Raw genomic sequence first — 57331 nt, 5'->3', positions numbered from 1 at the left:
AATGCCGAGCGCATCGTGATGACGACGCGCCGCTTCACCCATGGCAGGGCGGGCCCGTCGATGAGCTGGAACGTCTACATCGCGCCGCCTGCGAAGTGAGTTCGCTTCACCTCTGCCCGCAAGAACGGGGCGAGGGAGCGCAGTTGAGCGCGGCGTGAGAGGTCAGACCCCTTCCTCGTTGAACTTGCTCTCGACGAGCTCGGTGATCGCCGCGAGCGCGGCTTCGGCGTCGGCACCCGCCGCCGCAACCGTGATCGTCGTGCCCGGCCCTGCCGCGAGCATCATCAGGCCCATGATCGAGGTGCCGCCGACGGTCTCGCCGCCGCGCGTCACCCACACCTGCGCGTCGAAGCGCTCGACCAGCTGGACGAATTTCGCGGAGGCGCGGGCATGCAGGCCGCGCTTGTTGACGATCAGAAGGTCCTTGGAGATCGCGCCCGCGGGCACGCCTGCCCCCGCTTGTGGCGCATCGTCGCTCATTTGCCGGCGAGCACGCGGCTGGCGATGGTGACGTATTTGCGGCCCGCTTCCTGGGCCATCGCGATCGCGTCGGGCAGCGACCGCTCCTCGCGCACCTTGGCGAGCTTCACCAGCATGGGCAGGTTGATGCCCGCGAGCACTTCGACCTTGGGCCGGCTCATGCAGGATATTGCGAGGTTCGACGGCGTGCCGCCGAACATGTCGGTGAGGATCGCAACGCCGTCGCCGGAATCGACGCGGTTGACCGCCTCGATGATGTCGCTTCGGCAGAGATCGGAATCATCTTCGGCGCCGATCGTGATCGCTTCGATTTGCTTTTGTGGACCCATGACATGCTCAAGCGCTGCCTTGAATTCGTCGGCAAGGCGCCCGTGGGTCACAAGTACTAGACCAATCATCGGAAAACTCCTCGCGGGCGCTTTTGGTGCACCGCACGAACGCGCCACTTTGACCATCCAGAGCCCCCGCGCAAGAGGGGATGTTGCGTATCTCCCTGAATCTAGACGGATGGATAAGGGGAGCTTCGCCGGTCTACTCGGTCGCGATAGTGGGGTTCATATGGTTACCATTTCCCTTCAAACAATCGCCGGAAGGGTTAACGGAAGATGAACTCTTGGTAGTGGTCAACGCGGCAACAACCAGGGGGAGGGGTGAATAGCCGCGACCGACGGGGATTCGCGGTATTTCGACACCAAAGATGCTTGTTTTCTGGGCTTCGGGCGCCGGCAAGCGCTCCGCATCCGCCGCGTCCAGATCGACCACGAGACCGACGGTCGCATGCTCCACGAAGTCGCAGCGGCGGATTCCGAGGCCCCGGATCTCGATCAGGCCGGCCAGGACGGGGGCGGGACGGGCCTCAATTTCATGGCCGACTGTCGCCAGATGGACACGGTCATCACCGACCAGGACCGCCCTTTCGACCACGCCGGCGCGGCCTGCCATGATCAAATCAAAGGCAAGGCGGGACTTGCCGGAGCCCGACGGGCCACGGATCAGCACCGCAAAAGTTCCGACCTTGACGGCGGAGGCGTGAACGCTGGGCCCGCCGTCGCTCATAGGGCCGGCAGCCGCACCACGAAGCGCGCGCCGGCAACCGTCGGCTCGCCCTCGGCATCCAGCGGGCCGGGGCGGTTCTCCGCCCAGATGCGTCCGCCATGGGCGTCGACGATCTGCTTGGAGATCGACAGGCCGAGGCCGGAGTTCTGGCCAAAACCCTGATGCGGACGGTCGGTGTAGAAGCGCTCGAAGATGCGCTCCAGCGCGTCGTCGCGAATGCCGGGGCCGTCGTCGTCGACCACGATCTCGATCTCGCCGCGCACGCGGCGGCAGGTGAGGCGCACCTTGCTGCCGGCTTCGGAGAATGATTGCGCGTTGGAGAGCAGGTTGGAGACCACCTGTCCGAGCCGCGAATCATGGCCGCTGACGGCGAAGGTGTCGGTCGGGCTGCGGCCCTCGAAGCGCGTTTCGACCGCAACGTCGTGGCCGAGCTTGGTCTCATTGGCGACCGACACGAGCGTCGTCAGCAGGCGGCGCAAATCGACCGGGATCGCATCCTGGCGCTGCAGCTCGGCATCGAGCCGGCTGGCGTCGGAGATGTCGGAGATCAGCCGGTCGAGCCGCTTGACGTCGTGCTCGATCACCTCGAGCAGGCGCGCGCGGCTGGTCTCGTTGCGCGCCAGCGGCAGCGTCTCGACCGCCGAGCGCAGCGAGGTCAGCGGGTTCTTCAGTTCATGGGCGACGTCAGCGGCGAACATCTCGATCGCCTCGATGCGGCTGTACAGCGCGCTGGTCATGTCGCGCAGCGCGCCGGAGAGATGGCCGATCTCGTCGCGGCGGCGCGTGAAATCGGGAATCTCGATGCGGGCCTTGATGCGGCGGCGGACGCGCTCGGCGCTGTCGGCGAGCCGGCGGACGGGCCCCGCGATCGTGCTCGCGAGCAAGAGCGACAGCATGATCATGACGGCGGCGGCGACGCCGCCGACCTTCAGGATGGCGAGGCGCTCGGCGGTGACCATCTGGTCGATGTCGTCGCCCTGGGTCGACAGCATCAGCGCGCCATGGATCGCGCGCGAGCGCAGCACGGGGACCGCGACCGAGACGATCACCTCGCCGCGTGCATTGACCCGCACCATCGATCGCTTCTGGCCCTGAAGCGCGTCGCCCACTTCCGCATAGCCGTTGCCGTTCTCGGGCCCGAGCTCGCGATAGAGCGGCAGGTCGCCGCGGTTCAGCCAGGTGCGCACCGCGACCATGCCGCGCTCGACGAAGCCCGGCTTCTCGGCCGGCGGCGGCAGGTCGAAGCGCAGCACGTTTTCGAGGTTGCGGCTGTCGAGCAGCAGGCTGCCGTTCGGATCGTAGATGCGGGCGCGCGTCTTGGTCGGCGAGATCAGGGTGCGCAGCACCGGCGCCACCCGCTCCGGATTGATCGGGAAGTCGAGCGGCGAATATTCGTCCGGACCGCCATAGGTCTCGCCCGGCTTGAGGTCGAGCAGCCTGTCGGGATCGATGGTGATGGCGTTGGTCTGCACGGTCGCGGAGGCCGCGATTGCGCCGGCGATGATCTCGGCCTGCACCAGGAGGCTCTGCGCCCGCGCGTCGATCAGGCCGGCGCGGAATTGCGACAGGTACAGGATGCTCGCCACCAGCGCGACGAGGCCGGCGAGGTTGAGCGAGACGATGCGTCGGGTCAGGCTCGAGAAGGACAGCGCGAAGAAGAACTGCCCGGCGCGCTTCAGCCAGTTCAGCGGTCGCCAGCCCTGCGGCTTGTCTTCCGCAACGTGCTCCTGAACGCCGCCGGATGCGACATCCTGGGCGCTCTGGTTTGGATCAGGCTGCGTTCGGTCAAGCAATGCTTACGCCCGCGTTAGGACATTTCGTCGAAAAGGTCCCCGCATCCTAGAGCGATCCCGTTTCCGATGGAATCAGAAGCGGCGATGCTCTCTGTCTTCCGTGAAGCCGTGCGAGCCTCAGGCTTCCTTGAAACGGTAGCCGACGCCGTAGAGCGTCTCGATCATCTCGAATTCGTTGTCGACCACCTTGAACTTCTTGCGCAGCCGCTTGATGTGGCTGTCGATGGTGCGGTCGTCGACATAGACCTGGTCGTCATAGGCGGCGTCCATCAGCGCGTTGCGGCTCTTCACCACGCCTGGCCGGGTCGCCAGCGCCTGGAGGATCAGGAATTCGGTGACGGTCAGCGTCACCGGCTCGTTCTTCCAGGTGCAGGTGTGCCGCTCCGGATCCATGCGCAAAAGGCCGCGGTCGAGCGCCTTGGCGTCGTTCTCCTTCGGCGCGACGGTCGGGTCCTTCGGCGCCGAGCGGCGCAGCACCGCTTTGACGCGCTCGACCAGAAGCCGCTGCGAGAACGGTTTGCGGATGAAGTCGTCGGCGCCCATCTTGAGGCCGAACAGCTCGTCGATCTCCTCGTCCTTGGACGTCAGGAAGATCACGGGCAGGTCGGATTTCTGCCGCAGGCGCCGAAGCGTTTCCATGCCGTCCATGCGCGGCATCTTGATGTCGAGGATCGCGAGATCGGGCTGGGTGGTGCGGAAACCGTCGAGCGCGGAGGCGCCGTCGGTGTAGGTCATGATGCGGTAGCCTTCGGCTTCCAGCGCGATCGAGACGGATGTGAGAATGTTGCGGTCGTCGTCGACCAAAGCGATTGTGGGCATGAGCCTCTGCTTTCTGCTTTCCGTTTGGGTCGTGGCTTGAAACGGCGAGCAATCCAGTGATGCGCCGCATACATGGGTGCCGAAGTGGCGTTCGAACCTTGTCACCGAGCAATGCAAGCTAGGCTGAAGTGTGACCAAGTTCCACGAAACACGGCAGATTCGCCGCGTCTCGACCCATAACCGGGCCCCGGTTTACCCGAAAAATGGCCCTCCATGCAACCACCTGACCTGAGAAAGCCGATGCAACCGACCTCCGATTTCGACCCCGGTAAGCTCGCCAGATCGCTGCTGCGACGGTCGCGGCAGGGGGCGCTGGCGACCCTGATGGCCGGCAGCGGCGATCCCTATTGTTCCCTGGTCAATCTGGCCAGCCATCCCGATGGCTCGCCGATCCTGCTGATCTCGCGCCTCGCCGTGCACACCAGGAACATCCTGGCGGACAGCCGGGTCTCCCTGATGCTGGATGAACGCGCCGCCGGCGATCCCCTCGAAGGCGCCCGGATCATGCTGTCCGGCCGGGCGGAGCAGGCCGACGCCGAGAAGGATCTTCTCCAGCGGCGGTATCTCAATGCCCATCCCTCAGCAGAGGGCTTTGTATCGTTTAAGGATTTTTCCTTTTTCCGGATCCGGCCCACGGGGACCCATCTGGTCGCCGGCTTCGGCCGGATCGTCGATCTCGAGCCCCGGCAGTTCCTCACGGACCTCACCGGCGCCGAGGATCTGCTGGCGGCGGAAGAGGGCGCCGTCGAGCACATGAATGCCGACCATCGCGAGACTATGGGCCTCTATGCGACGAAGCTGCTGGGCGCGGCCGAGGGCGAGTGGCGCTGCACCGGCTGCGATCCGGAAGGCCTCGACATGCAGGACGGCCAGACCGTGCTACGGCTGGACTTTCCGGAGCGGGTGACCGACGGCGCGGCGCTGCGCAAGATGCTGGTCCGCCTCGCTGGCGAAGCACGCAAGAAGATGGACCAGAGCGCAGCGCTTTGAACGCCGCCGCCCGTCGCTGCGACCCAAGGCCGTGATGTCTTACGGCTCGCAGCGAGAGGGTTCATGAAACGCCGTCGTTTGATGCTGATCGCGGGTGTGGCGCTCGCGATCGCGGCGCTGCCGACGTCCAGCCTCGCCCAGAAGGGTCTCGCCGCGGAGAGCGCGCGGATCAACGCGCTCGTGAGCGCCGGCAGATATTCGGAAGCGCTGCCTCTGGCGCAGGCGATGGTTGCAAGTCTCGAAAAGAGCGACCACGGTCGCGAGCTCTCCGCTGCGCTGAACAATCTCGGTCAGGTCCATGCCGGTCAGGGGCGCGACGATCTGGCCGAGCCGCTCTACAAGCGCGCGGTCGCCCTGATGGAAAAGGCGCTCGGCCTCGACACTGTCTTGATCGCGCCCGAGCTGAACAATCTCGCCGCGCTCTATCAGCGGCAAGGCCGCTTCGCTGAAGCCGAGCCGCTGTTCAAGCGCGCGCTCGCCGTCAGCGAAAAGAGCCTGTCGCGCGAGCATCCCGATGTCGGCCGAGCCCTGAACAATCTCGCAACGCTCTACGTGAAGCAGGAGCGCTTCGCCGACGCCGAGCCGTTGTTCCGGCGTGCGCTCGCGATCTATCAGAAAGCCGCCGGACCCGAGCATCCCGCGGTCGCCACCGTCCTGAACAACATCGGCCAGGTCGATCGCGACCTCGATCGCGATGCGGATGCCGAGGCGCCGATCAAGCGCTCGCTCGCGATCCGCGAAAAGGTGCTGGGTCCTGACCATCCGGACGTGGCGCGCTCGCTGAACAATCTTGCCGGGCTCTACGAGCACCAGAAGCGCTACGCCGAGGCCGAGCCGCTCTATCGCCGCGCGCTGTCGATCCGCGAGCGTGCTCTCAGACCTGATCATCCCGATGTCGCGACCTCGACGGGCAATCTCGCCCATTTCCTTCAGGCGACCGGGCGCACTGCCGACGCTTTGCCGTTCGCGCAGAAGACGCTCGCGGCCAATCGCGCGCAGCTGCGTGTCGTGCTGCCGGTCCTGTTCGCGGCGTGGCAACAATCGCTGCTGGCGAGCGACAAGGCGCTCGATGACGCGCTCGCGGCGGTCCAGCGCGGCACGCAATCTTCCGCCGCCTCTGCCGTGAACAAGCTCGCGGTGCGGCTTGCCGCCGGCAGCGACCGGCTCGCCGAGCTCGTGCGCAAGGACCAGGACCTCGCGGCCGAGTCCGAAGCGCTCGACAAGGCGATCGTCGCTGCGGTGTCGAAGCCGTCCGCCCAGCGCGACGTCGCGGCCGAGCAACGCAGCCGCGCGCGCATCGCGGCGATCGCGAGCGCGCGCAATGGATTGCAGAAGACGCTTGCCGTCGAGTTTCCCGACTATGCCTCGCTCTCCAACCCGCTGCCACTGGCCGTGAAGGATATCCAGTCGCTGCTCTCGGCCGACGAGGCGATGGTGATCTATTCGGTGGTCGACAAGCAGAGCTATGTCGTCGCGATCACGCGCGAGGGCGTCGACTGGAAGGAGATTTCTCTCGGAGCGGATGCGCTGGCGCGGAAGGTGGCCGCCTTCCGCAAGGGCCTGGACGTCGGCAAGGCGCACGATGCCTCCGGCAAATCCGGCTTGTTCGACCTTGCGCTCGCGAACGAGCTCTATGTCGCGCTGCTCGGCCCGGTCGAGGCGATGACGAAGGACAAGCGCAACCTGCTGGTCGTGCCGTCCGCAGCGCTGACCGCATTGCCGTTTCATCTGCTGGTCACGGAGACGCCGCAAGCTGCGATCCCGGATCGGCTCGAGGGCTATCGCAAGGCGGCCTGGCTGTTGCGGCGTCAGGCGGTCTCGGTGCTGCCGTCGGTGATCAGTCTGAAATCGTTGCGCGCCTTCGCCCGCAGGGATCACGGCGTCAAGCCGATGACCGGTTTCGGCGATCCGGTATTCAACCCTGCGGCCGAAGGTCCTGCCGACCGGCGCGCCGCGAGCGGCAAGATCGCCGCGCGCAGCATCGCGACGATCGCCTATGCCGATTTCTGGCGCGGCGCCGGCGTCGATCGCGCGCGGCTGGCCCAGGCGCTGCCGCAGCTGCCCGATACCGCCGACGAGCTGAACGCGGTGGCAAGAGATGTCGGCGCCGCCGAGGCCGATATCCATCTCGGCCGCGATGCCAGCGAAACGACGGTCAAGCGTGCAGCGCTTGCCCAATACGGCATCATCTACTTTGCCACCCACGGTCTCGTTGCCGGCGACGTCAAGGGACTGGGTGAGCCCTCGCTCGCTCTCTCCATGCCGGATCAACCATCGGAGCTCGACGACGGTCTCCTGACCGCGAGCGAAGTGGCACAGCTCAAGCTCAACGCCGATTGGGTGGTGCTGTCCGCCTGCAACACCATCGCCGGGGACAAGCCCGGTGCCGAGGCGCTGTCGGGCCTGGCGCGCTCGTTCTTCTACGCAGGTGCCCGCGCGCTGCTGGTGTCGCATTGGGCCGTGGATTCGGAAGCTGCCACCCGCCTGACCATTTCGACGTTCGAGCTGCTCAAGAACGAACCGAAGATCGGTCGTGCCGAAGCCTTGCGCCGCGCGATGTTAACCTATCTCGACGATGCCTCATCGGCGCGCAACGCCTATCCCGCGATGTGGGGGGCGTTCGCACTGATCGGCGAGGGTGAAGTCAGATAGGGGGCGCGGCAGGGATTGTGCATCGCAATAACCTGACATAACGCGCAAATACCCATTTGGTTGCGCGATCATTCCCGTTTTTTCGATACGCGCATTCAGAGCTGACATGCGCGATGTTTGGCGCGGTCCTTGAATAAACCAAATCCTGCGGGATCAGCTTGGCAACGCCAGCGTTCATCAGTTATTAGGTCGTTCAGCCGAGGCCGAATGGCCCATTAATCACGGTGACCGCGATGGCGCCAAACTTGGTCGCGCTTGATGTCGCGGGTTCTAGGAGGATTTTTTCGTGCAAGAGACGGGCGTGCGCAACGGTGCCTTCGGCGCCGACAAATTCGGCTTAAAGAATCTCAAGCAGGTTCACTGGAACCTCGGTGCGCCGCAACTCTACCAGTACTCGCTGGCAGCGGGTGAGGCGGTGCTGTCCGCCGACGGCGCCCTCTGCGCCGACACGGGCGAGTTCACCGGACGCAGCCCGAAGGACAAGTTCACGGTCCGCGACGCCACCACCGACAAGAAGATGTGGTGGGCCGGCAACCAGTCGATCACCGCCGAGCAGTTCGAGACGCTCTATCAGGACTTCCTCAAGCACGCCGAAGGCAAGAAGCTGTTCGCGCAGGACCTCTATGGTGGCGCCGATCCGGCCTACCGGATCAAGACCCGCGTCTTCACCGAGCTCGCCTGGCACTCGCTGTTCATCCGCACGCTCCTGATTCGCCCCGAAGCGATCGAGCTGTCGACCTTCGTGCCGGAGCTCACCATCATCGACATGCCGAGCTTCCGCGCCGATCCTAAACGCCACGGCGTGCGCTCGGAGAACGTGGTCGCGATCGATTTCGCCCGCAAGATCGTCCTGATCGGCGGGTCTTATTATGCCGGCGAGATGAAGAAGTCGGTCTTCACCACGCTGAACTACTATCTGCCCGAGCGCGGCGTGATGCCGATGCACTGCTCGGCCAATGTCGGCGCCAAGGGCGACACCGCGATCTTCTTCGGCCTGTCGGGCACCGGCAAGACCACGCTGTCGGCCGATCCCAACCGCACGCTGATCGGCGACGACGAGCACGGCTGGGGCCCGAACGGCGTCTTCAATTTCGAGGGCGGCTGCTATGCCAAGTGCATCAAGCTCTCGAAGGAGGCCGAGCCCGAGATCTTTGCGGCTTCGACGCGCTTCGGCGCGGTGCTCGAGAACTGCGTGCTCGACGAAGACACCCGCGTGGTCGATTTCGACGACGGCTCCAAGACCGAGAACACGCGTTCTGCGTACCCGCTCGACTTCATCCCGAACGCCTCGCGCACCGGCCGTGCGCCGCAGCCGAAGAACGTCGTGATGCTCGCCGCCGACGCCTTCGGCGTGCTGCCGCCGATCGCGAAGCTGTCGCCGGCGCAGGCGATGTACCACTTCCTGTCCGGCTACACCGCCAAGGTCGCCGGCACCGAGCGCGGTCTCGGCAACGAGCCGCAGCCGGAATTCTCCACCTGCTTCGGTTCGCCCTTCCTGCCGCTCGACCCCAGCGTCTACGGCAACATGCTGCGCGACCTCATCGCCCAGCACAATGTCGATTGCTGGCTGGTCAACACCGGCTGGACAGGCGGCAAGTACGGAGTCGGCTCGCGCATGCCGATCAAGGTGACGCGCGCGCTGCTCACGGCCGCGCTCGACGGCTCCTTGCGCAACGTCGAATTCCGCACCGACAAATATTTCGGCTTCGCGGTGCCGACCGCGCTGCCGGGCGTGCCGAGCGAAATCCTCAACCCGGTCAACACCTGGAAGGACAAGGACGAGTTCGACAAGACCGCGCGCGCGCTGGTCGGCATGTTCCAGAAGAACTTCGCCAAGTTCGAAGCCCAGGTCGACGCCGAAGTGCGCGCCGCCGCGCCGGACGTGAAGCTCGCGGCGGAGTAAGGTTTCGCAGGACGTGACTGAGGAGAAAGGGCGGCTTGATCAGCCGCCCTTTGCTTTTGCGGCGTGAGCATCGTCAGGCTGCCTGGTTTCAATGTCTCGCCGTCACCCCGGGGTAGCCGTTTCTTCGGCGGCCCCAGGGATGACGGGTCTGGCTAGCCTGTGCATTGCTTGCGATATTCTGCGGGAGTCGCACTCATGTGCCTGCGAAAGATCCGGTTGAGATGGCTCTGGTCGGAGAATCCGCTCAGCAGGGCGATCTCCTTCAGTGCAAGGCGGTCCTTGCGCAGATGTTCGCAGGCGCGCTTCACCTTGCGAGTGAGGACGTAGGCGTGCGGGCGCATGCCATAATGCACCTGGAACTTGCGGGTGAACTGCACCGGCGTGCAGTTGCAGATGTTGGCCAATTCGTCGAGCGTGATATTCCGGGAGATGTTCTGCTCGATATAGTCTTCGATCATCCGCGCATGTGCCGGCCTGAAGCGCCCTTGCGCACAGGGCATCTTGAACTGCACTGAGGCATATTTTCGCAGGATGTGGACGCTCGCCTGAAGTGCCATGGCGTCGTAGCAGAGCCGGCCGCCGGGACCTCCTGCGGAAACCTCCTGCACCATCTGGTCAGCGATCCAGGTCAGGACTGGATCCTCGATCCTGAGCAGATCATGAAGCTCGACATTTTCGGTGTCCTGGTCAAAAGCCTCGCTTGCGGTCTTCGCCATGAGACCAGGCGAGATGTAGAAATGGCTGACCTCGACGTCATGGCACCATCGCCAGTTCGAAGCTTCCGCGCGCGTCAGGAGTGTCGTGACGCCGCGGCCGACCTGATCCTGCTTCCAGGATCCGGTCACGCGGCGGTTCATCGCCGTGGTGCCTTCGCGATAGATCACGATCAGAAAATTTTCGGACGGCGGCACCCAGATATCGGATGGCGCATAGCGGAACACGCGGAGCCGAAAATCGGCTTTTCCCACCGCTGAACTGTCCAACATCATTTCGCCGGGAGCATAGCGTGGCAGCTCCTCGACCGTGATGAACTGCCCCATCGCGCGAGCCTCCTCCCTGGAGTTTTGGCATGGCCGGCTGCTTGTTGTTCTCGTTGGCCGATCAGCAAGGCAGAGCATAGGCCGGATTTGCCATTTGCCAAGCGAGCTCGGGCGCGGTCGGTGCCGGGTTCGGGCTTCATTCAAAGGATTGTCGGTTTTGTTCAAGCCGGGAACGCAGCCCGCCTCATAGCCTCCCTCGCGTTCCGGGCGAGTGCGGAAGAACGGTGAAGAGCCGCAGGCAATCGCAGGACCGGCAAATGACGCGATGCACGATCATCCGATCACACGACGGGTGGGGAAGGCCGCGCGCTTGAGAAAGACCTGGGAGGGAAAAATGTCAGAAGCGGCGACCAAATCCAACGGAAGCAACGGCGCGCATGTAACGGCGAAATTCGACGCGGTGGTTGTTGGAGCCGGCGTCGCCGGGCTCTATCAGCTCTACCGTTTGCGCGAACAGGGATTGAAGGTCAGGGCGATTGACGCGGCTGCAGGCGTGGGCGGCACCTGGTATTGGAATCGCTATCCCGGCGCCCGCTTCGATTCAGAAAGCCACATCTACCAGTATCTGTTCTCCGAGGAGCTCTACAAGGGATGGAGCTGGAGCGAGAAATTTCCCGGCCAGCCGGAAATCGAACGCTGGCTCAACTACATCGCCGACCGCCTCGATCTGCGCAAGGACATCCAGTTCGGGACGGTCGTCAAGAGCGCCCATTTCAACGAAGCCACACGGCGCTGGCTGGTCACGACCGACAGGGGTGACGTGATCGACACCCAGTTCCTGATCACCTGCTGCGGCATGCTCTCCGCGCCCCACGTATCGTTTCCGGGACAGGAGACGTTCAAGGGGCAGTTATTCCACACGGCGCGCTGGCCCAGGGAGCCGGTCGAATTCGGCGGCAAGCGCGTCGGCGTTATCGGCAACGGCGCAACCGGCATCCAGGTCATCCAGACGATCGCCGGCGAGGTCGGTCATCTGAAGGTCTTTGTTCGGACGCCGCAATACATGATTCCGATGAAGAACCCCAAGTACAGCGAGGAAGACGCCGAGGCCTACAAGTCGAAGTTCCAGCACCTCAAGGAGCGCCTGCCGCATACCTTCACCGGATTCGAATACGATTTCGAGCACGCATGGGCCGGCCTGACGCCGGAGCGGCGCCGGGAGGTGATCGAGGATTGCTGGAACGACGGCTCCCTGAAGCTATGGATATCGTCCTTCGCCGAGCTGTTCTTCGACGCCGAGGTCAACGCCGAAATCTCGGACTTCGTGCGCGAGAAGATGCGCGAACGACTGAAGGATCCAAAGCTGTGCGATGCCCTGATTCCGGCCGACTACGGTTTCGGGACGCATCGGGTGCCACTGGAGCAGAACTTTCTCGAGGCCTTCCATCGCCCCAATGTCGAGATCGTCAGCGTCAAGGCCAATCCGATCGAACGCGTGACACCCAGGGGTATCCAGACCGCGGACGGGACGGTCCACGAGCTCGACGTCATCGTTCTGGCGACCGGATTCGACGCCGGAACCGGCGCCTTGACGCGCATCGATATCAGGGGCCGCGGCGGGCGGTCGCTGAAGGAGGATTGGAGCAAGGATATCCGCACCACGATGGGCCTGCAGGTTTACGGCTATCCGAACCTGTTCACGACCGCGGTGCCGCTGGCCCCGTCGGCTGCGCTCTGCAACATGACCACCTGTCTCCAGCAGCAGGTCGAATGGATCGACGATTGCATCAGGTTCGTGCGGACGAAGAACCTGAACGTGGTGGAGCCGACCAAGGATGCCGAAGACGGATGGGTGGCGCATCACGATGAGACCGCCAATGCGACGCTGATCGCGAAGACCAATTCCTGGTACCTGGGCTCGAACGTCGAAGGCAAACCGCGCCGCGTTCTGTCCTATTGCGGGGGCGTCGGCGCCTATCGTCAGAAATGCGACGAGGTCGCTGCCAGCGGCTACCAGGGTTTTACCATGAATTGAGTGCTCGCGAGGCGCTGCATCGACGGAATTCATCCAATACAACGGGAGGACAACCATGAGCACGAATTTCGGTGCCGCCGCAGACGCCGTTCTCGACGGCGTCGTCACGTCCACGCCGCGTGTGCCCGGCGTCGTCGCGATGGTGACGAACCGCGATCGCAACATCTACGAAGGCGCAGCGGGGAAAAGGCGCCTCGACCAGCCAGCCGGGATGACGACCGACAGCATCTTCGCCATCTTCTCCACGACAAAGGCGATCACCGGCACGGCCGTGCTGCAACTCGTCGAAGAGGGCAAGCTCGATCTCGACGCACCGGCCAAGCGCTATGCTCCTGATATCGGCAAGCTCCAGGTCATCGAGGGATTTGATGCCGCGGGTGAGCCGATGCTGCGGGCGCCTAAACGGGACATCACCACGCGGATGCTGATGACGCATACCGCCGGCCTCAGCTATGACTTCATCAACCGCACCTACAACCGCCTGGCGGAGGAGAAGGGCCAGCCCAGTGTCATCACCGCTTCCAAAGCCTGCCTGATGACGCCGCTGCTGTTCGATCCGGGCGAGCGTTGGGACTACGGCACCAATCTCGACTGGTGCGGCCAAATCGTCGAGGCCATCGCCGGGCGCCGGCTTGGAGAGGTTTTCAAGACGCGCATCTTCGAGCCGCTCGGAATCGAGAGCATGACCTTCGAGCTGACCGACGCCATGCGCAGCAAGCTGGCAGGGATTCACGCGCGCGGCGCCGACGGCTCGTTGACGCCGATGGATTTCGAGCTCCCCGCCAAGCCTGAAGTGCACATGGGTGGCCACGGCCTTTACGGCACGGTCGGCGACTACATGCGTTTCATCCGGATGTGGTTGAACGACGGTGCCGGCGAGCATGGCCGCGTGTTGAAGGCGGAGACCGTGCGCATGGCGGAGAGGAATCATCTCGGAGACAAGAAGGTGACACCGATCACCGGCGTCATCCCGTCGCTGTGCAATGATGCCGAGTTCTTTCCGGGCCAATCGAAGTCCTGGGCGCTCTCGTTCATGATCAACGACCAGGAAGCCCCCACCGGGCGTCCCGCCGGTGCGCTCGGCTGGGCGGGCCTTGCCAATCTATTCTATTGGATCGACCGGCAGAACGGGTTTGGCGGGTTCTGGGCCACGCAGATTCTTCCGTTCGGAGATCCAACGTCGTTCATCGGTTACATGAACTTCGAGACGGCGTTTTATCAGAGCCTGAGGCAGCGAATGGCGGGTTAGGAACCCGGCAAGAACGGGACGAGGGGTGGAGATCGCTCACGCCTTGAAATACGCGATCTGCGTGCTCGTCGCGAGCAGCCTGCCGTTCGGCGACCAGAGTTCGGCATTCTGGTCGGCGTAGCTCTTGTGCATGATCTTCGAATCGGCCGTCGCGAGCACGCGCGTGATGTCCTCGGCGGCGAGCTCAGCGCTGTCGGTGTGGAAATAGGTCGTCAGCGACACCGTGCCGAACGGCACCAGCTCGCGCCTCGCATGGAAGATGCGGCCGAAGAAGGCGTCCGACATCGACATCAGCGACGGCATGTCGAGCTGGCGCGGCTCGCGATCGCTGATCCAGATCTTCGAATAGGTGCTGGCCGGCTCGGCCTGCTGCGGCCCGATCCGCATCTCGCCCTCGACGAAGCGGAATTCGTATTGATTGGCCCAGGAGGCCTGGATCTTAGGAAACGGCAGTGTTTCTTCGAATGGCTTGGCATCCGGATATTGCGCCACCCGGTGCTCCCAGGACGGCCGCCGCTCGGCGAACACCGCGGTCGCGAGCGTTGCGACCTCGCCGCCGCCCTGGCTGAGCTCGACGCTCCAGTGCTGGCTGGAGCGGTTGGCCTTCACCAGCCGCACGTCGAGGTCGAACGGACCCTTGGCGATCGGCGCGCAATAATTGACGGTGAGCGCCAGCGGATCGCCGGCGGCTTGCGGATGCTCGATCAGCGCACGCAAAATGGTCGCGGCGGTGGCGCCGCCGAACGGGCCGACGAAAGCCCAATAGTCGTCGCTGGTGTGCCCCTGCCAGCTGGAATCGCCGGCGGTGACGCGGGTGGCGTCGTCGAAAGGATGCGGGAGCTTGGCGTGCATTGGAGTCCTCGGTGTCTCCCCGCCGTCATCGCGAGCGCAGCGAAGCAATCCAGACTGCCTCCGTGGAAAGAATCTGGATTGCTTCGCTGCGCTCGCAATGACGGCGCTTGAAGTTACGGCGTCGATCGTGCCGACCCCGCCTGGGGGATGATGATAATCATATCATCATCCGCCCTGCGAGATGCAATGACCTCGCAGGTAACGCCGATTTCACGCCGCGGAAAATCAACCGGCGGCGTCGCGCAGGTTCGGCAGCACCGGCGTGGTCGGGTTGACCGGCACGTTCCAGATCTCCTCGGCATATTCGCGGATGGTGCGGTCCGAGGAGAACCACGCCATGCGCGCGACGTTGAGGATGGAGGCGCGGGTCCATGCCGGCGCCACCTGCCACCGGGCATCGACTGCGCGTTGCGCCTCGTAGTAGGAATCGAAATCGGCGCTGACCATGTAATGGTCGAGATAGCGCAGCGCGTGCGCGATGGATTCGAAGCGGCCGGGATCGCCGGGCGAGAACTCGCCGGCGCCGATCGCATTGATGGCGCGCTGCAGCTTCGGCGAATTGCGGATCACGTCGGAGGCGTCCAGGCCCTGCTTGCGCCGGATCATCACGTCGCCGGCCTCCATGCCGAAGATCGCGATGTTCTCGGGTCCCACATGGTCGCGGATCTCGATATTGGCGCCGTCGAGCGTGCCGATGGTGATGGCGCCGTTCAGCGCCAGCTTCATGTTGCCGGTGCCGGAGGCTTCCATGCCGGCGGTGGAGATCTGCTCGGACAGGTCGGCCGCGGGAATGATCACCTCGGCGAGGCTGACATTGTAGTCGGGCAGGAAGACGACCTTGAGCTTGCCGCCGATCGCCGGATCGTTGTTGACGACTTCGGCGACGTCGTTGATCAGCTTGATGATGAGTTTGGCGTAGCGGTAGCTCGCCGCAGCCTTGCCGGCGAAGATCTTCACCCGCGGCACCCAATTGCCGTTGGGGTCGTCCTTGATCGCCTGGTACAGCGCGACGGTCTCGATGACGTTGAGCAGCTGGCGCTTGTATTCGTGGATGCGCTTGATCTGCACGTCGAACAGCGCGCTCGGGTCGACCTTGATGCCGAGCCGCTCGCCGATCAGGCGCGCCAGCGCCGTCTTGTTGTGGTGCTTGACGCTGCGGAAACGCTTCTGGAATTCGACGTCGCTGGCGCGCGCTTCAATGAGCGAGAGCTGGGTCGGATCGTCGAGCACGGCATCGCCGCAGGCCTCGCGCAACAGGTCGGTCAGCTTCGGGTTCGCCAGCATCAGCCAGCGGCGGAAGGTGATGCCGTTGGTCTTGTTGGTGATGCGGCCGGGATAGAGATGGTTGAGATCGTGGAACACGGTCTCCCGCATCAGGTCGGAATGCATCGCCGAGACGCCGTTGATGCGGTGCGAGCCGACGAAGGCGAGCTGGCCCATGCGCACCCGGCGGCCGCTCTTCTCGTCGATCAGGGAGACCGAGGCGCGGAAGTCGATGTCGCCGGGGCAGCGCGCTTCGGCGAGCGCCAGGTGCTGCACGTTGATGCGGTAGATGATCTCCAGATGCCGCGGCAAAAGCCGCTCGAACAGCTCGACCGGCCAGGTTTCGAGCGCTTCGGGCAGCAGCGTGTGGTTGGTGTAGGAGAGCGTTTCGACCGTGATCTTCCAGGCCTCGTCCCAGCGGAAATTGTGGAGGTCGACGAGGATGCGCATCAGCTCGGTGACGGCGAGGCTCGGATGGGTGTCGTTGAGCTGGACCGCGACCTTGCCGGCGAGGCTGCGCAGCTGGCCGTCGGAGGCGAGATGGCGCTTCACCAGGTCCTGCAGCGAAGCCGAGACGAAGAAATATTCCTGGCGCAGCCGCAGCTCGCGGCCCGCCGGGCTCTCGTCGTTCGGATAGAGGAATTTGCAGATCGCCTCCGCGCGCGCCTGCTCGGCGCTGGCGCTGACATAGTCGCCCTTGTTGAAGGCGTCGAGCTTCAACGGATCGGGCGAGCGCGCCGACCACAGCCGGAGCGCATTGACGTGCTGGCCGCGCCAGCCGACGATCGGCGTATCATAGGCGATCGCCTGCACGGTCTCGCCGGGATGCCAGATCGCGCGGTCGCGGCCCTTGTCGTCGACATGCTCGACGCCACCGCCGAAATTGATGTCGTAGATCACCTCGGGCCGTTGCAACTCCCAGGGGTTGCCGAAGCCCAGCCATTCGTCGGGATATTCCTGCTGCCAGCCCTGATTGATGATCTGGCGGAACAGGCCGTAATCGTATCGGATGCCGTAGCCGATCGCGGGAATCGACAGCGTCGCCATGCTTTCCATGAAGCAGGCGGCGAGCCGCCCCAGGCCGCCATTGCCCAGCGCGGCGTCCGGCTCGCATTTGCGCAGCTCCGGCAGCGAGACGCCGAGATCGCCGAGCGCGACCTCGAAGATCTTGAGGAGCCCCATGTTGTTGAGCGCGTCGGTGAAGAGACGGCCGATCAGGAATTCGAGCGAGAGATAATAGACCCGCTTGCGCCCCGTGTCGTAGCTGTGCTTCTCGGCCGTGAGCCAGCGATGCACGATGCGGTCGCGCAGCGCGAGCGCCGCGGCCTGGTACCAGTCGTGCTTCGTCGCCATGCCGGCATCCTTGCCGATGGCGAGGCGCAGCTTCGCGAGAATCGCGCCCTTGATCTCAGCCAGCGCGAGTTCGTCGATGGGCTGCCCGGGGGGCGGAGAACTGGGTTGGAACGATGAATCCTGCAAAGCCGTCACTTCCTGGGTCGAAAGAACTCTACCAACTTACGCGTCCTGCGCTTGCACCGAAACTGCCGTCCATGCGGTCGTGCACTGCGCTGGCGCAAATTTATGCAAGGAACGGGCCGAATTGGGTACCCGGACGAGCACGGAGAAACCGGGATTCGGTGCTAGATTACGGAAGATTCAGCCATCAGTGTGGAGAAGTCCCATGAGACTTCGGACGCGACTGCCGATCGAAATCGCCACTGTGGCCCTGCTCGTCGTCTGCATCGGCGCCACGACCGCGGCCTTCGCCGCCGGCAAGTCCGGCCGCAGCGCCGACGGTCTCAGTTGCGGCTTCACGGCCCCACGGAATGCGTCGCCCGCAGCTCGCTGCGCTGCAATCAAGCGCCAATGCGGCGGCAAGTTCTACGCACATGCGTGCGGCGACAAACTGATGTCCGCGGCGAATTGAGAGCCGCCGGAGGTCCGGCGAGCTCAGGCCGCCTTTGTCTGCACCGCATCGCAAAACTCCGCGAGACGATCCGCGAGCCGCAGTGTTGCCGGGCTTGCATCCGGGGAGGCCATCAGTGCGAGCTCGGTCTTGTTGATCGGCGCAAAGCCCTCCTTCGCCGTCAGCACGCGGTGGTCGGACTGGATCGACATCTCCGACAGGATGCTCAGCCCCATGCCGGCGGCGATCGCGGCCTGGATGCCGGCGAGACTCGATGACGTGTAGGCGGTGTGCCAGGCGCGGCCCGCACTTTCCAGCGCGTGGATGGCCCCGGCGCGATAGATACAGCCGAGCGGAAAGCCGATCAGCGGCACCGACGGCACGTTGACGTCGACCGGATGGCTCTTGCTGGTCACCCAGTGCACCCGCTCCGGCCACACCGCGATGGCGTCTTTCGCGCCGGCCTCGCGCTTGTAGAGCGCGAGATCGATCTCGCCGCGCTCGAGATCGCGGGCGAGATGCTTGCTCTGGTCGGCGCGCACGTCGAGCCGCAAGCCCGGATGCGAGCGCGAGAACGCACCCAGCAGCTTCGCCAGCCGATAGGCCGCGAAATCCTCGGGAATGCCGAGCCGGATCGCGCCTTCGCCATCAGGCTGCCGCAACACGTCGCGCGCCTCCTCGGCGAGCGAGAGCAGCCGCCGCGCATAGGAGAGCAGGCGCTCGCCGGCCTCGGTCGGGCGCACCTCCTTGCCGTCGCGGTGCAGCAGAACCTGGCCGACGTCCTCTTCGAGCCGCTTGATCTGCTGGCTGACGGTCGATTGCGTGCGGTGGACGCGCGCGCCGGCGCGGGTGAAGCCGCCGGCCTCGACCACCGAGACGAAGCTGCGCAGGAGCTCAAGGTCGAGCATCGCCGCCTCCATCGAAAAACCCACTGCGTCGGAGTTAATCATTTAATTTCCAAATGGCAAGCGGCCTCTTTAGATCGAGGGCTCAGGAGAATGCCGTCATGTCGCTCGCCCCTTCGATCTCGGTTCCTCGGAGCCGCTTCAACACTCTGCCGCTCGCCGTCGGCCTGTTCTGCCTGCTCTGGAGCTACGCCTTCGTCGCCGGCAAGATCGGGGTCACCCATTGCCCACCATTGATCCTGCTCGCCGCGCGCTTCTCGCTCGCCGGCATTTTGATCCTGGGTGCAACCCTGATCCGCGGCGAGGGCTGGTCGTTGTCGTGGCGCGATGCGGCGGTCTTCGCGGTGCTCGGCATCGCCAACAACGCGCTCTATCTCGGGCTCGGTTACACCGGCCTGCAATCGGTCTCCGCCGGTCTTGGCGGCCTCATCGTGTCGGCCAATCCGGTGTTCACCGCGGCGCTTGCCGCGCTGCTGCTCGGCGAAGGCATGACCTGGCGCAAGGCGAGCGGTCTCCTCCTCGGCGTCATCGGGGTGACGGCGATCGTCTGGCACCGCCTGTCGGTCGGCAGCGATTCCCTGCACGGCATCGTCTTCACGCTGGCCTCGCTGGCCTCGCTCGTCGCCGGCACCATCCTGTTCAAGCTGCTGGCGCCGAAGGGAAGTCTCTGGATCGGCAACGGCGTGCAGAACCTCGCCGCCGGCATCGTGCTCGCGCCGGTCGCGCTGACCTTCGCCGATATCCACGCGATCGATTATACGCCGAGCCTGATCGGCGCCTTCGCCTTCCTCGTGCTCGGCGGCTCGATCCTCGCCTATTGGCTCTGGTTCCATCTCCTGAAAGTGTGCGGCGCGACCGCCGCCAGTGCTTATCATTTCATGATGCCGCCGCTCGGCATGCTGTTCGCGTTCCTCGCGCTCGGCGAGCACGTCGAGGCTCGGGACCTGCTCGGCATCATTCCGGTCGCGCTCGGCATCTATCTGGTGACGCGGCCGGCGAAGGCGGCGGCGTGAGCCAAGATCTCGCTGTCTCCACTATCGTCATTGCGAGCGCAGCGAAGCAATCCAGACTGTCACCGCGGAGGGACTCTGGATTGCTTCGCTGCGCTCGCAATGACGGAGGGAACGACTAATCCTTCCGGAACACGATCGACGCCATCCATCCCGTCATCAGCGCCATCGCCGCGGTAGCGAGGTGCGGTGGTCGCGACGAACTGCTCGAATCCGACCTTGACGATCTCGAACGCGGTCTCGGTCTTGCCGATGAACGCACCGTTGGCAAACAGCTTGATCTCGATCTCATAGGTCCCGATCGGCACCTCCGCCGGCAGTGGAATGCCGGTGCGGAACAGGGTCGGCGTCAGGAACGTCACCGCGCCCGGATCCTCGCGATAGAGGCGACGCTGGGTGCGCAGGCGAATGAAGGCCGAGCGGAACGCATCGTTCGGCACGACGTCGGCGTAATCGCCGCTGACCCGTTGCGTCAGCAGCACGTTGTTGAGCCCGATCTGCTGCCGCCGTGCGATCTCGGGCGAGGTGATCGCATCGAAGGGGCGGTTGGCGAACAGCGCGAGATAGCTCGGCACCTGCAGGAACTGCCGGTAGTCGGTGTTGATCCAGATGCCGAAGGTGCGCTCCTTGCGCCGTGTCACCATGTCGGCGCGCGGGCCCTTCACGGTGACGACGAGATCGTAGGCGGTGCGGTCGGCGGGCGTCGTCCCGTCCCTCTCGACCGAGCCGAACAGCACCAGCTCCTCGCCGGAATAGTCCGGCGTCACCGTGACGCGGTGGTTGGAGACCGACACGATCAGCCGCTCGGCGCGTGCAGCGCCGCCGAGCAGCAGGACGAGAACGATTGCGAGGAGGGTGCGCGTCATCCGCTCGCTCCGAGCTCGCGGATGGTGAAGAGGTCCGCAGGTTGGACCACCAGCTCGATCGCGAAGCGTACGCCGACCGAGAGGATCAGGAGGCCGAGCAGCAGCCGCAGCTGCTCGCCGCGGATCTTCTGGCCGGCACGGGCGCCGAACTGCGCGCCGGTGACGCCGCCGACCATCAGGATTAGCGCCAGCACGGCGTCGACGAGGTGATTGGTCACCGCGTGCAGCATGGTCGCGAACAGCATCGTGACCAGCGTGAGCACCATCGAGGTTCCGATCACCGTCGAGGTCGGCACCCTCAGCAGATAGATCATGATCGGGATCAGGATGAAGCCGCCGCCGATGCCCATGATCGCGCCGATGAAGCCGATCACGACGCCGACGACTACGACCGGAATCACCGAGAGATAGATCTTCGAGCGCTTGAACCGCATCTTCAGGGGCAGGCCGTGGATCCAGTTGTGCGCGCGGCGCGGCGGCGGCGCGCCGCGCCGGGTGCGCATCAGCGCGTGCAGGCCCTCGGAGAACATCAGGCTGCCGACGGTGGTGAGCAGCACGACGTAGGAGAGCGCGATCATCAGGTCGAGCTGGCCGAGCGCGCGCAGCTGCGTGAAGGTCCAGACGCCGAGCGCCGTGCCGGTCACGCCGCCGCAGAGCAGGACGCTTGCCAGCGCCGGGTCGATCGCGCGCCGCCGCCAATAGGAGAGCGCACCGGAAAAGGACGAGGCAGCGATGTGGCTCGCGACGGAGGCGACCGCGACCGCCGGCGTGATGCCGATGAAGATCAGCAGCGGCGTCATCAGGAAGCCGCCGCCGATTCCGAACATGCCGGATACGAAGCCGACAGCGGCGCCCATCGCCAGCACCAGCAAGACGTTGACCGGAAGATCGGCGATCGGAAGGTAGAGCTGCATCGTGGGACCACGCTCCGGCGAGACGGTTCGACTGGCGCGGAATGCTCGCGGGAAGCTCGGAACGATTGCCGCGCCCCTCAATAGCGGAATTTGACTGCGGGCGGGACCGGGAATTTCGCGCGTGGTGAATGAGGCGCGAGAGCGTGCGATAACAGCAGTGCGCTCCCTCCCCCGCTTGCGGGGGAGGGCTGGGGAGAGGGTTGTCTCCGCAGTGGGACTCTCCCAGAGGAGAGAACCCCCACCCGCCGCGCTTCGCGCGTCGACCTCCCCCGTAAGCGGGAGAGGTGCACCGAGCGCGTGGCTCGTACTGTCCGTCTAAGCTGTTCGCGTCTAATGTGCCGCCGAGGCCGAGCGCTTGGTCGCAACCTGCTTTGGCGCCGGCTTTGCGCTTGCCTGCGGCGCGGTGTCCCAGCCGCCGGCTGGCGTCGCGACATTGACCGCATCGTCAGGCTGCGGCTCGGCGCTGAAGGTCTGGATCGCGAGCTTGGCGGCAGCGAGCGATTGCGGGTCGAGGCGCTTGGCGACGTCGTCACGCTTGCCGGCCGCGTCTGCATCGCCCTGCGCGGCTGCCAGGCTGAACCATTTGTAGGACTCGGCGAGGTTCTGCTCGACGCCGATGCCGCGGGCATAGAGGATGCCGAGGTTGAACTGGCTGTCGGCGACGCCGCGATCGGCCGCCTTGCGGAACCACTGCGCCGCGCTCTTGTAATTGGCGCCGCGGCCGCCGCCGTCGGCGTCGAGCACCGCGAGATTGTGCATCGCCTTGGCGTTGCCGCGCTCGGCGGCCTGGGTGTAGTAGCGACGGGCGATGTCGGCGTCCTTCTTCACGCCAAGGCCCTTCTCATAGAGCGTGCCGAGGCGGAAGGTCGCAGGGATGACGCCGGCCTGCGCCGCGCGGTCGTACCATTTGGCGGCTTCGTCGTAATTGGTGGCGACGCCCTTTCCTTCCGCAAAGCGCATGCCGATCTCGTAGGCCGCGGTCGCATCGCCCTTCATTGCGGCGGCGCGCAAGGCCGGGCCGCCGATGCCGTCAGGCAGTTTCTCGCTCGGCGGCACCTGGACGTGGCCGAGCCTCGCGCGGCTCGTGCCCGACAGCGCGCCGGTGACGTCGCTGGAGGCCTGCGGCGGGGCTGCGGCAGGCGCGGGCGGGATTTCGACCGAGGCCGAGCTCGCCGGATTGGCGGCGGGTGCCGGCGCGGCGTTGTTCTGGGATTGCCGTCCGATCGGCGTCGGCGAGGTCATCGACGGCGTGATCTGCTCGGGCGTGGCGGGCTTGGTCTCGACCGGGGGCGGCGGAGCCAGCGGTGCCGGCTCGCTCGACGTATTGTCCATCGCCTGCGGCGCCGGCGGGTTGCCGCCGTCGAGCAGGTTCATCGCCATCTTGAAGGTGCCGAGCACGATCACGACCACGCTCGCACCGACCAGCAGCGAGCGGATCTTCGAGGTGATGGTCGAACCGCCGTCCTTGCCCTTGTCCTTGGAGCGATCGGCCCCGGCCTTGGCAGCGCGGCCGGTCTTTTCCGGCTGCGCGGCAGCCGCCTGCGCGGCGCGGCGCGCCGCGGCGATGAAGCTCGACGACGACACCGGCTCTTTCGGCGGGGTCGGAATTCCGCTGATGGCGCTCTCGGAGGCGCCGGCTCGAGCGGATGATCCGGCGGCAATTCCGGCGCGAGTGCTGCGCGCGCGGGAGCTGTGTGCGGCTCCAGGATTTCGCTGATCGCACGCGGCGGCAAGGGTGGCGTGGCTTGCGGCACCGGCGGCGGCGAGGCGGGGGCGGCGGCGTGGAATTCGCGCGGCGCGGCGACGAAGGCGGCTTGCGCGCCCTGTGCGGCGGCGGGATTGGGCAGCTCGGGCTTCGGATCGTATGTCGGCGGCTGCTGGCGCGGCTCGCGTGCCATCGCCGCGGGCTCCATCGGAGCGGCCATCGGCATCGGCATCTGCATCGGCTGCGGGGCAGGGGCCGGCGGCGCGGTGCGCACCGCGCGCAGATCGCCCTCGATCAAGGAGAGGCGATCGACGACGTGGCCGAGCGCGCTGTGGACGGCCTCGAGCGAGTCCTGGGTGTGCCGGTTGGTCTCGGCCTGGTTGAAGCGGATGTCGGAGAGCTCGCGCTTGACGAGATCGACCATGCCGGAATCGGGAGGCGGCGCCGAATTGCGGCTCTCCGCCAGCGCGGCATAGGTCGCCTGCTGCCGTTCGAGGTGCCGCAGGATGTCGTGCAGCCCGTCCTCGACGCGGCTCAAATTGCCGTTGCGGGGATCGGAGGCGGCTTCGATCCGTTCCAGCAGATAGGAGACGCGCTGTTCGAGATGCGCGAAGGTCGAGGCGGAATCGTTGCCCACCTGCATGCGGTCGAACCGGTCCGACAGCGCGCGGATCGCGGCTTCGAGGTGCTCGGTGCTCTCGGATGGCTGAGGCCGCTCGCGGGTTTCCAGCGCGGCGGTGAGCGCGGCGATGCGCTGCTCCAGCACTGCGAAGCTGTCGCCCTGGCCGGACGCGCGGGTGACCTGGTCGACCTTGGACGACAGGAGCTGCACGTCTTCGGAAAGCCGTGCCAGCGCTTCGTTGGAAGCGACGTTGGAGACGATGGCGCGCAGCGCCGAGATCGCGCCTTCGAGCTGCTGCACGGTCGAGGGATCGTCATTGGCGCGCAGGATCAGGTCGAGCTTGGCGCCGAGATTGCGGATCGCCTCGTCATAGCCGGCGAGCTGCTCCGCGGGCGTCAGCGTGCGCAGCACCTGCTTGATGTCGGACAGTGCGTGCTCGATGCCCGACAGGACCTGCCCGTCGGTGCCGTTGGAGCGCGTCTCGTCGATCCGGCGGTGCAGCGAGCGGATCTCGTTCTCGATCGATTCGATTGCCCGCCGCGGCATCGCCTCGGTGATGGCGGCGCGGATTTCAGCGAGCTCGCTGCGGAACGCCGCGATCGCCTGCTCGGTATTGTCGGGACGCTGAAGCGACTCGATCTGGCTCGTGATCTTGAGCAGATGGCGTTCGAGCGACGAAAAATCCGGCCCGGGCTGCGGTGGCGGCGGCGTGTAGGCAGGTGCGGGCGGCGCCGCCGGAGGCGCGTAAGGAGCCGCCGTGGGCGCAATCGGGGGCGCGGCTCGCGGCGACATCTGACGCGGCGTAAAGCCGTCGAGCTCGCTCTGGCGCGCCGTGATCTCGGCGACCGCGACGTCGAACGAAGCCGGGCTCAGGGGCGGTGAGCTGCGATAGACCTGCGCTGCCGCGCGCTCGACGGCATCGGCCTGGCGCTGGCGTGTGTCGACCGGTGATGGCGGCGGCCGCTGGATCTGCGGCTGCTGCGGCTTCGAGATCTGCGACAGCCGTGCATCGAGCCGCGAGATCGCGTCGTTGAGCTGGCGCGCGACGCCCTGCTCGCGCGAGACGTCTTGTCGTGCAGGGTCCTGGCGCTGCGCGGGCTTGGAAATCCGTTCGATCTGCTGGGTGATCGCATCGAGCCGCTGATGGATGTCGGCGACTTCGCGGCTCTCCTGACCAGGTCCCTGGCTCGGCCCTTGCGGCATGTGCTGCTGACGCTGTTCGTAAGGTCCGCGGAAGTTCGGCGGTGCAGTCTCGCCGAGCGTGGAGTTCAGCCAATCGTTGAGTGACATGCCGGCACGACGCGCAGCAGCTTCGGCCCGCTCCCGGACGGATGGATCGATGCCGTCAACACTCCACGATACGCGCGAATTCATGACTCTGTCCGGTTCCGACTCCGGCGCCCCACCCGGCGCCTCCAGTCTCCCCACGCGTGCCGCTTGCAAGACAATCGAATTCGGCGCGGGTCGTCTGCCTCGAAAACCGACTTTTTCCTGTTACGGTAAATAACGGGTTAAGGAACGCGTCGCCGCTGTCTTAAAATTGGGCGGGGAACGGCGGCTCGCCCGACGGGCCCCGTCAGGCCCGCCCGCGGCTCACGTCATTGGCGATCTGGGCCTTCAGCCAGACCACGAAGCTGCGCGCCTTGCGGGCCATCGGCCGGCTCTTCGGCCAGGCCAGGTAATGGGCCGAGGGGCGTTCCAGCGGTGCGTTGAACAGGGGGACCAGCGTTCCGTCCTCGATCTCGTTCCGGAGCAGGAAGAGCTGGCCCATCGCGACGCCGACGCCTTCGGCGGCGGCCTGGTAGGTGAGGATCGAACTCTGGAAGCTTACGCTGCGATCGGTCAGCAGGTCCGGCCGCTTCACCGCCATCAGCCAGTCCGGCCAGTCGGAGCGGCGGTAATGCGAATGGAGCAGCTGGACCTTGCGCAGGTCGTCGAGCTCGGCGAGGCGCGCCCGCTTCAAGAGCTTCGGGCTGCAGACCGGCTGGATGACGTCCTTGAACAGCAGTTCGGTCTCGGCGCCCGGCCATTTGCCCGAGCCGAACTGGACGGCGAGATCGACCTTGTCGTTCTCGAAATCGACTGGCGCAACCACGTTGCTGATATCCAGCCTGATATTGGGGTAGCTGACATAGAAGGATGGCAGCCGCGGGATCAGCCATTTCGCCGCGAAGGTCGTGTAGACCCTGATCTTCAGCGGCTGGGCCTTGCCGGTCGCGGTCAGGCCCGTCGTGGCCTGGGCGATGATCCGGAAGGCCGGCGCGATCTGGCGGTGGAACTCGTCTCCTTCCGACGTCAGCCGCAAACCGGCCTTGTCCCGTTCGAACAGCCGCACGCCGAGAAAGGCCTCGAGGATCGTGACCTGCCGACTGACGGCCGGCTGCGTGACCCGGAGTTCCCGGGCCGCGCGCGTGAAGCTGAGATGGCGCGCCGCCACGTCGAAGACGTGCAGCGGGTTGAGCGGAGGTATCATGATAGGTCATAACAAAATATAACTAGTGAATAACTTTTGCTCAGTTGTTTGTCAAAGCGCTGGCTGGAAAGACGACGCCGTCTCAGCGATGTGATGGCCATGGATTTCGAACTGAACGAAGAGCAGCAGGCGTTCGCGGACTCGGTTCGCCGTTTTGCCGAAGCGAACCTGAGGGACGGATCGCTTGCACGCGCGCACGATCCGCGCTTCCCGCGCGAGGTCGCGCAGATGCTCGGCCGGCAGGGCTTGATGGGCATCTCCTTCGATCCGGAGGATGGCGGGCAGGGCGGCACGCTGCTGGATTCGGTGATCGCGATCGAGCAGGTCGCGTCGGTGTGCCCGCGCAGCGCCGACGTCGTCCAGGCCGGCAATTTCGGGCCGATCCGCACCTTCGTGGAATACGCGACGCCGGAGCAGAAGCAGCGATGGCTGCCCGATCTCCTCGCCGGCAACATCTGCATCAGCCTCGGCATGAGCGAGCCGGAGGCCGGCTCCGCCGTGACCGAACTGAAGACGACGGCGACCGAGGATGGCGACGATTACGTCATCAACGGCAGCAAAGTGTTCGGCACCCACAGTCCGGATGCGGCGATCTATCTGGTCTATGTCCGCTTCGCGCCCGGCGTCTCCGGGATTGGGTCCGTCATCGTCGAGCGCGACACGCCCGGCTTCTCGATCGGCAAGCCGACCGCCTTCATGAGCGGGGAGGAGTGGAGCCAGCTCTATTTCGAGAACTGCCGGATCCCGAAGCGGAACGTGCTGCTCGGCATCGGCGGCTTCAAGAAGCAGATCGCAGGCTTCAACGTGGAGCGGCTCGGCAACTCGGCCCGTTCGCTCGCGCTCGGCCGCTACGCATTCAACCTTGCGCGCGACCATGCGGCCGTGCGCAAGCAGTTCGGCCGCCATCTCTGCGAATTCCAGGGCTTGCAGTGGAAGTTTGCGGACATGGCGCTGAAGCTCGAATCCGCACAGATGCTGCTCTATCGCGCGGCCAATGTCCGGGAAGAGCTGCCCTCGCCGTACCAGACCGCGATCGCCAAGCTGGCCTGCAACCAGGCCGGTTTCGAGGTGGCCAATGAGGCCGTGCAGATCATGGGTGGCCTCGGCTACAGCCAGGAGTCGCTCGCGGAATATTGCATGCGGCGCACGCGCGGCTGGATGATCGCCGGCGGCTCCACGGAAATCCTCAAGAACCGTATCGCGGAATCCGTCTTCGACCGCCGGTTCGATCAGCGCGGGCAGGCCGGACGTGGCGGCTGAGGCGACCAGACCCACGCTGGCTGAAGCGCTGTTCGCGCCGCGCAGCATCGCTTTGGTGGGCGCCTCCGACGACGCCGCCAAGACCTCGTCGCGCCCGCTGCAATATCTGCGGCGCGCCGGCTATGACGGCGCGATCTATCCGATCAACCCGGGCCGCAAGACCGTGCTCGGCGAACCGGCGTGGCCGTCGCTGGCGGACCTGCCGGTCGTTCCGGACCATGCCTTCATCCTGACCCCGACCGAAGATGCCGTGGACGCCGCCGCCGAATGTGCGCGCATCGGCGTCTCCGTCGCGACGATCCTGGCATCCGGCTTCTCGGACGCCGACGAAGATGGCCGCAAGCTGCTCGCACGTCTCAGAGCGCTGCGGGCTGCGAGCGGATTGCGGATTCTCGGACCGTCGAGCCTCGGCGCCATCAATCTGCACCGCCGGACGGTCATCACCGCCAATGCCGCCTTTGCGGAGCCGGATCTGCCGCGTGGCGGCACCTTCGTCGCCTCGCATAGCGGCAGTCTGCTGGGCGGTCTGGTCTCGCGCGGAAAGGCGCGCAATCTCGGTTTCGCCGGGCTCGTCTCGGTGGGCAACGAGATCGATCTCAGCCTCGGCGAGATCTGCGCGGCGACGCTCGATGACCCCGCGATCACCGGCTACATGCTGTTCCTCGAAAGCATCCGCCACGCCGATGACCTGCGGGCCTTCGCGCTCGGTGCCGCGGCCCGCGGCAAGCCGATCGTGGCCTACAAGCTCGGCCGGTCCGCGGTCGCGGCCGAGCTTGCGCTGTCGCACACCGGTGCGCTGGCCGGCGAGGACGACGTCGCGGCCGCGTTCCTCGCCGATTGCGGCATCGCCCGCATCTTCAATTTCGAAACCCTGCTCGAAGCGCTGCCGCTGGTGCGGCGCGTGCCGGCGCGGCGGCCGGGCGCAGGCGCTCCCCGCGTCGGCGTCGTGACCACGACCGGCGGTGGCGCCGCCATGGTGGTCGACGAGCTGGCGATGCGCGGCATCGAGGTGGTCGCGCCGAGTGCGGAGACCTACGCGCGGCTCGGCGCCGCAGGCGTCAAGGCCGGGCACGACCGCATCACCGATCTGACGCTGGCCGGTACCCGCTACGACGTGATGAAGGCGGCGCTCGACACCTTGCTGGGCGCCCCGGAGTTCGACGCCATCATCGCCGTGATCGGCTCGTCCGCGAGATTTCAGCCGGACCTCGCCGTCAAGCCCGTCATCGACAGCGGCGCGCATGCCAAGCCGCTCGCAGCCTTCGTGGTGCCGGAGGCGCCGGACGCTCTGAACATGCTTGCTGCCGCGGGGGTGCCCGCATTCCGCACGCCGGAGTCCTGCGCCGACGCCATGAGCGCCGCGCTGCTGCGCCGTCCGGCCGCGGCACCCGTTCCGTCGTCACGGCGCGTCACCTCGCGCCCGACGCGGCAACTCGACGAAAGCGAGGCCTATGCGCTGCTGGCGAAACTGGGCGTCTCCCACGCGCCGGCCGTCGCCATCGGGATCGACGCCGAAGGGCCGTTCGATCTTCCGTTCGCATACCCCGTGGCCGTGAAGATCCTGTCCGCGGAGATCGCGCACAAGACCGAGATCGGCGGCGTGGTGCTGAACGTCGGCAGCGAGGCAGAGCTCACGGCCGCGATGCGCCGTATTGCCGACAATGCCAGGGCCAGGGGCCATGCGCCATCGCGGGTCCTCGTGCAGCCGATGACGGCGGGGCTTGGCGAGTTTTTGCTCGGCTATCGCGTCGATCCGGACGCCGGGCCGCTGGTGCTGCTCGCAGCAGGCGGCATCTACACCGAAATCTATCGCGACCGCAGCATCCGCCTCGCGCCAGTGGATCTCGACACCGCCCGCAGCATGATCGCCGACCTCGCCATCAGCCGCATTTTCCGGGGATATCGCAACCGGCCACACGGCGATATGGAAGCCCTGGCAGGGGCCATCGTGGCCCTGTCGCGACTGGCACGCGAGGAGAGCGTTCAGGTGGTCGATGCGGAGATCAACCCGCTGATCGTCAAGCCGGTGGGCGAGGGCGTCATCGCCGTCGACGCCCTGGTCGCGCTCGCCTGAAGGGAGGAGACATGATGGAAGACCTCAAGGACAGGGTGAACGCGGACACGAACCTGGTGCGGCGCGGCCGCTTTCTGTCGACGACGTTCCTGCTCGAGATCGGCGCCACGGCCTGGCTGATCACGATCGCCGATGGCCGGGTCGCCGCCGTGACGCGCGGCCCCTTCGTCATGCCGTCCTGGTCGTTCGCGCTGCGGGCCTCCGAAGAGGAATGGACGAAGTTCTGGAGCGCGAAGCCGCAGCCCGGCTCGCACGACCTGATGGCGCTGATCAAGCGGCGCACCCTCAAGGCCGAAGGCAATCTGCAGGTCTTCATGGCCAACCTCCGCTACTTCAAGGAAGCGCTGGTCAAGATGCGCGCATCGGGAGTCGCAGCATGAGCCCGCGTTTCGAAGCCACGATCGGCCGCTACCTGCATCTCGATCTGTTCGGCCGCAGCCACCGTCTCTATGTCGAAGAGGCCGGCCAGGGCATTCCGCTGCTGTGCCTTCATACGGCGGGCGCCGACGGCCGCCAGTACCGCGCGCTGATGAACGATGCGCGCGTGACGTCGAAATTCCGCGTCATCGCCTTCGACATGCCCTGGCACGGCAAGTCGTCGCCGCCGGCCGGCTGGCACGACGAGGAGTATCAGCTCACCTCGGCGCAATACACCGGGATGATCCTGAGCGTCGCCGATGCGCTCGAGCTCGACAGGCCTGTCGTGATGGGCTGCTCGATCGGCGGCCGCATCGTGCTGCATCTGGCGCTCGACCATCCCGAACGCTTCCGCGCCATCATCGGCCTGCAGGCCGGCGCGCACGTCGATCCGTACTACGATCTCAATTTCCTGCACCGTCCGGACGTGCATGGCGGCGAGGTCTGCGCGGCCATCGTCTCGGGTCTCGTCGGGCCCGATGCGCCCGATGCCGAGCGATGGGAAACGCTGTGGCACTACATGCAGGGCGGTCCCGGCGTGTTCAAGGGCGATCTGTATTTCTACAAGCTCGACGGCGACATTCGAGACCGCGTTGCGCAGATCGACACGTCGCGTTGTCCGCTGTTCCTGCTGTCGGGCGAGTACGACTATTCGTGCACCCCCGAGGAAACGCTCGCGGTCGCGAGCAGCATCAAGGGCAGCCACGTCACCATCATGAAGGGCCTCGGCCATTTCCCGATGAGCGAGGATCCGGAGAAGTTCCTTGGATATCTGCTGCCCGTTCTGAAGACCATCGATTGAACGGTTTCAAAAAAGAGTATGGGAGGACGTTCGTGAAGAAGAAAGCGTTGGTTGCGGCTCTGGCGGCGCTGTCCGTCTTCGGATCCGCGCGGGCGGAGATCGCCAAGGGCACCGTGAAGATCGGCGTGCTCACCGACATGTCCGGTCCCTATGCCGACAATGTCGGCGCGGGATCGGTGCTGGCCGCCCAGATGGCGGTCGAGGATTTCGGCGGCAAGGCCGGCGGCATGCCGGTCGAGATCGTCTCGGCCGATCATCAGAACAAGGCCGATGTGGGCCTCGGCGTCGCGCGGCGCTGGTACGATACCGAAGGCGTCGATGCGATCACCGAGGTGGTCTCGTCGGGCGTCGCGCTCGCCGTGCAGCAACTGACCCGCGAAAAGGACAAGGTCTTCCTCGCCACCGGTCCGGGAACGCCGGATCTTACCGGCAAGGCCTGTTCGCCGAACGGGGTCCACTGGGCCTATGACAATTTCGCGCTGGCGAATGTCGCCACCGCGCCGCTGGTGAAGAAGGGCCTCAAGAGCTGGTTCTTCCTGACCGCCGATTACAGCTTCGGCCAGGCGCTCGAGGCGGAGGCCTCCAAGGTCGTCCTCGCCAATGGCGGCACCGTGCTGGGCGCCGCGCGGGCGCCGCTCAACACGCCGGACTTCTCGTCCTTCCTGCTGCAGGCCCAGGCCTCGAAATCGCAGGTGGTCGGCCTCGCCAATGCCGGCGCCGACATGATGAACTCGCTGAAGCAGGCCAACGAGTTCGGCCTGACCGCGGGCGGGCAGAGCATCGCGGCGCTGCTGGTCAATCTGCCTGACATCCATGGCCTCGGCCTTGCCAATGCCAAGGGGCTGATCTTCGCCGACAGCTTCTACTGGGATGCGAACGACAAGACGCGCGCATGGAGCAAGCGCTTCATGGAACGCTTCAAGGGCAAGGCGCCCGGCAGCCTGCAGATCGCCGTGTACGGCGCGGTCACGCATTATCTCAAGGCGATCGATGCAAAGAAGAGCGAGTCGGGCGCGGCGCTGGTCGCCGAGATGAAGAAGCTGCCGATCAACGACGTCTATACGACCAACGCCTCGATCCGCGAGGACGGCCGCGTGATCCGCGACATGTATCTGTTGCAGGTCAAGGATCCCTCGGAATCGAAATACCCCTGGGACTACTACAAGATCCTCGCCACGGTGCCCGGCGACCAGGCGTTCCGTCCGCTCAAGGACGGCAATTGCCCGCTGGTCGCTGCGGCCAAGTAGCAGCCGTCTGGCAACCGGGCCGCAGGAAGAGCCTGCGGCCCGTGTCCCGGGAGCGCCAAGATGATCGACTATCCCCCGCTCGCACTCTTCATCGGCGGCCGATGGCGCGCTGCCGAAGGGCGGGACATCGTGCCGGTGCGCAATCCCGGGAACGGAGAGGTGATCGGGGAGCTGCCCTGCGCCCGGCCCGACGATCTGGACGAGGCGCTTGCATCCGCTGCGCGCGGACATGAGCAATGGCGGCAGATGCCGGCCGTCGATCGTGGCCGCATCCTGCAGCAGGCGGCGGCGCTGATCATCGAGCGCCGCGAGCGGATCGCAGGCCTGATCACGCTGGAGCTCGGCAAGCCGATCGCCGAGGCCCGCGCCGAGGTCGAAACGGCCGCGGGGCTGTTCGCATGGAATGCGGAGGAGGGCCGCCGCGCTGACGGGCGGGTGATTCCCGCCCGTCAGCGCGGCGTTCAGCAGATCGCGATCCGCGAGCCGCTCGGGCCGATCGCCGCCTTCGCCCCCTGGAATGCGCCGGCGATCACGCCTGCGCGCAAGATCTCCAGCGCGCTGGCGGCCGGTTGCTCTGTCATCATCAAGCCGGCCGAGGAAACGCCGGCGACCGCGCTGGCGATCGCTGGCGCACTGCAGGATGCCGGGCTTCCGGCCGGCGTGCTCAATGTCGTGTTCGGCGATCCGGCGCTGATCTCGCAGACGCTGCTGCGATCACCCGTCATCCGCGGCCTGACTTTCACCGGCTCGACCGAGGTCGGCAAGCAGCTCGGCGCGCTGGCCGTCCAGACGCTGAAACGAATGACGCTCGAACTCGGCGGCCACGCGCCGGTCGTGATCTTCGAAGACGTCGATCCGGAAGCCGCGGCCGTCTCGGCCGTGACCGCCAAGTTCCGCAATGCCGGCCAGGTCTGCACGTCGCCGACCCGCTTCTTCGTTCATGAATCGATCCATGACAGGTTCGCGGCCAGACTGGCCGAGCTCGCGGAGGCGATCGTCGTCGGCGACGGCTTCGATGCCGCGACCGGGATGGGGCCGCTGGCGCATGAACGGCGTGTGGCGAGCATGGAGCGTTTCGTCGCGGATGCGCGGACGCGCCAGATCCGCGTCGCCGCAGGCGGCAGGAGCTGTGGCAACCGCGGCTATTTCTACCGGCCCACGGTGCTGTCCCATGTCGATCAGGAATGCCTGGCGTCCAACGTCGAGCCGTTCGGTCCGCTGGCCGCGACGGCGCCGTTCCGGACCATGGACGAGGCCGTCCATCTCGCCAACCGCCTGCCGTTCGGGCTGGCCTCCTACGTGATGACCAACGACATGCGCAACGCCGCCGCGATGTCCGAGGCGATCCAGAGCGGCAATGTGATCGTCAACCACTGGCAGGCGTCCTTGCCGGAAACGCCGTTCGGCGGACACAAGGACAGCGGCATTGGCAGCGAAGGCGGCATCGAGGGCTTGCAGGAATTCCAGACGCTGAAATACGTCAGCCAGCTGTCGCGCTGACGCAGGCAGGCCAGAGCAGGCTCTGCAGCCTGCCGGTTCCCTTGCCTTGCCGGACTTTCCTCAGCCTTTCTCCCGCTTGCCGTCCTCCAGCGGCACTACCGTGGCCTTGCCGCTCATCGCCGACAGCGCCTCCAGCGCTTCCTCGCAGAAGTCGGCCACCATCTGCTCATGGCGCGCGCCGAGACGCAGCAGGAGCAGATTGCCGAGGTCGAGCTTGCCCTCCGCCGTTCCCTCCGGAAAGCGCTTCTTCAGGATCCGCTCGTAATTGGCGTGGCGGTCGCGATGGTGCTCCAGGCGCGCCATCAGGTCGGTCCGCAGCGGCTCGATGTCGATGCTGTCGAGCGCATGCATGCGCACCAGGAGGTCGTCCTTGGTCGAGGCCGGCGTGCTTGGTCGCGCGGCCCAGTGCCGCAGCGCTGTTCTACCCTCGGGCGTAAGCGTATAAACAAGCTTGTTGGGCTTGCCCGATTGCACGACCTCGCGGCCCTGGATGTAGCCGCGGTCGCGCAGCTTGGAGAGCTCGCGGTAGATTTGCTGGTGGTCGGCCTTCCAGAAGAAGCCGATCGAGGAATCGAACGTCTTGGCGAGCTCGTAGCCCGTCATCGGACGTTCCGTCAGGCATGCGAGGATTGCGTCGCCGAGTGCCATGACCGGCCTCCCTTCTCTGCTCTGACCAACGAGCTTGACTTTATGCGCATTGGCGCATATGCGTCAATGTGCATATGAGGCGGCTTGCGGACGGGGCCAAAACCCCGTCTGAAAATCCAGCGAAATCAACCCTTTGTCTACTGTGCATGGGGTTGTTTTCGCATATTTGCCCTTGCCCTAGGGAGGCACCACGAGAATGACCGGCCTCAATTCCTGGTACGCCTACATGAAGTCCCAAGATCGCGCTCAAGCCCGTACCGCGCTCTGGGACCTGCTTCACCCCGACGTCGTGTTCGAAAGCCCGGTCGTGCATTCGCCGCAGCGCGGCCGCGACATCACCTTCAAATACCTCTCCAGCGCCGAGAAGGTTCTCGGCGGTCCCGGCTTCACTTATGTCGGCGAATGGAAGAATGCGCACGGCGCCGTGCTCGAATTCAAGAACATCATCGACGGCATCGAGATCAACGGCGTCGACATCATCAGCTTCGACAGCGAGGGGCGCATCACCCATTTCAAGGTGATGGTGCGTCCGCTCAAGGCGATCAACATGCTGCACCGCCTGATGGCGGAGCAGCTCGCCGCCCAATCCTAGAGAATTCCACCACGTCAAGGCTCATGCCGGGAGAACGCCATGCCGATCTATAAAGCCCCCGTCGAAGACGTGAACTTCCTGTTCAACGACGTCTTCCAGATCGATCGCTACGACAATCTGCCGGGCTTCTCCGATGCCTCCAGCGACGTGCGCGAGGCGATCCTGGGCGAAGCCGCCAAGCTCGCCGAAGAGGTGCTGCAGCCGCTGAACCGCGTCGGCGATCTCGAGGGCTGCAAGCGCGCCGACGACGGCAGCGTCACCACGCCGAAGGGTTTCAAGGAGGCGTTCAAGCAGGTCGCCGAAGGCGGCTGGCTCGGTCTGTCCGCTCCGACCGAATATGGCGGCCAGGGCCTGCCGGTGACGCTGAGCCAGGCGGTCAACGAATTCCAGATCTCCGCCAACATGGCGTTCTCGATGTATGGCGGCCTCACCATGGGCGCGACCGCGGCGCTGCTGGTGCACGGCACGCCCGAGCAGAAGAAGACCTACGTCCCGAAGATGGTCGCCGGCGAATGGACCGGCACCATGAACCTCACCGAGCCGCATTGCGGCACCGATCTCGGCATGCTCCGCACCAAGGCGGTGCGTCAGGCCGACGGCAGCTTCAAGATCACGGGCACCAAGATCTTCATCTCGGCCGGTGAGCACGATCTCGCCGACAACATCATTCACCTCGTGCTCGCCCGCATCGAGGGCGCACCCGCCGGCATCAAGGGCGTGTCGCTGTTCGTCGTGCCGAAATTCCTGGTCAATGCCGACGGTTCGGTGGGGCAGCGCAACGGCGTCGTCTGCGGCTCGATCGAGCACAAGATGGGCATCCACGGCAATTCCACCTGCGTGATGAACTACGACAACGCCACCGGCTGGCTGATAGGCGAAGAGAACAAGGGCATGCAGGGCATGTTCGTGATGATGAACGAGGCAAGGCTCGGCGTCGCCGTGCAGGGGCTCGCGCAGTCCGAGGTCGCCTATCAGAACGCGGTCGCCTATGCCCGCGAGCGCATCCAGGGCCGTTCGCTGACCGGTGCGAAGGCGCCGGACAAGCAGGCCGATCCGATCATCGTGCATCCCGACGTGCGCCGCACGCTGCTCTCGATTCGCGCCTTCAACGAGGCCGCGCGTGCCTTCGTGATCTGGACCGCGCTGAAGAGCGACGTCGCCCACCGCTCCGAAGACCCGAAGGACCGCCAAGCCGCAGACGACCACATGGGCCTGATGACGCCGGTGCTGAAGGGCTTCCTTACCGATTACGGCTTCGCCAACGCGGTTCAGGCGCAGCAGATGTATGGCGGCCACGGCTACATCGCCGAGCATGGCATGGAGCAGTTCGTGCGCGATGCGCGCATCGCGATGATCTATGAAGGCGCCAACGGCATTCAGGCGCTCGACCTCGTCGGCCGCAAGCTGCCGCGCGACGGCGGCCGCGCCATCATGGCGTTCTTCGGCGAAGTCATGGCCTTTGCCAAGGAGAACGGCGGCGACGAGGCGATGAAGCCCTTCATCGCCCCGCTCTCGGCCTCGCTCGGCCATCTCCAGCAGGCCACCACGTGGCTGATGCAGAATGCGATGGCGAAGCCGGACAATGCGGGAGCTGCCGCAACCGATTACCTGCATCTCTTCGGCTTCGTCGCGCTGGGCTATATGTGGGCGAAGATGGCCAAGGTGACGCAGGCCAAGATTGCCGAGAGCGGGGCGACGCCCTATCTCTCGACCAAGCTCGTCACCGGCCGCTTCTTCATGGAGCGGATGCTGCCGGAGACCGCGGCCAATCTCGCGCGCATCCAGGCCGGCTGCGCCACCATCATGGAACTGCCGGCGGAAGCGTTCTGATCCAGCTTCCGTTGCCTGCTCCCAATCGAATCTGAAAAGTCACATCAGGAGGGCGTCATGCCTGAGGCATTCATCTACGACCACGTTCGCACCCCCCGCGGCCGCGGCAAGGCGGACGGCGCGCTGCACGAAGTCACGGCGCTCGCGCTTGCGGCGGTGCCGCTGAAGGCGCTGAAGGACCGAAATAATCTGCCGGAGGATTCGGTCGACGACGTCGTGCTCGGCGTGGTCGATCCCGTCGGTGAAGCCGGCAGCGACATCGCGCGCTTCGCAGCGCTCAAGGCGGGGCTCGGCGAAGCCGTCCCCGGCGTGCAGATCAGCCGCTTCTGTGCCTCCGGCCTCGATGCCGTGAACTTTGCCGCCGCGCAGATCATGAGCGGCCAGCATGAACTGGTGATCGGCGGCGGCGCCGAGTCCATGAGCCGCGTCGGCATCGGCGCCTCCGGCGGCGCTTGGCCGATGGATCCCTCGATCGCGGTGCCGGCCTATTTCATGCCGCAAGGCGTCTCGGCCGATCTGATCGCGACCAAATACGGCTTCTCGCGCGACGACGTCGACGCCTACGCGGTGCAGAGCCAGCAGCGCGCGGCCAAGGCCTGGGACGAGGGTCGCTTCGACAAGTCCGTGGTGCCGGTGAAGGACATCAACGGCCTCACCATCCTCGCCAAGGACGAGCATATGCGTCCGTCGACCACGATGCAGTCGCTGGCGCAACTGCAGCCGTCGTTCACCATGATGGCGCAGATGGGCGGCTTCGACGGCGTCGCGGTGCAGTCGCATCCCGAGATCGAGCGCGTCAACTACGTGCACCATGCCGGCAACTCCTCCGGCATCGTCGACGGCGCCGGCGCCGTGCTGCTCGGCAGCAAGGAAGCGGGCGCGAAATACGGCATGAAGCCGCGTGCGAAAATCCGGGCGTTCGCCAACATCGGCTCGGAGCCGGCGATGATGCTGACCGGCCCGGTCGACGTCACCGAAAAGCTGTTTGCGCGCTCGGGCATGAAGAAGTCGGATATCGACCTGTTCGAGCTCAACGAGGCCTTCGCCTCGGTCGTGCTGCGCTACATCCAGGCCTTCGACATCGACAACGCCAAGATCAACGTCAATGGCGGTGCGATCGCGCTCGGCCATCCGCTCGGCGCGACCGGTGCGATGATCCTCGGCACCGTGCTCGACGAGCTCGAGCGCACCAACAAGTCCACCGCCCTGGTGACGCTGTGCATCGGCGGCGGCATGGGCACCGCGACCATCATCGAGCGGGTGTAACGAGCTGCCGTAGGGTGGGTTAGCCCGCGGCTGCGCGAAGCGCAGTCCGCAGCGTAACCCACCTCTTCTGCCTCTGCAGCAAAAGACCGCGGTGGGTTACGCTTCGCTAACCCACCCTACGAGATCTCAGATCAACCGCCGCGCCTGTGACCGGCTGCGGCCCCGAGGAGCAACCAAACATGTCGTACAAGAACTTCAAGGTTGAGACCGATTCCGACGGCATCGCGCTCGTCACCTGGGACATCCCCGGCCGCTCGATGAACGTGCTCGACGAGACCTCGACCAACGAGCTCGAGGCGATCGTCAAGGCGACCACGGCGGATGCCGCGGTGAAGGGCGTCGTCATCACCTCGGCGAAGGAAGCCTTCTGCGCCGGCGCCGACCTCTCCATGCTCGAGGGCATGAACCAGGCCTACGCCAAAGTCTTCAAGGAGCAGGGCGAGACGGCGGCGAACCAGATGCTGTTCGAGCAGAGCCGGCGCTTCTCGCTGGTGCTGCGCTCGATCGAGACGTCCGGCAAGCCGTGGGCGGCCGCGATCAACGGCCTCGCGCTCGGCGGCGGCTTCGAGATCACGCTGTGCTGCCACTATCGCGTCGCGGCGGAGAATCCCAAGACCCGCCTCGGGCTGCCCGAGGTCAAGGTCGGTCTGTTCCCCGGCGCCGGCGGCACGCAGCGCGTGCCGCGCCTGGTGCCGCCGCAGGACGCGATGACCATCCTGCTCAAGGGCGATCCCGTCACGGTCGAGAAAGCCAAGGCGCTGAATTTGATTCACGCCGTGGTGCCCGCCGCCGACCTCGTCAAGGCGGCCAAGGACTGGATCAAGGGCGGCGGCAAGGCCGTCGCGCCCTGGGACGAGAAGGGCTTCAAGCTGCCCGGCGGGCCGGTGTTCTCCAAGGCCGGCATGATGATGTTCCCGGCCGGCAATGCGATCTACCGCCGCGAGACCTACGACAATTATCCGGCCGCGCGCGCGATCATGAGCTGCGTGTATGAAGGCCTCCAGCTGCCGATCGACGCCGCTCTGCGGGTGGAGTCGCGCTACTTCGCCTCGGTGCTGCGCTCGAAGGAAGCGGCCGCGATGATCCGCAGCCTGTTCCTGTCGATGCAGGAGCTCAACAAGGGAGCGCGCCGTCCGAAGGACGTGGCGCCGACCAAGGTGAAGAAGATTGCGGTGATCGGCGCCGGCTTCATGGGCGCCAGCGTCGGCTACGTCTCGGCCCGCGCCGGCCTCGACGTCGTCCTGATCGACCGCGACCAGGAGAGCGCCGACAAGGGCAAGGCGCATGCGCAGAAGGTGATCGAGGAGCAGATCAAGAAGGGCCGCGCCAAGCCCGGCGATGCCGAAGCGCTGCTCGCGCGCATCACGCCGACCGCGGACTATGCCGCATTGAAGGACGTCGATCTCGTCATCGAGGCCGTGTTCGAGGACCGCAAGGTCAAGGCGGAGACTTTCGCCAAGGCGCAGCAATATCTGAAGCCGGACGTGATCTTCGCCTCGAATACCTCGACGCTGCCGATCACCTCGCTGGCCGAGAGCTTCAAGGACCAGGGCAAGTTCGTCGGCATCCACTTCTTCTCGCCGGTCGAGAAGATGATGCTGGTCGAGATCATCAAGGGCAAGAACACCGGCGATCTCGCGATCGCAACCGCGCTCGATTACGTCCGGCAGATCGGCAAGACGCCGATCGTGGTCAACGACTCCCGAGGCTTCTTCGCCAACCGCTGCGTCGGCCGCTACGTCGCCGAAGGCAACGAGATGTTCCTGGAGGGCGTGCCGCCGGCGATGATCGAGAACTGCGCCAAGATGGCCGGCATGCCGGTCGGCCCGCTCTCGCTCTCGGATGAGGTCGCGCTCGACCTCGGCCTCAAGATCATGAAGGCCACCGAAGCCGATCTCGGCCCCAATGCCATCAATCCCGACCAGAAGAAGCTGATGGTGGAGATGGTCGAGAAGCAGGGCCGCCTCGGCCGCAAGAACAGCAAGGGCTTCTATGACTATCCCGAGAAGGGCAAGGGTCAGAAGAGCCTGTGGCCGGGCCTCTCGGCCTTGCAGCCGAAGCAGCTCGACCCCGACACGCTCGACGTCGAGGAGCTGAAGCAGCGCTTCCTGGTGGTGCAGGCGGTGGAAGCCGCGCGCACGGTGGAGGACCACGTCATCACCGATCCGCGCGAGGCCGATGTCGGCTCCATCCTCGGTTTCGGCTTCGCGCCGTTCACCGGCGGCACGCTGTCCTACATCGACTTCATGGGTACGAAGAAGTTCGTCGAGCTCTGCCGCAAGCTGGAGGCCAAGTACGGCTCGCGCTTCACGCCCCCGAAGCTCCTGGAGGAGATGGCGGCAAAGGGTGAGACCTTCTACGGCCGCTTCGCGCCGAAGAAGGCGGCGGCCTGACGCGGCATCCAGGCTACGCGGAAACGAAAGGCCGGATCATCGATCCGGCCTTCTTCATTTTCGGTCGCCGAAGGGCGAGAATGCCCGGCCCGATACCGCATCGTCGGCGAGATTGGCTTTCCAGGTGCCTTCATCGCCACGGCCAATGCGCACCTCGAAGCGCCAGCCGTTCTGGTTGGTGAAGGCGATGTCAGTCGTGCCCTTCTTCCTGGCGTAGCTGCACGGATATTCTGTCGGCCGGTCCGGAAAGACGATCTTGCCTTCCTTGCTCTCGAACACGGCCGAGGTGATCTGCGGATGGATCATGAAGATGCAATTGCGCTCTGGCGCGGCCGGCGTCGACAAGCCGAGCATCGCGAGCGGCGCGCCGGCGGCGGTCATGAGGACGATCATGTTCATGGGGCAGCTGTCTCCTGGAAGCGTTCCTTCGACGTCGTCGCCGGTCAAAGGGTTCACCATGAAAGGGCCGGATCGTCGATCCGACCTTTTCGCTTGTCGCTCCCTGCAAGCTTGCTCAAGAGACAGCCGTCGCGACCGTTCAGCGCCGGGGCGAACAGCGGGCCAAGGCTGTTGTGCAGCTCCCAGGTGAGGACATCGAGCCGTTCGACAGCTCATGGCACTCGGAACTGCTGCGGGCGGGCGCCAGCCTCACGGCCGGCCTGGTCGGCGATCGTCTGGACAATCGACGGGCCTTCGGTCACGATCCCGCCGCTGTCGAGGCCCGCCGCAGGGACCTGATTCCCGGGGGGCAGCTTTAGATAATCCTCACTATTTTCGAGCTTCTTGGCGCCGATATCGACCTCGACCAGCTCATGGCGCGGGCCGGCTTCCAGGAGCGCGATGCGGGGACAGTGAGCAGGCACCGGGCGAATAAGACGGTTTCACGGAATTTCCTCCGCCTGATGCCTGGTTCGGCCCGAACGAACGACTACATGCACTTGCTTGAAATAGTCAAGATTGATGCAGGTGCATCGAATGGAGTAAGAGACGGGCGAGAGCTTGAGCGGGACCATGAAACGCAAACCATCGACCGAGGCAACAGCCGCCTGGATCCGCCTCATGCGGGTGCAGAGCCGCGTGCTCGATTGCGTCGAGCAGGACCTGAAGAAGGCGGGGTTCCCGCCGCTGGCCTGGTACGACGCGCTGCTCGAATTGTCGCGGGCGCCCTCGGGCGAGTTGCGGCCGGTCGAACTCGAGCGGCAGATGCTGATCCCGCAATATTCCACCTCGCGGCTGATCGACCGCCTGGTCGACGAGGGCCTCGCCTCGCGGCGCGAATGCAAGATCGACAAGCGCGGCCAGTTCGTCGAGATCACGGAAGCCGGCCGCGAGTTGCAGAAGCGGATGTGGGGCGCCTATTCGGCTGCGATCGAGAAATATGTTGGTTCGAAACTGTCTGACACCGAGGCCGTCAAGCTCAGCAATCTGCTGGATCGTCTGGGCTGCTCGTGCGGCGAGATGAAACTGCCGCCCGCCGGCGTCAACGAAAGCTTGCCGTCGCGATGATCGCGCGGCAAACCCCGCTCGTCCGTGCAACCGGTGGGTTCGCGGGCCATTCCTGCCACCGCGCGCGTTCGGTCGAAGCGCCTTTTGATTAGAGTTTGATATGGCGCGAGACCAGATCGACATGACGCCACTGCAATCGCGCGAAGAGCTCGTCGCGTGGTTCGAGGCCGGCTGCAAGGACCCGTCCGAATTCCGCATGGGCACCGAGCACGAGAAGACGCCGTTCACGCTCGAAGGCCACCGGCCGGTGCCGTACGAAGGCGCGCGCGGCATCGGCGCGCTGCTGGAGGGCATGAAGCTCCTGCTCGGCTGGGAGCCGATCATGGAGAAAGGCAACATCATCGGCCTTCACGACGTCACCGGCGGCGGCGCCATCTCGCTCGAGCCCGGCGGGCAGTTCGAGCTGTCCGGCGCGCCGGTCGAGAACGTGCACCAGACCCAGAGCGAGCTGATGGCGCATCTGGCCCAGGTGCGCGAGATCGCGACGCCGCTCGGCATCGGCTTCCTCGGCCTCGGCATGACGCCGTCCTGGTCGCGCGCCGATATCCCGGTGATGCCGAAGGGCCGCTACAAGATCATGACCAATTACATGCCGAAGGTCGGCCAATACGGCCTCGACATGATGTACCGGACCTGCACGGTGCAGACCAATCTCGACTTCTCCTCGGAAGCCGACATGGTCAAGAAGCTCCGCGTCTCGCTCGCGCTCCAGCCGGTCGCAACCGCGCTGTTCGCCAACTCGCCGTTCACCGAAGGCAAGCCGAACGGCTTCCTCTCCTTCCGCTCCGAGATCTGGCGCGACACCGACAACGCGCGCGCGGGCATGATGCCGTGGGCGTTCGAGGACGGCATGGGGTTCGAGCGCTATGTCGATTACGCGCTCGACGTGCCCATGTATTTCGTCAAGCGCGGCGAGGAGTACATCGACGTCTCGGGTTCCTCGTTCCGCGCCTTCTTCGACGGCCGCAACAACAATCTTCCGGGCGAGCGCCCGACGCTGTCGGACTGGGCCAACCACCTCTCGACGATCTTCCCCGAAGTGCGGCTCAAGCGCTATCTCGAGATGCGGGGCTCCGACGGCGGCCCCTGGGGCCGCTTGCCGGCGCTGCCGGCGTTCTGGGTCGGTCTGCTCTACGACGATACGTCGCTCGATGCTGCCTGGGACCTGGTGAAGCATTGGAGCGCGCCTGAGCGTCAGGCCTTGCGTGACGACGTGCCGCGCTTCGGCTTCAAGGCGCGGATCAAGGATCGCTATCTCTTCGAGATCGCCAAGGAATGCCTCGTCCTGGCGCATGCCGGTCTGCGCCGGCGTGGCCGGATCGACCAGCTCGGCCGCGACGAGACCCGTCATCTGGAGCCGCTCGATCGCATCATCGATTCCGGCCGGACGCCGGCCGAGGAGATGCTGGACAAGTTTAATGGTCCCTGGCAGGGCTCGGTGGAACCAGCCTACGCGGAATACGCTTTCTAGAGTCATAGGCGAGCGACCGGGACCGAGCCGTTCATCGCCCGTACAGGTTTGCGGCGATCAAATGACCGGCCGAAAAAACCTGAGCGTCCTCAATAACTCGAAAGCTGTTCCGATGGGGAAGGGCCGCCTGCCTGGGGCCGTCATGGCACGTCTCTTGGCTTGTGCCGCGCTGCTTTTGCTCGCGTTTGCGAGCGGGACCGCGCGCGCGCAGACGGCGTTCGACCGGCCCGGTGGCGACTATTTCAGCACGCCGGTCACCTCGGGCGATCCGGAGGATTGTGCGCTGCTGTGCGAGCGCGACCGCCGCTGTCGCTCCTGGAGCTTCAGCTATCCCGACGTCGAAGGCGGCTCGGCGGTCTGCTGGCTCAAGAACACGGTGCCCGCGCGGGTGCCGGGCAGTTGCTGCATCTCCGGGGTGCGTGGCGCCGGCGTGATCGAGCCGCGCATCGAGGGCGTGGAGACATCGATCGACCGCCCGGGCGGGGACCTGCGCAATTTCGACCTGAAGGAAGGGGACGGCGTGGAGGCCTGCAAGGCCGCCTGCACCGCCGACAACAAATGCCGGGCGTTCACCTATGCCCGCCCCGGCTACACCGGGCGTGAGGCGCGCTGTTTCCTGAAAAAGGAGATCAAGCCGCCGCGGCGGAAGGCGGGCTTCACGTCGGGCGTGGTGCGATAGCCGGCGCCGCAGAGCATCTCACTCTGCCGCAATCACCGTGAGCTCCGGCCATAGTGCCTTCCACCGCGCGGCCTTCGCCTCGTAATTGGCGGCGGAAAAGTTCGGCGCCCGGTTGGGCCGCACGATCAGCCTTGCGACGTCATCGAACCCGTGGGGCGCATAGACGTCGAAATCCCCACCGCTGGGTCGAATGCCAAATTGCGTATTCTCCGTGAGGAAACGGTCGATGCCGTCTGTCGAGCGTGTCAGCGGCGGATAGGGCAGGCCATGCTTGTCGGGGTACCACAGATGCACCCGCGCCTGATTGCGGATCTCGACCTTGGCGCCGAGATGCGCGAGCCGCGCATGCAGCGTTCGGATCACCGCGTCCTCCGCCTCCCACGGCGTATCAGGATCGAAATAGAACACGTCGTAGTCGGCGATGCCGTGACTGACCGCGCGGCCGGTGAGCACGTTCCACACCGTCTGCACCAGGCAACCTGCGACCAGCCACGCATCCGGCAGCGCAAGCTGCGCGAGCGCGTCGGCAATCGCAACGTTGACCGGGTTGCGAAGCGCCAATGCAAGGAATTCGTCGCGGGTCATCGGGACTCGCAGGGTGGGCAGCGGCACGCGCTCGTGCCCACCATCTCGCCACGTTACGACTGAAGCGGTGGGCGCGCTTCCGCCTTGCGGACCTACGGCCTGCGATCCCGTCAATGCACGGCGGTGAAGAACCGTGCCAGCCTGAACCCGGACAGCCAGGTCCACACCGGCTGGCCGCGCATGCCGAGATCCCAGGAGCCGAGCACCGCATCCGCGCGGCCGATCAGATTATCGATCGGCAACAGGCCGACGCCGCCGGAGCGCAGCGGCACGCGGCTGTCGGCGGAGTTGTCGCGGTTGTCGCCGAGCACGAAGAGGTGGCCGGCCGGCACCGTCACTTCGGGCGTGTTGTCGAGCGGACCGCTGTCGCGCATCTTGAAGATCAGATGGGAGACGCCGTTCGGCAGCGTCTCGACATAGCGGTAGGCGGGTTCGCTGCCGCCACGGTCATCCTCGGCAGCGCCGACGCCGTCGGGCTTCAACTCGGCGGGACGGTCGTTGATGAAGAGCTGGCCCTGCCGCATCTGGATGCGATCGCCGGGCAGACCCACGACGCGTTTGACCCAGGCCTGCGAACGATCGCCGGGCCAGCGGAAGACCACGACGTCGCCGAGCTTCGGCGTCTCCGCGAAGACGCGGCCGCTCTCGGGCAGGCTGATTTGAATCGGCAGCGACGAGGTGCCGTAGCCGTAGGGGAATTTCGAGGCGATCAGCGCATCGCCGATCAGCAGCGTCGGCTCCATCGAACCCGACGGCACGTAGAACGGCTCGGCCAGCGCACCCTTGGCGATGAAGACCGCGGCGACGATGCCGGCGAGCTGCACCAGCTGACCGCCCCAGCCGCTGCTCTTTCGCTTGGGGGTGACGGTTACCTTGTCTTCCACGCTCATGCGCCCGTCCCACCCACCGTGATGCGCTCCATCAGGAGGGACGGCTGGCCGACGCCGACGGGCACGCCCTGACCGTTCTTGCCGCAGGTTCCGATGCCGGTGTCGAGCGCGAGGTCGTTGCCGATCATGCGGATGCGATGCAGGTCGGTCGGACCGTTGCCGATCAGCATGGCGCCCTTCAGCGGGGCGCCGATCTTGCCGTTCTCGATCTTGTAGGCCTCGGTGCACTGGAACACGTATTTGCCCGAGGTGATGTCGACCTGGCCGCCGCCGAAATTCGCGGCGAACACGCCGTTCTTCACGGAGGCGAGGATCTCGGCGGGATCGCGGTCGCCCGCGAGCATGTAGGTGTTGGTCATGCGCGGCATCGGCACATGGGCGTAGCCCTGGCGGCGGCCGTTGCCGGTCGGCTTCATGTTCATCAGCCGCGCGTTCTGGCGGTCCTGCATGTAGCCGACGAGGATGCCGTCCTCGATCAGCACGGTGCGATTGGTCGGCGTGCCCTCGTCGTCGATCGACAGCGAACCGCGCCGCGAGGCGATGGTGCCGTCGTCGACCACGGTGACGCCCTTGGCCGCGACCTGCTGGCCCATCAGTCCGGCAAAGGCGGAGGTCTTCTTGCGGTTGAAGTCGCCCTCGAGACCGTGGCCGACCGCTTCATGCAGCATCACGCCGGGCCAGCCGGCGCCGAGCACGACGTCCATCTCGCCGGCCGGCGCCGGGATCGATTCCAGGTTGACCAGTGCCTCGCGCAGCGCGCCGTCGGCGGCCTCGCGCCAGGATCTGCTTTCGATGAATTCGGCATAGCCGGCGCGGCCGCCATAGCCCTTGCTGCCGCTCTCCTGGCGGTCGCCCTGGCCGGCGACGACGGAGACGTTGACGCGCACCAGCGGGCGGATGTCGCGATAGCTCTCGCCGTCGGGGCGCAGGATCTCGACGACCTGCCAGGTTGCCCCGAGGCTGACGCTGACCTGCCGCACGCGCGGATCCTTGTCACGCAGGTAAGCGTCGATCTCGGCGAGCAGCTTGACCTTGGTCTCGAAGCCGGGCGCGTCCAGCGGATTGTCGTCACTATAAAGCCGCACGTTGGTATGCGCCGGCGGCGCGGCGAAGCTGCCGGAGTAACCGCCGCGCACGGCCGCGACCGCGTCGGCGGCGCGAATCAGCGCCGGCAGCGACACGTCGGAGGAATGCGCATAACCGACCGCATCGTCCTTGACCGCGCGCAGGCCAAAACCCTGCGAGGTGTCGTAGGTCGCCTGCTTCAGCCGCCCATTGTCGAACATCAGCGCTTCGGTCTGGCTGTATTCCAGGAACAATTCGCCGTCGTCGGCACCGGCGAGCCCGCGCGCGACCTCGTTGCGAACCTGGTCGCGGTCGAGATTGGCGCGGTCGAGCAGGGAGGTGGTGGCAGGATTGGTCATGCGTCCGTCCATTATCTGGAGATGTGGGGCAAGATAGTGGTTTCGGACCAGATCCGCGAGGGCGCGAAGCCTCACATTACGGAAACAATAGGTTTGTCGCGGACATCGCCGCCCTACGGCAGCTTGTCATAGCCCTCGCCGAGCCCGTTCAGGCTGAGCGGGAAGCCGATGCCTTCTTCCGGCGTCTCGAAGATGATGAAGGTCGCGGTCTTGGCGCTGCGGAGCTGGCCGAGCAGCTTATCTTCCAGAACCACTTCGGCAACGCAGCCGTTGGGCAGGCAGCGGACAAAGCCGGCGCGGCCGACGTCCTGGTTGTCGAGCTTGAGGCCGAGACCAGAGGGCAGGAGAACCCCGAGCGGGGCGACCACCCGCATCAGGCGGCTCTTCTGGTCGGCCGTCTTGAGCACGATCACGGTCAGGCCGGCATTGGAGCGGTCTTCCGCCACCACGCTCTGGATCAGGGCGCATTGCTCGGTCTGGGCGCCGGGCGGGGTGTCGCAGCGGATCTGCCAGTCGCCATGGACGGAGCGCACCGCGCCCTGCGCATGGGAAAGGTCCGGAAGCGCCAGGAGGAGAATCGCAGCCAGCAGGGCGGCCAGTGCCGGGAGGCCGTTCGCCGTCCTTGCCATCGATCTCGAAAACCCCATCGGGTCGGTCCCTCTGCTCGCCTGGGTCGCTCACACCTGGCGGACTGATACGGGAATGACGGCGTCTTGAAGGCAATTCCCAAGCAAATTCCGCGCCGCCGAGCGTCGCCACCGCACGCGCGAATCAGGCTTCTGCGCGGCTGTCTGCCAGTGCCTAACGCGGGCAATTCCGCTGTCAAGCCGCAGCATGCCGGGAAACGGTATTCTTGTCTGATCTTGCTGGGAAATATCTTGCCGGTGATGCTTGGCAGATGAGGCCCAAGACTGCATTGCGATAGATCAAGAATTATGGTTTGAGAGGCTTGATTTCGCGTTCTAGCGATCTGGCCCCAATTCCTCTTAGAGGTATTCTTGCGTGGCGGTTTGTCGGACTGGCGGATCGAATAAGCATTCCCCGCGAGCAGGGGAATGCACGTGGGGTGATTTCGTTAGGGGAGCGCGAACGGCATGAGGATGTCGATGGGTCGGATGGGCCGGCAGTTGCTGGGATTGGCCATCATCGCCGTGGTGGCGGCTGGCGTCATGCTGGCGACGGGTGGTGCGGCGTTCGCCGAGCTTGGGCAGCCGGCGCCGTGGGAGTGGACGCTGCAGCAGTCCGGTTCCCCGGTGATGGACAACATCGTCTGGTTCCACAATTTCCTGTTCGTGCTGATCACCCTGATCACGCTGTTCGTCTTGGCGCTGCTCGTGATCGTGGTCATCAAGTTCAATGCGAAGGCCAATCCGGTGCCGTCGCGGACCACCCACAACACCCTGATCGAGGTGGCCTGGACGCTGGTGCCGGTGCTGATCCTGGTCGGCATCTCGGTGCCGTCGTTCCGGCTCCTGTTCCTTGAGCTCGACATTCCGAAGGCTGACCTGACCGTCAAGGCGACGGGCAAGCAGTGGTATTGGTCCTATGCCTATCCCGACAACGGCAAGTTCGAGTTCGACTCGCTGATGGCCCAGGACAAGCAGCCCCGCCTGCTCGGCGTCGACAACGAGATGGTGGTGCCGGTCAACAAGGTGATTCGGGTCCAGACCACGGGCGCGGACGTCATTCACGCCTTCGCGCTGCCGGCTTTCGGCGTCAAGATCGACGCCATTCCGGGCCGGTTGAACGAGACCTGGTTTAAGGCCACCAAGACCGGCATGTATTACGGCCAGTGCTCGGAATTGTGCGGCAAGGATCACGCCTTCATGCCGATCGCGATCCGCGTGGTCGACGACCAGGAGTTCGCCTCCTGGGTCGAGGCGGCGAAGAAGAAATATGCGAGCGGCGGCACCAGCACCTACGCCTCCGCGGCCGGCTCGACGCAGTAGGCGTCGGGTCCACGGCTTGAGGGACTGACAGCGATAAAGGGCGGGACCTTCACGGGTCCGAATGGGACGCAAGGCAGGATTTGAAAATGGCAACGAGCGCAGCGGCACACGGCGATCACGCGCAGGCCCACGGACATGACGAGCACGCCCATCCGACCGGATGGCGGCGCTACGTCTATTCGACCAACCACAAGGACATCGGCACGATGTACCTGATCTTCGCGGTCGTCGCCGGCGTCATCGGCGCCGCGATGTCGATCGCGATCCGTGCCGAGCTGATGTACCCGGGCGTGCAGATCTTCCACGAGGCGCACACCTACAACGTGTTCGTGACCTCTCACGGCCTGATCATGATCTTCTTCATGGTCATGCCCGCGATGATCGGCGGCTTCGGCAACTGGTTCGTGCCCCTGATGATCGGCGCGCCCGACATGGCGTTCCCGCGCATGAACAACATCTCGTTCTGGCTGCTGCCGGCGTCCTTCGCGCTGCTCCTGATGTCGACCTTCGTCGAGGGCGAGCCGGGCGCCAACGGCGTCGGCGCCGGCTGGACCATGTACGTGCCGCTGTCGAGTTCCGGCCATCCGGGCCCGGCCGTCGACTTCGCGATCCTGTCGCTGCATCTGGCGGGCGCTTCCTCGATCCTCGGTGCCATCAACTTCATCACCACCATCTTCAACATGCGCGCGCCGGGCATGACCCTGCACAAGATGCCGCTGTTCGTGTGGTCGATCCTGGTGACGGTATTCCTGCTGCTGTTGTCGCTGCCGGTGCTCGCCGGTGCGATCACCATGCTGCTCACCGACCGCAATTTCGGCACCACGTTCTTCGCCCCCGACGGCGGCGGCGATCCCGTGCTGTTCCAGCATCTGTTCTGGTTCTTCGGTCACCCCGAGGTGTACATCCTGATCCTGCCCGGCTTCGGCATGATCAGCCAGATCGTCTCGACCTTCTCGCGCAAGCCGGTGTTCGGCTATCTCGGCATGGCCTACGCCATGGTCGCGATCGGCGGCATCGGCTTCGTGGTGTGGGCGCACCACATGTACACGGTCGGCATGTCCTCGGCGACGCAGGCCTATTTCGTCGCGGCCACGATGGTCATCGCCGTTCCGACCGGCGTGAAGATCTTCTCCTGGGTCGCCACGATGTGGGGCGGCTCGATCGAATTCCGCGCCCCGATGATCTGGGCGGTGGGCTTCATCTTCCTGTTCACGATCGGCGGCGTCACCGGCGTCGTGCTGGCCAACGCGGGTGTCGATCGCGTGCTCCAGGAGACCTACTACGTCGTCGCGCACTTCCACTACGTGCTGTCGCTCGGTGCCGTGTTCGCGATCTTCGCCGGCTGGTACTACTGGTTCCCGAAGATGTCGGGCTACATGTACAATGAGGGGATCGCCAAGCTGCACTTCTGGGTCACCTTCGTCGGCGTCAACCTGGTGTTCTTCCCGCAGCACTTCCTCGGTCTGTCGGGCATGCCGCGCCGCTACATCGACTATCCCGATGCCTTCGCGGGCTGGAACCTGGTCTCGTCGTTCGGCTCCTACATCTCCGGCTTCGGCGTGCTGATCTTCCTCTACGGCGTGCTCGATGCGTTCATGAAGAAGGTGCCGGCTGGCGACAACCCCTGGGGTGCCGGCGCAACCACGCTGGAGTGGACGCTGTCCTCGCCGCCGCCCTTCCACCAGTTCGAAGTGCTGCCCCGCGTGCAGTGATCGATCTCCGCGGCGCCCGTGACGGGCGCCGCGGCGCTATAACGAAGTGAGTGAGATTAAGTGTCCGTCCTCGACCAGAACGCCATCGACATCACCCCCCGCATCTCCGAGGCGGAGGTTGGCGACTATCTCGCGCTGCTCAAGCCGCGGGTGATGTCGCTGGTGATCTTCACCGCGCTGGTCGGGATGGCGATGGCGCCGGGACACTTCCACCCAGTGCTCGCGATCACCTCGCTGCTCTGCATCGCGGTCGGTGCCGGCGCCTCCGGGGCGCTCAACATGGCGCTCGAAGGCGACATCGACGCGAAGATGTCGCGCACGGCGAACCGGCCGATCCCGCGCGGCCGCATCACCCGTTCCGAGGCCATGGCGTTCGGCATGACGCTCGCCTTCTTCTCGGTGATGACGCTCGGCATCCTCGTCAACTGGATCGCCGGCGCGCTGCTCGCCTTCACCATCTTCTTCTACGTCGTGATCTACACGATGGGCCTGAAGCGCTGGACCGCGCAGAACATCGTGATCGGCGGCGCGGCCGGCGCGCTGCCGCCGGTGGTGGCCTGGGCTGCGGTGACGGGCACGGTCGACGTCGAGCCGCTGCTGCTGTTCGCCATCATCTTCTTCTGGACCCCGCCGCATTTCTGGGCGCTGGCGCTGTTCCGATCCGACGACTACGCGCGCGCGGGCATTCCGATGCTGCCCAACGTCGCCGGTCCCGACGCGACCCGCCTCCAGATCCTGCTCTACACCATCGTGCTGATCGCGGTCGCCGCCGCGCCCTGGGCGCTGGGCTATTTCGATGCCGTCTACGGCGTCGTCTCGCTGATCCTCGGCGCCGGCATGCTGGTGCTCGCGATCAACGTCTACGTGCGCCGCGAACGCAGCCAGTCGCTGCGCGCCACCCGCAAGCTGTTTGCCTTCTCGATCCTGTATCTGTTCGCGCTGTTCGCGACCTTGCTGGCCGAGGTCGTATTCCCGGTGCTTGCTCGCATGGCAGGGGGCGCATGATCACGAGATGGCAGACAAACGCGAGCCAGATGGAATCGTCCTCACCGAGGCGCAGCAGAGGAGCCGTCGTCAGCGTTCGATCGCGATCGCGCTCGCGCTCGGCGTGCTCGTGGTGCTGTTCTTCGCCGTCACCATGGTCAAGGGGCCGGCAGTTCTAGTGCGGCCGATGTAGGAAAGATGGGTCACGAGCCGACCATAACGCGGGATCAGAGCCGGACGGCCGTCAAAGGCCGTTTCGGTGGGCTTGGCCGCGACGCGCTGGTCGCCTCGATCTGCGGTGGCGTGGTCGCGCTGATGGTCGGTGCCTCCTATGCGGCGGTGCCGTTCTACAACTGGTTCTGCCGCGCCACCGGCTTCAACGGCACGACCCAGGTCGCGACCTCCGCGCCGGCGACCGGCCCGATCGCGCGGAAGATCTCGGTGCGCTTCGATTCCAACGTCGCGCCGGGCCTGCCCTGGAAGTTCGAGCCGGAGCAGAGCGAGATCGAGGTCAATGTCGGCCAGGTCGTGACTGTCTTCTATACCGTGACCAACCAGGCCGCACGTACCACTGCGGGCCAGGCCGCCTACAACGTCGCGCCGCTGACGGTCGGCTCCTACTTCCAGAAGATCAACTGCTTCTGCTTCACCGAGCAGACCATGGCGCCCGGCGAGAAGCGCGAGATGCCGGTCGTGTTCTACGTCGATCCTTCGATCGCGGAGGACCACGAGAATGACGGGCTCAATACGATTACGCTGTCCTACACGTTCTATGCGGTGCGCGATCCCGTAGTGAAGCCGCTCGCCGCCAGCGAGGACGACAAACGCAAGGGAAATCTCTGACCGCCGGGCTCGCGATCAAGCGGTTGGAACAAGGGGATAAGTGCCTGACAGGCACGGGATTGAGGAGAGAGACGGAATGGCTACGGCGCACACCAAGCATCACGACTATCACCTGGTCGATCCGTCTCCCTGGCCGGCCGTGGGCTCGCTTTCGGCTTTCATCATGGCGGTCGGCGCGATCGCCTGGATGCACCACATGTTCTCCGCGGCGCCGATCGTGTTCGGCGTCGGCACCGTGGGTGTGCTCTACACCATGGCGAGCTGGTGGGGCGACGTGATCAAGGAAGCTCAGTACAAGGGCGACCACACCCGCGTCGTGCAGCTGCATCACCGCTACGGCATGATCCTGTTCATCGCCTCCGAAGTGATGTTCTTCGTCGCCTGGTTCTGGGCCTATTTCAACGCGGCGCTGTTCCCGGCCGACGCCGTCCAAGCCACCCGCGATGCGGTGTTCGGCTGCGGCCTCGGCACCCAGGCCGGCGCCTGTGCGGTTCCCGGCACCTGGCCGCCGAAGGGCATCGAGACCTTCGATCCCTGGCACCTGCCGCTCCTCAACACGCTCATCCTGCTGACGTCAGGCACCACCGTGACCTGGGCGCACCATGCGCTGCTCGAGAACGACCGCCAGGGCCTGAAGTACGGCCTGATCCTCACCGTCGTGCTGGGCGCGCTCTTCACCTGCGTGCAGGCCTATGAGTACAGCCACGCGGCGTTCTCCTTCGCCGGCAACGTCTACGGCGCCACCTTCTTCATGGCGACCGGCTTCCATGGTTTCCACGTGCTGGTCGGCACCATCTTCCTGCTGGTCTGCCTGATCCGCGCCTATGCCGGCCACTTCACGCCGAAGCAGCATCTCGGGTTCGAGTTCGCCGCCTGGTACTGGCACTTCGTCGACGTGGTCTGGCTGTTCCTGTTCCTCTGCATCTACGTCTGGGGACACGGCGCCGCGACCATGGCCCACGGCGCGCACTGATCAGCATTTAACCGACCAGAAAGGGCGGCCGCAGGGCCGCCCTTTCGCTTTCCGGCCGCCGCATGCTTCGGCGGAAACTGTGATAGGGTCCTTCCTGATGAACGACAGCGCCGCCCCATCCGAGCCCGAAACGACCGTCATGCAGAGCGCGCTGCGCGGGCTTGCCTGCAAATGCCCGCGCTGCGGCCAGGGCAAGCTCTATGCGGGCTTCCTGACGCTCGCGCCCCGCTGCGACCGCTGCGGCCTCGACTACGCCTTCATCGATACCGGCGACGGTCCTGCGATCTTCATCATCATGCTGGCCGGCGCCATCGTGGTCGGCTGCGCGCTCGTCGTCGAGGTCAAGTACCAGCCGCCGTTCTGGCTGCATGCGGCGCTGTGGCTGCCGCTGATCCTCGCCACCACGCTGTTGCCGCTGCGTGCGATGAAGTCGCTGCTGATCGCGCTGCAGTTCCACCACAAGGCGGCGCCGGGCCGGTTGGTCGATCGCCCGAAATGAGCGAGCCCGCGCGCAAGGGCCGCGTGGCCGGCTTCGCGCTGTTCACGCTGTTCCTGACGGCTGTGTTCGTCGCGCTCGGTGTCTGGCAGTTACAGCGCCGGACAGCCAAGCACGAGCTGATTGCGGCGCTCACGGAACGGCTTGCGGCCGCGCCGGTGGCGCTGCCGCCGTCCGCGCAATGGGCTGCGCTCAATCCCGCCCGCGATGAATTCCGCCGCGTCAGTTTCACCGCCACCTACGCCGACCTGCTCGATGCGATGGTCTATTCCTCCGGTTCCGCTGTACGCAAGGACGCCTCAGGCCCGGGCACCTGGGCCTTCCTGCCGGCGCGGCTTCCCGGCGGCGAGACGGTGGTGATCGATGCCGGCTTCGTCGAGAACACGATGCAGGACCGCGCCGTCGAGGATCGTGCGGTGAAGAAGCTCGTCACGGGCCAGCCGGTTGCGCTCACCGGCTATCTGCGCTTTCCCGAGGCGCGGAACTGGATGACGCCAGCGGAGAATCGCGACAAGCGGCTCTGGTTCGTGCGCGATCATCTGGCGATCGCAAGCGCGCTGGGCTGGGGCGCGGTTGCGCCGTTCTATGTCGACCTCGAGCAGCCCGCGCCCGCGAATGGGGTTCCGCGCCCGGGGCCCCTCGACGTGAATCTGAAGGACGACCACCTGCAATATGCCGTGACCTGGTTCACGCTCGCAGGTGCCGTGCTGATCGCCTTCGCCGTATGGGCAAGGGGCCGGCCGCAGAGCTGAACTCATCCGAAGATGGCTCGAGGGGACCCGGTATCGCCCGGGGTTTATTCTTCAGCGGATATTCACGAGTGTGGTCCTCATGCGCGATACGACCAGGAGAATCGTCATCGCACTTCAGGGTGTTGTTCAAGCAAGATCTTTTCGGAAAGCCGCTGCGCACTTTTCGGGATCATGCATTGAGCCGCCGGCATTTTTCCGGGGCAGACAGGATTGCGACGTGAGCGATTTCGACCAGATGGGAATTGTCGTCGATTGGGTGGACGCCTGCCGGAAGGGCGACCTCCCGGCACTGCTCGACCTCTATGCGGACGATGCGCAGCTCGAATGCACGTGCAACGGCATGCAGCGGTATCGCGGCCGCAGCGAGATCGCGGCTTATTGGCAGCCGCGGCTCGGCGCCTTCTCGTCGGCCGGTTTCGGGCTGGAGGATATCCATCCCGCGCCCCCGGGCGTCGATCTCGAATATTCCGTCGCCGGGGCGCTGCGCATTCGTGCCTCGTTTCGCTTCAACCCCGAAGGCAAGATCCGCAGCACGGTGTGCGAGCCGGCGCGGCAGAATGCGCATGGCGTATGCGTATGCTGAAGCGCGCAGCAACTTGCATGAATCGTCGTCGCGCCTCGGGTCTTAAACGCTGCGCACCTTTTGCGGATCGTGCTTTAGCCTGTTGACGCCCCGTCCCGCGGCGTCTCGATCGGAAGGCGGCAGCGTACATGGGTTCGCTCATCCACCCGCAACAGGGACAGCGATCCGTTGAGCGCGCGCACGCGCTCATGCATGCCGGTCAGGCCCCGGCCGAAGACGTTGCCCGCGGGAAAGCCGCCGCCGTCGTCGGAGATCTCGATGTCGAGCGTCTCGCCGGCGACGGTCGCCTGCACATGGGCGTTGCCGGCCTTGGCATGGCGCAGCACGTTGGTCAGGGCCTCCTGGATCACTCGATACACGGTCTGGGCCAACGGCCCTTTGATCACGTTCAGATCGGCACCGATCGTGTCCGTCAGCATGATATGCGGAGCCTGCTTGCGAAAGGTCTGGAGCAGCGTCTGCACGCTGGTCGAAAGGCCCAGTTCCTCGATATAAAGCGGCCGCAGTCGGTCGAGAATACGACGGTTGGTCTGCTGGAGCGCCTCGACGGATTGCATCAGGTCCTGTGCCGAATTGCCGAAATTTCCTGAAGGCGGTGAGGCCTCAACCAGCGCGATCGTGCCTGCGCGGATGCTGAACAGCAGCGGTCCAAGTTCGTCGTGCAGTTCGCGGGCGAGATCGCGCCGCTCGTCGTCCTGGAGCGACAGCAAACGGCGCATCAGGTCCCGATTATCCTGACTCAATTGCGCCAGCGTTGCGGCCAACGCATTGGCCTCCTCGCAGCTTCGCCGGATTTCCGGCGGACCCCTGAGCGGAATCGGCCTGGTATAGTCGCCTCGTCGTATGCGCGTGAGTCCATGGCCGAGGTCCTGCAGGGGGCGCAGTGCAGATCCCGCCAAGGCGTAGGCAATCGTGCCGGTAAGGACCATCAACACGGCGACCAGGCCGGTGAGCGCAAGGAAGCCGATCCACTTCTCGAACAGATCGGCCGACATGTCCGGCAGGAATACGATATCGCCGATACGTCTGCCGTCGATCATCACCGGGGATGCCGCGTCCATGTCGGGCACGGCGAGAAGGTCGATGAACCATTGCGGCACGCCATGCGGGTTGCGCGGGCCGTCCTTCGTCGAAGGCGCAGGACCCGTTTCCAGCGCGCGGAATTGGATATCCGAGGAGGTGTCCAAAGAATGGACAAAGGCGTCGAGCGTCTGCCGTGGATTGTCCGATGCGCGAAGGGTGTCGTTGAGCGCGGCGGCGAGGGCCGCCGTCGAGCGCCGTCTCGGCTCGATCTCTTCCGCCAATTGTCCAACTGCAAAAATTTGAAGCAACACGCCGCCCAGGACCAGCGCCGTCAGAAAGCTGGCGCCGAGGGGCAGAAACAGTTGCGCCCTGAACGAGAGTCGTTGCCACATTAGGTCAATTCTAACGCGCATCGACGGATTTTGCTCTTTCCATTTATTCCCGCCGGTCTATGAGTCGGAAAACGAGAGAGCGCGCATGCAAGATACCGCCAAGCCGGCGACCAAGGTGCTGATCGTCGACGACCATCCCGTGGTGCTGTCGGGGTGCCGCACCCTGTTCGCTTCCGACCATTCAATTCGCATCGACGAAGCGACCGACGCCAAATCCGGGCATCGCGCCTATGTCAGCAAGCGGCCCGACGTCACCGTGATCGACATCAGCCTGCCCGACGTCTCAGGCTTCGAGCTGATGCGACGCATCCGCAAGGACGACCCCGACGCCAAGATCATCATGTTCAGCATGAACGACGATCCGGCTTTCGTGGTGCGGGCAGTCGAGCTGGGGGCGCAGGGCTATGTCTCCAAGGGCGATGATCCCAGGATCCTGCTGAAGGCGGTGCGCAAGGTGGTCGCGGGCGACAATTTCATCTCGCCGCAGCTGGCAGAAGCCGTGACGTTTTCCGGCGCCGCGATCAAGGCCAATCCGGCCTCGCAGATGACGCCGCGGGAGCTCGAGAT

General features: G+C 65.5%; 49 protein-coding genes and 3 pseudogenes (2 of these 52 running past the window's edge). 31 read left to right on the top strand and 21 right to left on the bottom strand.

Annotated features, from left to right (window positions below; translation table 11 throughout):
* On the top strand, positions 1 to 99 hold the final stretch of the coding sequence (locus AX729_RS10990) for a glycosyltransferase family 39 protein (protein WP_061022902.1). 1467 nt of this gene lie to the left of the window's left edge; the window shows 99 of its 1566 coding nt (coding positions 1468–1566); its start codon lies off the left edge, out of view; its stop codon occupies positions 97 to 99.
* 63 nt (positions 100 to 162) lie between these two features.
* Here AX729_RS10990 and AX729_RS10985 read toward each other — a convergent pair whose 3' ends face one another.
* The 5 genes from AX729_RS10985 to AX729_RS10965 form a co-directional block, all read right to left on the bottom strand.
* Complete coding sequence (locus tag AX729_RS10985; protein WP_061022828.1) at positions 163 to 480, bottom strand: HPr family phosphocarrier protein; 318 nt, start codon at positions 478 to 480, stop codon at positions 163 to 165.
* Positions 477 to 878, bottom strand: coding sequence for a PTS sugar transporter subunit IIA (locus AX729_RS10980; RefSeq protein ID WP_024339151.1), 402 nt, complete (start codon positions 876 to 878; stop codon positions 477 to 479). The genes AX729_RS10985 and AX729_RS10980 overlap by 4 nt, the downstream gene beginning before the upstream one ends.
* A gap of 133 nt (positions 879 to 1011) precedes the next feature.
* Positions 1012 to 1536 (bottom strand): HPr kinase/phosphorylase, encoded by a 525-nt coding sequence (locus AX729_RS10975; protein ID WP_061022826.1) that lies wholly within the window; start codon positions 1534 to 1536, stop codon positions 1012 to 1014.
* Complete coding sequence (locus AX729_RS10970; RefSeq protein WP_061022824.1) at positions 1533 to 3329, bottom strand: sensor histidine kinase; 1797 nt, start codon at positions 3327 to 3329, stop codon at positions 1533 to 1535. Before AX729_RS10970 ends, AX729_RS10975 begins: the two co-directional genes overlap by 4 nt.
* A gap of 117 nt (positions 3330 to 3446) precedes the next feature.
* On the bottom strand, positions 3447 to 4148 hold the full coding sequence (locus tag AX729_RS10965; RefSeq protein WP_008542552.1) for a response regulator transcription factor: 702 nt from the start codon (positions 4146 to 4148) through the stop codon (positions 3447 to 3449).
* Positions 4149 to 4388: 240 nt separating this feature from the next.
* On the opposite strand from AX729_RS10965, the gene AX729_RS10960 reads away from it, so the two are divergent.
* The 3 genes from AX729_RS10960 to AX729_RS10950 all read left to right on the top strand — a co-directional run bounded on the left by AX729_RS10960 (position 4389) and on the right by AX729_RS10950 (position 9693).
* Positions 4389 to 5138, top strand: coding sequence for a HugZ family pyridoxamine 5'-phosphate oxidase (locus AX729_RS10960; protein ID WP_061022822.1), 750 nt, complete (start codon positions 4389 to 4391; stop codon positions 5136 to 5138).
* Positions 5139 to 5201: 63 nt separating this feature from the next.
* The gene (locus AX729_RS10955; RefSeq protein WP_061022820.1) at positions 5202 to 7790 is read left to right on the top strand and encodes a CHAT domain-containing tetratricopeptide repeat protein; all 2589 of its coding nucleotides are present in this window, start codon (positions 5202 to 5204) and stop codon (positions 7788 to 7790) included.
* Positions 7791 to 8076: 286 nt separating this feature from the next.
* Positions 8077 to 9693 carry a phosphoenolpyruvate carboxykinase gene (locus AX729_RS10950; RefSeq protein WP_061022818.1) on the top strand — a complete coding sequence of 539 codons (1617 nt, stop codon included), beginning with the start codon at positions 8077 to 8079 and terminating at the stop codon, positions 9691 to 9693.
* A 152-nt stretch (positions 9694 to 9845) separates the two neighbouring features.
* On the opposite strand, the gene AX729_RS10945 is transcribed toward AX729_RS10950, so the two are convergent.
* Positions 9846 to 10733 (bottom strand): helix-turn-helix domain-containing protein, encoded by an 888-nt coding sequence (locus AX729_RS10945; RefSeq protein ID WP_061022816.1) that lies wholly within the window; start codon positions 10731 to 10733, stop codon positions 9846 to 9848.
* A 334-nt stretch (positions 10734 to 11067) separates the two neighbouring features.
* On the opposite strand from AX729_RS10945, the gene AX729_RS10940 reads away from it, so the two are divergent.
* Together AX729_RS10940 and acmB are read left to right on the top strand one after the other, a co-directional pair.
* Positions 11068 to 12708 carry a flavin-containing monooxygenase gene (locus AX729_RS10940; RefSeq protein WP_061022900.1) on the top strand — a complete coding sequence of 547 codons (1641 nt, stop codon included), beginning with the start codon at positions 11068 to 11070 and terminating at the stop codon, positions 12706 to 12708.
* A 55-nt stretch (positions 12709 to 12763) separates the two neighbouring features.
* Positions 12764 to 13957, top strand: a complete 1194-nt coding sequence (gene acmB, locus AX729_RS10935) for a methyl acetate hydrolase AcmB (RefSeq protein WP_061022815.1) — start codon at positions 12764 to 12766, stop codon at positions 13955 to 13957.
* 36 nt (positions 13958 to 13993) lie between these two features.
* Here the strand turns inward: acmB and AX729_RS10930 are convergent, their stop codons facing one another.
* Both AX729_RS10930 and AX729_RS10925 read right to left on the bottom strand, forming a co-directional pair.
* Positions 13994 to 14809, bottom strand: a complete 816-nt coding sequence (locus AX729_RS10930) for an acyl-CoA thioesterase (protein ID WP_061022813.1) — start codon at positions 14807 to 14809, stop codon at positions 13994 to 13996.
* A gap of 225 nt (positions 14810 to 15034) precedes the next feature.
* Entirely contained in the window at positions 15035 to 17551 is a 2517-nt protein-coding gene (locus AX729_RS10925) for a glycogen/starch/alpha-glucan phosphorylase (protein ID WP_061022811.1), read from the bottom strand.
* A 202-nt stretch (positions 17552 to 17753) separates the two neighbouring features.
* Between AX729_RS10925 and AX729_RS10920 the strand changes: the two genes are divergently transcribed.
* Complete coding sequence (locus AX729_RS10920) at positions 17754 to 17999, top strand: hypothetical protein (RefSeq protein WP_061022808.1); 246 nt, start codon at positions 17754 to 17756, stop codon at positions 17997 to 17999.
* A 23-nt stretch (positions 18000 to 18022) separates the two neighbouring features.
* Here AX729_RS10920 and AX729_RS10915 read toward each other — a convergent pair whose 3' ends face one another.
* Entirely contained in the window at positions 18023 to 18886 is an 864-nt protein-coding gene (locus tag AX729_RS10915) for a LysR family transcriptional regulator (RefSeq protein ID WP_061022898.1), read from the bottom strand.
* Between the two features lie 98 nt (positions 18887 to 18984).
* Between AX729_RS10915 and AX729_RS10910 the strand changes: the two genes are divergently transcribed.
* Complete coding sequence (locus AX729_RS10910) at positions 18985 to 19896, top strand: DMT family transporter (RefSeq protein WP_061022806.1); 912 nt, start codon at positions 18985 to 18987, stop codon at positions 19894 to 19896.
* A gap of 115 nt (positions 19897 to 20011) precedes the next feature.
* Here the strand turns inward: AX729_RS10910 and AX729_RS10905 are convergent.
* The 4 genes and pseudogenes from AX729_RS10905 to gcvA all read right to left on the bottom strand — a co-directional run bounded on the left by AX729_RS10905 (position 20012) and on the right by gcvA (position 26473).
* A pseudogene (locus AX729_RS10905) lies at positions 20012 to 20759 on the bottom strand (TIGR02186 family protein).
* A complete protein-coding gene (locus tag AX729_RS10900) occupies positions 20756 to 21673 on the bottom strand; it encodes a sulfite exporter TauE/SafE family protein (RefSeq protein ID WP_061022804.1) in 918 nt (305 codons plus the stop codon). The pseudogene AX729_RS10905 and the gene AX729_RS10900 overlap by 4 nt, the downstream one beginning before the upstream one ends.
* A 330-nt stretch (positions 21674 to 22003) precedes the next feature.
* Positions 22004 to 25374: pseudogene (locus AX729_RS10895) on the bottom strand (tetratricopeptide repeat protein).
* Between the two features lie 202 nt (positions 25375 to 25576).
* Complete coding sequence (gene gcvA, locus AX729_RS10890) at positions 25577 to 26473, bottom strand: transcriptional regulator GcvA (protein ID WP_061022802.1); 897 nt, start codon at positions 26471 to 26473, stop codon at positions 25577 to 25579.
* 99 nt (positions 26474 to 26572) lie between these two features.
* On the opposite strand from gcvA, the gene AX729_RS10885 reads away from it, so the two are divergent.
* The 6 genes from AX729_RS10885 to AX729_RS10860 are packed head-to-tail and all read left to right on the top strand — an operon-like array spanning position 26573 to position 33773.
* Positions 26573 to 27733, top strand: a complete 1161-nt coding sequence (locus tag AX729_RS10885; RefSeq protein ID WP_061022896.1) for an acyl-CoA dehydrogenase family protein — start codon at positions 26573 to 26575, stop codon at positions 27731 to 27733.
* Complete coding sequence (locus AX729_RS10880; RefSeq protein WP_061022799.1) at positions 27723 to 29807, top strand: acetate--CoA ligase family protein; 2085 nt, start codon at positions 27723 to 27725, stop codon at positions 29805 to 29807. The genes AX729_RS10885 and AX729_RS10880 overlap by 11 nt, the downstream gene beginning before the upstream one ends.
* 11 nt (positions 29808 to 29818) lie before the next feature.
* A complete protein-coding gene (locus AX729_RS10875; RefSeq protein ID WP_061022797.1) occupies positions 29819 to 30187 on the top strand; it encodes an SCP2 sterol-binding domain-containing protein in 369 nt (122 codons plus the stop codon).
* Entirely contained in the window at positions 30184 to 31026 is an 843-nt protein-coding gene (locus tag AX729_RS10870) for an alpha/beta fold hydrolase (protein WP_061022795.1), read from the top strand. The genes AX729_RS10875 and AX729_RS10870 overlap by 4 nt, the downstream gene beginning before the upstream one ends.
* A 32-nt stretch (positions 31027 to 31058) precedes the next feature.
* Entirely contained in the window at positions 31059 to 32273 is a 1215-nt protein-coding gene (locus AX729_RS10865; RefSeq protein WP_061022793.1) for an ABC transporter substrate-binding protein, read from the top strand.
* Positions 32274 to 32333: 60 nt separating this feature from the next.
* A complete protein-coding gene (locus AX729_RS10860; protein ID WP_061022789.1) occupies positions 32334 to 33773 on the top strand; it encodes an NAD-dependent succinate-semialdehyde dehydrogenase in 1440 nt (479 codons plus the stop codon).
* 60 nt (positions 33774 to 33833) lie between these two features.
* On the opposite strand, the gene AX729_RS10855 is transcribed toward AX729_RS10860, so the two are convergent.
* Positions 33834 to 34421 (bottom strand): PadR family transcriptional regulator, encoded by a 588-nt coding sequence (locus tag AX729_RS10855; protein ID WP_061022788.1) that lies wholly within the window; start codon positions 34419 to 34421, stop codon positions 33834 to 33836.
* A gap of 196 nt (positions 34422 to 34617) precedes the next feature.
* Here AX729_RS10855 and AX729_RS10850 point away from each other — a divergent pair, with 196 nt between their 5' ends.
* The 4 genes from AX729_RS10850 to AX729_RS10835 all read left to right on the top strand — a co-directional run bounded on the left by AX729_RS10850 (position 34618) and on the right by AX729_RS10835 (position 40502).
* Complete coding sequence (locus tag AX729_RS10850; RefSeq protein ID WP_061022786.1) at positions 34618 to 35013, top strand: nuclear transport factor 2-like protein; 396 nt, start codon at positions 34618 to 34620, stop codon at positions 35011 to 35013.
* A gap of 39 nt (positions 35014 to 35052) precedes the next feature.
* Positions 35053 to 36843: an acyl-CoA dehydrogenase C-terminal domain-containing protein gene (locus AX729_RS10845; RefSeq protein WP_061022784.1), complete on the top strand. Its 1791-nt coding sequence runs from the start codon at positions 35053 to 35055 to the stop codon at positions 36841 to 36843.
* Positions 36844 to 36900: 57 nt separating this feature from the next.
* Positions 36901 to 38109, top strand: coding sequence for an acetyl-CoA C-acetyltransferase (locus AX729_RS10840; RefSeq protein ID WP_061022781.1), 1209 nt, complete (start codon positions 36901 to 36903; stop codon positions 38107 to 38109).
* A 179-nt stretch (positions 38110 to 38288) separates the two neighbouring features.
* Positions 38289 to 40502 carry an FAD-dependent oxidoreductase gene (locus AX729_RS10835; protein WP_061022894.1) on the top strand — a complete coding sequence of 738 codons (2214 nt, stop codon included), beginning with the start codon at positions 38289 to 38291 and terminating at the stop codon, positions 40500 to 40502.
* Positions 40503 to 40556: 54 nt separating this feature from the next.
* Here AX729_RS10835 and AX729_RS10830 read toward each other — a convergent pair whose 3' ends face one another.
* Both AX729_RS10830 and AX729_RS41650 read right to left on the bottom strand, forming a co-directional pair.
* Entirely contained in the window at positions 40557 to 40901 is a 345-nt protein-coding gene (locus AX729_RS10830) for a hypothetical protein (protein WP_061022892.1), read from the bottom strand.
* An 80-nt stretch (positions 40902 to 40981) separates the two neighbouring features.
* Positions 40982 to 41387, bottom strand: a pseudogene (locus AX729_RS41650) (glutathione S-transferase family protein); the annotation flags it as partial.
* Positions 41388 to 41513: 126 nt separating this feature from the next.
* Between AX729_RS41650 and AX729_RS10820 the strand changes: the two are divergent.
* From AX729_RS10820 to AX729_RS10810, 3 genes are all read left to right on the top strand, one after another.
* Positions 41514 to 42008, top strand: coding sequence for a MarR family winged helix-turn-helix transcriptional regulator (locus AX729_RS10820; RefSeq protein ID WP_061022777.1), 495 nt, complete (start codon positions 41514 to 41516; stop codon positions 42006 to 42008).
* 100 nt (positions 42009 to 42108) lie between these two features.
* Positions 42109 to 43479, top strand: coding sequence for a glutamate--cysteine ligase (locus AX729_RS10815; protein ID WP_061022775.1), 1371 nt, complete (start codon positions 42109 to 42111; stop codon positions 43477 to 43479).
* A 112-nt stretch (positions 43480 to 43591) separates the two neighbouring features.
* Complete coding sequence (locus AX729_RS10810; RefSeq protein ID WP_061022890.1) at positions 43592 to 44158, top strand: PAN domain-containing protein; 567 nt, start codon at positions 43592 to 43594, stop codon at positions 44156 to 44158.
* 18 nt (positions 44159 to 44176) lie between these two features.
* Here AX729_RS10810 and AX729_RS10805 read toward each other — a convergent pair whose 3' ends face one another.
* From AX729_RS10805 to AX729_RS10790, 4 genes are all read right to left on the bottom strand, one after another.
* Complete coding sequence (locus AX729_RS10805; protein ID WP_061022888.1) at positions 44177 to 44743, bottom strand: nucleotidyltransferase family protein; 567 nt, start codon at positions 44741 to 44743, stop codon at positions 44177 to 44179.
* Positions 44744 to 44853: 110 nt separating this feature from the next.
* Entirely contained in the window at positions 44854 to 45633 is a 780-nt protein-coding gene (gene lepB, locus AX729_RS10800; RefSeq protein ID WP_061022773.1) for a signal peptidase I, read from the bottom strand.
* Positions 45630 to 47057 carry a metalloprotease TldD gene (gene tldD / locus AX729_RS10795; protein ID WP_061022885.1) on the bottom strand — a complete coding sequence of 476 codons (1428 nt, stop codon included), beginning with the start codon at positions 47055 to 47057 and terminating at the stop codon, positions 45630 to 45632. The genes lepB and tldD overlap by 4 nt, the downstream gene beginning before the upstream one ends.
* Positions 47058 to 47170: 113 nt before the next feature.
* Positions 47171 to 47704 carry an invasion associated locus B family protein gene (locus tag AX729_RS10790; protein ID WP_061022771.1) on the bottom strand — a complete coding sequence of 178 codons (534 nt, stop codon included), beginning with the start codon at positions 47702 to 47704 and terminating at the stop codon, positions 47171 to 47173.
* A gap of 447 nt (positions 47705 to 48151) precedes the next feature.
* On the opposite strand from AX729_RS10790, the gene coxB reads away from it, so the two are divergent.
* The 9 genes from coxB (at position 48152) to AX729_RS10745 (ending at position 55349) form a co-directional block, all read left to right on the top strand.
* Positions 48152 to 49006, top strand: a complete 855-nt coding sequence (coxB, locus tag AX729_RS10785; protein WP_061022769.1) for a cytochrome c oxidase subunit II — start codon at positions 48152 to 48154, stop codon at positions 49004 to 49006.
* Positions 49007 to 49092: 86 nt separating this feature from the next.
* Complete coding sequence (ctaD, locus tag AX729_RS10780) at positions 49093 to 50718, top strand: cytochrome c oxidase subunit I (RefSeq protein WP_061022766.1); 1626 nt, start codon at positions 49093 to 49095, stop codon at positions 50716 to 50718.
* Between the two features lie 60 nt (positions 50719 to 50778).
* Entirely contained in the window at positions 50779 to 51723 is a 945-nt protein-coding gene (locus AX729_RS10775; RefSeq protein ID WP_061022764.1) for a heme o synthase, read from the top strand.
* 7 nt (positions 51724 to 51730) lie between these two features.
* Positions 51731 to 51895 carry a cytochrome c oxidase system small membrane protein gene (locus AX729_RS10770; protein ID WP_061022762.1) on the top strand — a complete coding sequence of 55 codons (165 nt, stop codon included), beginning with the start codon at positions 51731 to 51733 and terminating at the stop codon, positions 51893 to 51895.
* Positions 51896 to 51900: 5 nt separating this feature from the next.
* Positions 51901 to 52545 carry a cytochrome c oxidase assembly protein gene (locus AX729_RS10765; protein WP_061022760.1) on the top strand — a complete coding sequence of 215 codons (645 nt, stop codon included), beginning with the start codon at positions 51901 to 51903 and terminating at the stop codon, positions 52543 to 52545.
* Positions 52546 to 52621: 76 nt separating this feature from the next.
* Positions 52622 to 53518, top strand: coding sequence for a cytochrome c oxidase subunit 3 (locus AX729_RS10760; RefSeq protein ID WP_061022758.1), 897 nt, complete (start codon positions 52622 to 52624; stop codon positions 53516 to 53518).
* A 97-nt stretch (positions 53519 to 53615) separates the two neighbouring features.
* Positions 53616 to 54017 (top strand): DUF983 domain-containing protein, encoded by a 402-nt coding sequence (locus tag AX729_RS10755; protein WP_061022757.1) that lies wholly within the window; start codon positions 53616 to 53618, stop codon positions 54015 to 54017.
* Entirely contained in the window at positions 54014 to 54766 is a 753-nt protein-coding gene (locus AX729_RS10750) for an SURF1 family protein (RefSeq protein WP_061022755.1), read from the top strand. The genes AX729_RS10755 and AX729_RS10750 overlap by 4 nt, the downstream gene beginning before the upstream one ends.
* Positions 54767 to 54983: 217 nt before the next feature.
* Positions 54984 to 55349: a nuclear transport factor 2 family protein gene (locus AX729_RS10745; protein WP_061022753.1), complete on the top strand. Its 366-nt coding sequence runs from the start codon at positions 54984 to 54986 to the stop codon at positions 55347 to 55349.
* Between the two features lie 74 nt (positions 55350 to 55423).
* Here AX729_RS10745 and AX729_RS10740 read toward each other — a convergent pair whose 3' ends face one another.
* Positions 55424 to 56764, bottom strand: a complete 1341-nt coding sequence (locus AX729_RS10740; RefSeq protein ID WP_061022752.1) for an ATP-binding protein — start codon at positions 56762 to 56764, stop codon at positions 55424 to 55426.
* A gap of 85 nt (positions 56765 to 56849) precedes the next feature.
* On the opposite strand from AX729_RS10740, the gene AX729_RS10735 reads away from it, so the two are divergent.
* Positions 56850 to 57331: the 5' portion of a response regulator transcription factor gene (locus AX729_RS10735; RefSeq protein WP_061022750.1), read on the top strand. It continues 163 nt past the right edge of the window; the window shows 482 of its 645 coding nt (coding positions 1–482); the start codon lies at positions 56850 to 56852; the stop codon falls past the right edge of the window.

This window comes from Bradyrhizobium sp. CCH5-F6, from assembly GCF_001556045.1.
Lineage (GTDB): Bacteria > Pseudomonadota > Alphaproteobacteria > Rhizobiales > Xanthobacteraceae > Bradyrhizobium.
The sequence above is the reverse complement of the archived record's forward strand: the minus strand, read 5'-3'. Positions and strand labels throughout refer to the sequence as shown.

Bases quoted from the DNA above. Each gene is read 5' to 3' on its own strand.
- AX729_RS10860 (WP_061022789.1), top strand. From the start codon at position 32,334: ATGATCGACTATCCCCCGCTCGCACTCTTCATCGGCGGCCGATGGCGC.
- AX729_RS10965 (WP_008542552.1), bottom strand. From the start codon at position 4,148: ATGCCCACAATCGCTTTGGTCGACGACGACCGCAACATTCTCACATCC.
- AX729_RS10960 (WP_061022822.1), top strand. From the start codon at position 4,389: ATGCAACCGACCTCCGATTTCGACCCCGGTAAGCTCGCCAGATCGCTG.
- AX729_RS10900 (WP_061022804.1), bottom strand. From the start codon at position 21,673: ATGCAGCTCTACCTTCCGATCGCCGATCTTCCGGTCAACGTCTTGCTG.
- AX729_RS10810 (WP_061022890.1), top strand. From the start codon at position 43,592: ATGGGGAAGGGCCGCCTGCCTGGGGCCGTCATGGCACGTCTCTTGGCT.
- AX729_RS10940 (WP_061022900.1), top strand. From the start codon at position 11,068: ATGTCAGAAGCGGCGACCAAATCCAACGGAAGCAACGGCGCGCATGTA.
- AX729_RS10855 (WP_061022788.1), bottom strand. From the start codon at position 34,421: ATGGCACTCGGCGACGCAATCCTCGCATGCCTGACGGAACGTCCGATG.
- AX729_RS10920 (WP_061022808.1), top strand. From the start codon at position 17,754: ATGAGACTTCGGACGCGACTGCCGATCGAAATCGCCACTGTGGCCCTG.
- AX729_RS10845 (WP_061022784.1), top strand. From the start codon at position 35,053: ATGCCGATCTATAAAGCCCCCGTCGAAGACGTGAACTTCCTGTTCAAC.
- AX729_RS10750 (WP_061022755.1), top strand. From the start codon at position 54,014: ATGAGCGAGCCCGCGCGCAAGGGCCGCGTGGCCGGCTTCGCGCTGTTC.
- AX729_RS10955 (WP_061022820.1), top strand. From the start codon at position 5,202: ATGAAACGCCGTCGTTTGATGCTGATCGCGGGTGTGGCGCTCGCGATC.
- AX729_RS10835 (WP_061022894.1), top strand. From the start codon at position 38,289: ATGTCGTACAAGAACTTCAAGGTTGAGACCGATTCCGACGGCATCGCG.
- AX729_RS10790 (WP_061022771.1), bottom strand. From the start codon at position 47,704: ATGGGGTTTTCGAGATCGATGGCAAGGACGGCGAACGGCCTCCCGGCA.
- AX729_RS10805 (WP_061022888.1), bottom strand. From the start codon at position 44,743: ATGACCCGCGACGAATTCCTTGCATTGGCGCTTCGCAACCCGGTCAAC.
- AX729_RS10870 (WP_061022795.1), top strand. From the start codon at position 30,184: ATGAGCCCGCGTTTCGAAGCCACGATCGGCCGCTACCTGCATCTCGAT.
- acmB (WP_061022815.1), top strand. From the start codon at position 12,764: ATGAGCACGAATTTCGGTGCCGCCGCAGACGCCGTTCTCGACGGCGTC.
- AX729_RS10840 (WP_061022781.1), top strand. From the start codon at position 36,901: ATGCCTGAGGCATTCATCTACGACCACGTTCGCACCCCCCGCGGCCGC.
- AX729_RS10910 (WP_061022806.1), top strand. From the start codon at position 18,985: ATGTCGCTCGCCCCTTCGATCTCGGTTCCTCGGAGCCGCTTCAACACT.
- AX729_RS10830 (WP_061022892.1), bottom strand. From the start codon at position 40,901: ATGAACATGATCGTCCTCATGACCGCCGCCGGCGCGCCGCTCGCGATG.
- AX729_RS10760 (WP_061022758.1), top strand. From the start codon at position 52,622: ATGGCTACGGCGCACACCAAGCATCACGACTATCACCTGGTCGATCCG.
- AX729_RS10985 (WP_061022828.1), bottom strand. From the start codon at position 480: ATGAGCGACGATGCGCCACAAGCGGGGGCAGGCGTGCCCGCGGGCGCG.
- AX729_RS10850 (WP_061022786.1), top strand. From the start codon at position 34,618: ATGACCGGCCTCAATTCCTGGTACGCCTACATGAAGTCCCAAGATCGC.
- AX729_RS10755 (WP_061022757.1), top strand. From the start codon at position 53,616: ATGAACGACAGCGCCGCCCCATCCGAGCCCGAAACGACCGTCATGCAG.
- gcvA (WP_061022802.1), bottom strand. From the start codon at position 26,473: ATGATACCTCCGCTCAACCCGCTGCACGTCTTCGACGTGGCGGCGCGC.
- lepB (WP_061022773.1), bottom strand. From the start codon at position 45,633: ATGAGCGTGGAAGACAAGGTAACCGTCACCCCCAAGCGAAAGAGCAGC.
- AX729_RS10980 (WP_024339151.1), bottom strand. From the start codon at position 878: ATGATTGGTCTAGTACTTGTGACCCACGGGCGCCTTGCCGACGAATTC.
- AX729_RS10885 (WP_061022896.1), top strand. From the start codon at position 26,573: ATGGATTTCGAACTGAACGAAGAGCAGCAGGCGTTCGCGGACTCGGTT.
- AX729_RS10770 (WP_061022762.1), top strand. From the start codon at position 51,731: ATGGCAGACAAACGCGAGCCAGATGGAATCGTCCTCACCGAGGCGCAG.
- AX729_RS10875 (WP_061022797.1), top strand. From the start codon at position 29,819: ATGATGGAAGACCTCAAGGACAGGGTGAACGCGGACACGAACCTGGTG.
- coxB (WP_061022769.1), top strand. From the start codon at position 48,152: ATGAGGATGTCGATGGGTCGGATGGGCCGGCAGTTGCTGGGATTGGCC.
- AX729_RS10975 (WP_061022826.1), bottom strand. From the start codon at position 1,536: ATGAGCGACGGCGGGCCCAGCGTTCACGCCTCCGCCGTCAAGGTCGGA.
- tldD (WP_061022885.1), bottom strand. From the start codon at position 47,057: ATGACCAATCCTGCCACCACCTCCCTGCTCGACCGCGCCAATCTCGAC.
- AX729_RS10930 (WP_061022813.1), bottom strand. From the start codon at position 14,809: ATGCACGCCAAGCTCCCGCATCCTTTCGACGACGCCACCCGCGTCACC.
- AX729_RS10915 (WP_061022898.1), bottom strand. From the start codon at position 18,886: ATGCTCGACCTTGAGCTCCTGCGCAGCTTCGTCTCGGTGGTCGAGGCC.
- AX729_RS10945 (WP_061022816.1), bottom strand. From the start codon at position 10,733: ATGGGGCAGTTCATCACGGTCGAGGAGCTGCCACGCTATGCTCCCGGC.
- AX729_RS10820 (WP_061022777.1), top strand. From the start codon at position 41,514: ATGAAACGCAAACCATCGACCGAGGCAACAGCCGCCTGGATCCGCCTC.
- ctaD (WP_061022766.1), top strand. From the start codon at position 49,093: ATGGCAACGAGCGCAGCGGCACACGGCGATCACGCGCAGGCCCACGGA.
- AX729_RS10765 (WP_061022760.1), top strand. From the start codon at position 51,901: ATGGGTCACGAGCCGACCATAACGCGGGATCAGAGCCGGACGGCCGTC.
- AX729_RS10815 (WP_061022775.1), top strand. From the start codon at position 42,109: ATGGCGCGAGACCAGATCGACATGACGCCACTGCAATCGCGCGAAGAG.
- AX729_RS10740 (WP_061022752.1), bottom strand. From the start codon at position 56,764: ATGTGGCAACGACTCTCGTTCAGGGCGCAACTGTTTCTGCCCCTCGGC.